At 70.8% G+C, this 57,671-nt stretch carries 52 protein-coding genes and 1 tRNA gene (2 of these 53 cut by a window edge); 36 read left to right on the top strand and 17 right to left on the bottom strand.

The window, feature by feature from the left end; genetic code table 11:
* The 7 genes from DEJ21_RS04920 to mfd form a co-directional block, all read left to right on the top strand.
* A protein-coding gene (locus DEJ21_RS04920) for a sugar phosphate isomerase/epimerase (protein ID WP_111223876.1) crosses the window boundary here: on the top strand, positions 1-378 show its final stretch. Its footprint begins 510 nt before the window's first position; the window shows 378 of its 888 coding nt (coding positions 511-888); its start codon lies beyond the left edge, outside the window; it ends in the stop codon at positions 376-378.
* A complete protein-coding gene (locus DEJ21_RS04915) occupies positions 375-1,658 on the top strand; it encodes a mannitol dehydrogenase family protein (protein ID WP_111223875.1) in 1,284 nt (427 codons plus the stop codon). The genes DEJ21_RS04920 and DEJ21_RS04915 overlap by 4 nt, the downstream gene beginning before the upstream one ends.
* On the top strand, positions 1,655-3,007 hold the full coding sequence (manD, locus tag DEJ21_RS04910) for a D-mannonate dehydratase ManD (protein ID WP_258374880.1): 1,353 nt from the start codon (positions 1,655-1,657) through the stop codon (positions 3,005-3,007). Before DEJ21_RS04915 ends, manD begins: the two co-directional genes overlap by 4 nt.
* A 31-nt stretch (positions 3,008-3,038) precedes the next feature.
* On the top strand, positions 3,039-3,965 hold the full coding sequence (locus DEJ21_RS04905) for a hypothetical protein (protein WP_111223874.1): 927 nt from the start codon (positions 3,039-3,041) through the stop codon (positions 3,963-3,965).
* A gap of 230 nt (positions 3,966-4,195) precedes the next feature.
* On the top strand, positions 4,196-4,819 hold the full coding sequence (locus DEJ21_RS04900; RefSeq protein WP_042537722.1) for a 50S ribosomal protein L25/general stress protein Ctc: 624 nt from the start codon (positions 4,196-4,198) through the stop codon (positions 4,817-4,819).
* Positions 4,820-4,848: 29 nt separating this feature from the next.
* Positions 4,849-5,433 carry an aminoacyl-tRNA hydrolase gene (pth, locus tag DEJ21_RS04895; protein ID WP_111054896.1) on the top strand — a complete coding sequence of 195 codons (585 nt, stop codon included), beginning with the start codon at positions 4,849-4,851 and terminating at the stop codon, positions 5,431-5,433.
* 82 nt (positions 5,434-5,515) lie between these two features.
* Entirely contained in the window at positions 5,516-9,124 is a 3,609-nt protein-coding gene (gene mfd, locus DEJ21_RS04890) for a transcription-repair coupling factor (RefSeq protein WP_111047454.1), read from the top strand.
* A gap of 159 nt (positions 9,125-9,283) precedes the next feature.
* On the opposite strand, the gene nhaA is transcribed toward mfd, so the two are convergent.
* Complete coding sequence (gene nhaA / locus DEJ21_RS04885) at positions 9,284-10,462, bottom strand: Na+/H+ antiporter NhaA (RefSeq protein ID WP_071406115.1); 1,179 nt, start codon at positions 10,460-10,462, stop codon at positions 9,284-9,286.
* A gap of 90 nt (positions 10,463-10,552) precedes the next feature.
* On the opposite strand from nhaA, the gene DEJ21_RS04880 reads away from it, so the two are divergent.
* From DEJ21_RS04880 to DEJ21_RS04845, 8 genes are all read left to right on the top strand, one after another.
* On the top strand, positions 10,553-11,266 hold the full coding sequence (locus tag DEJ21_RS04880; protein ID WP_111223873.1) for a MazG family protein: 714 nt from the start codon (positions 10,553-10,555) through the stop codon (positions 11,264-11,266).
* 270 nt (positions 11,267-11,536) lie between these two features.
* Positions 11,537-12,781 (top strand): histidine--tRNA ligase, encoded by a 1,245-nt coding sequence (hisS, locus tag DEJ21_RS04875; RefSeq protein WP_111223872.1) that lies wholly within the window; start codon positions 11,537-11,539, stop codon positions 12,779-12,781.
* A gap of 123 nt (positions 12,782-12,904) precedes the next feature.
* A complete protein-coding gene (eno, locus tag DEJ21_RS04870; RefSeq protein ID WP_027464494.1) occupies positions 12,905-14,188 on the top strand; it encodes a phosphopyruvate hydratase in 1,284 nt (427 codons plus the stop codon).
* 236 nt (positions 14,189-14,424) lie between these two features.
* Complete coding sequence (locus DEJ21_RS04865; protein WP_111223871.1) at positions 14,425-14,958, top strand: septum formation initiator family protein; 534 nt, start codon at positions 14,425-14,427, stop codon at positions 14,956-14,958.
* A 75-nt stretch (positions 14,959-15,033) separates the two neighbouring features.
* The gene (locus tag DEJ21_RS04860) at positions 15,034-15,582 is read left to right on the top strand and encodes a DUF501 domain-containing protein (protein WP_071406119.1); all 549 of its coding nucleotides are present in this window, start codon (positions 15,034-15,036) and stop codon (positions 15,580-15,582) included.
* A gap of 40 nt (positions 15,583-15,622) precedes the next feature.
* Positions 15,623-17,098: an NAD(P)/FAD-dependent oxidoreductase gene (locus DEJ21_RS04855; protein WP_017886746.1), complete on the top strand. Its 1,476-nt coding sequence runs from the start codon at positions 15,623-15,625 to the stop codon at positions 17,096-17,098.
* 71 nt (positions 17,099-17,169) lie between these two features.
* Positions 17,170-17,243, top strand: a tRNA-Leu gene (locus DEJ21_RS04850).
* Positions 17,244-17,527: 284 nt separating this feature from the next.
* Positions 17,528-18,868, top strand: coding sequence for a threonine/serine exporter family protein (locus DEJ21_RS04845; protein WP_027464496.1), 1,341 nt, complete (start codon positions 17,528-17,530; stop codon positions 18,866-18,868).
* Positions 18,869-18,935: 67 nt separating this feature from the next.
* Here DEJ21_RS04845 and DEJ21_RS04840 read toward each other — a convergent pair whose 3' ends face one another.
* The 3 genes from DEJ21_RS04840 to DEJ21_RS04830 all read right to left on the bottom strand — a co-directional run bounded on the left by DEJ21_RS04840 (position 18,936) and on the right by DEJ21_RS04830 (position 23,134).
* Positions 18,936-20,627, bottom strand: coding sequence for a class I adenylate-forming enzyme family protein (locus DEJ21_RS04840; RefSeq protein ID WP_111223931.1), 1,692 nt, complete (start codon positions 20,625-20,627; stop codon positions 18,936-18,938).
* Between the two features lie 240 nt (positions 20,628-20,867).
* Positions 20,868-22,754, bottom strand: a complete 1,887-nt coding sequence (locus tag DEJ21_RS04835) for an Ig-like domain-containing protein (RefSeq protein ID WP_146247697.1) — start codon at positions 22,752-22,754, stop codon at positions 20,868-20,870.
* Between the two features lie 107 nt (positions 22,755-22,861).
* Positions 22,862-23,134: a hypothetical protein gene (locus tag DEJ21_RS04830; protein WP_146247696.1), complete on the bottom strand. Its 273-nt coding sequence runs from the start codon at positions 23,132-23,134 to the stop codon at positions 22,862-22,864.
* Between the two features lie 218 nt (positions 23,135-23,352).
* On the opposite strand from DEJ21_RS04830, the gene DEJ21_RS04825 reads away from it, so the two are divergent.
* Positions 23,353-23,934, top strand: coding sequence for a LemA family protein (locus DEJ21_RS04825; RefSeq protein ID WP_027464499.1), 582 nt, complete (start codon positions 23,353-23,355; stop codon positions 23,932-23,934).
* Between the two features lie 19 nt (positions 23,935-23,953).
* Positions 23,954-24,856: a M48 family metalloprotease gene (locus DEJ21_RS04820; protein WP_111088256.1), complete on the top strand. Its 903-nt coding sequence runs from the start codon at positions 23,954-23,956 to the stop codon at positions 24,854-24,856.
* Positions 24,857-24,860: 4 nt separating this feature from the next.
* On the opposite strand, the gene DEJ21_RS04815 is transcribed toward DEJ21_RS04820, so the two are convergent.
* Positions 24,861-26,144, bottom strand: a complete 1,284-nt coding sequence (locus DEJ21_RS04815; RefSeq protein ID WP_111223868.1) for a winged helix-turn-helix domain-containing protein — start codon at positions 26,142-26,144, stop codon at positions 24,861-24,863.
* A gap of 93 nt (positions 26,145-26,237) precedes the next feature.
* Here DEJ21_RS04815 and DEJ21_RS04810 point away from each other — a divergent pair, with 93 nt between their 5' ends.
* Together DEJ21_RS04810 and ilvA are read left to right on the top strand one after the other, a co-directional pair.
* Positions 26,238-27,497: an AI-2E family transporter gene (locus DEJ21_RS04810; RefSeq protein WP_258374879.1), complete on the top strand. Its 1,260-nt coding sequence runs from the start codon at positions 26,238-26,240 to the stop codon at positions 27,495-27,497.
* Between the two features lie 48 nt (positions 27,498-27,545).
* The gene (ilvA, locus tag DEJ21_RS04805; protein ID WP_071406124.1) at positions 27,546-28,805 is read left to right on the top strand and encodes a threonine ammonia-lyase; all 1,260 of its coding nucleotides are present in this window, start codon (positions 27,546-27,548) and stop codon (positions 28,803-28,805) included.
* A gap of 131 nt (positions 28,806-28,936) precedes the next feature.
* Here the strand turns inward: ilvA and greA are convergent, their stop codons facing one another.
* Positions 28,937-29,425 carry a transcription elongation factor GreA gene (greA, locus tag DEJ21_RS04800; RefSeq protein WP_017886739.1) on the bottom strand — a complete coding sequence of 163 codons (489 nt, stop codon included), beginning with the start codon at positions 29,423-29,425 and terminating at the stop codon, positions 28,937-28,939.
* 71 nt (positions 29,426-29,496) lie between these two features.
* Positions 29,497-29,988 (bottom strand): DUF4307 domain-containing protein, encoded by a 492-nt coding sequence (locus tag DEJ21_RS04795; RefSeq protein WP_051596498.1) that lies wholly within the window; start codon positions 29,986-29,988, stop codon positions 29,497-29,499.
* Between the two features lie 19 nt (positions 29,989-30,007).
* On the opposite strand from DEJ21_RS04795, the gene mca reads away from it, so the two are divergent.
* Positions 30,008-30,898 carry a mycothiol conjugate amidase Mca gene (gene mca, locus DEJ21_RS04790; RefSeq protein WP_027464504.1) on the top strand — a complete coding sequence of 297 codons (891 nt, stop codon included), beginning with the start codon at positions 30,008-30,010 and terminating at the stop codon, positions 30,896-30,898.
* Positions 30,895-31,200 carry a hypothetical protein gene (locus DEJ21_RS04785; RefSeq protein WP_017886736.1) on the top strand — a complete coding sequence of 102 codons (306 nt, stop codon included), beginning with the start codon at positions 30,895-30,897 and terminating at the stop codon, positions 31,198-31,200. The genes mca and DEJ21_RS04785 overlap by 4 nt, the downstream gene beginning before the upstream one ends.
* A gap of 203 nt (positions 31,201-31,403) precedes the next feature.
* Here DEJ21_RS04785 and DEJ21_RS04780 read toward each other — a convergent pair whose 3' ends face one another.
* On the bottom strand, positions 31,404-32,117 hold the full coding sequence (locus DEJ21_RS04780) for a hemolysin III family protein (RefSeq protein ID WP_258374878.1): 714 nt from the start codon (positions 32,115-32,117) through the stop codon (positions 31,404-31,406).
* Positions 32,118-32,213: 96 nt separating this feature from the next.
* On the opposite strand from DEJ21_RS04780, the gene DEJ21_RS04775 reads away from it, so the two are divergent.
* From DEJ21_RS04775 to DEJ21_RS04765, 3 genes are all read left to right on the top strand, one after another.
* Positions 32,214-32,999 (top strand): isoprenyl transferase, encoded by a 786-nt coding sequence (locus tag DEJ21_RS04775; protein WP_110864496.1) that lies wholly within the window; start codon positions 32,214-32,216, stop codon positions 32,997-32,999.
* A gap of 85 nt (positions 33,000-33,084) precedes the next feature.
* A complete protein-coding gene (locus DEJ21_RS04770) occupies positions 33,085-34,194 on the top strand; it encodes an aminotransferase class V-fold PLP-dependent enzyme (RefSeq protein WP_071406125.1) in 1,110 nt (369 codons plus the stop codon).
* A gap of 524 nt (positions 34,195-34,718) precedes the next feature.
* Complete coding sequence (locus tag DEJ21_RS04765; RefSeq protein WP_181433317.1) at positions 34,719-36,080, top strand: PhoH family protein; 1,362 nt, start codon at positions 34,719-34,721, stop codon at positions 36,078-36,080.
* A 173-nt stretch (positions 36,081-36,253) separates the two neighbouring features.
* Here the strand turns inward: DEJ21_RS04765 and DEJ21_RS04760 are convergent, their stop codons facing one another.
* The 5 genes from DEJ21_RS04760 to xseA form a co-directional block, all read right to left on the bottom strand.
* Positions 36,254-37,657, bottom strand: a complete 1,404-nt coding sequence (locus DEJ21_RS04760; RefSeq protein WP_111223865.1) for an aspartate ammonia-lyase — start codon at positions 37,655-37,657, stop codon at positions 36,254-36,256.
* Between the two features lie 126 nt (positions 37,658-37,783).
* On the bottom strand, positions 37,784-38,398 hold the full coding sequence (locus DEJ21_RS04755) for a carbonic anhydrase (RefSeq protein ID WP_027464510.1): 615 nt from the start codon (positions 38,396-38,398) through the stop codon (positions 37,784-37,786).
* Between the two features lie 56 nt (positions 38,399-38,454).
* Positions 38,455-39,090, bottom strand: coding sequence for a DUF4245 domain-containing protein (locus DEJ21_RS04750; protein ID WP_071405755.1), 636 nt, complete (start codon positions 39,088-39,090; stop codon positions 38,455-38,457).
* Positions 39,087-39,332: an exodeoxyribonuclease VII small subunit gene (locus DEJ21_RS04745; protein ID WP_071405754.1), complete on the bottom strand. Its 246-nt coding sequence runs from the start codon at positions 39,330-39,332 to the stop codon at positions 39,087-39,089. Before DEJ21_RS04745 ends, DEJ21_RS04750 begins: the two co-directional genes overlap by 4 nt.
* A gap of 71 nt (positions 39,333-39,403) precedes the next feature.
* Positions 39,404-40,639, bottom strand: a complete 1,236-nt coding sequence (xseA, locus tag DEJ21_RS04740; protein WP_111029593.1) for an exodeoxyribonuclease VII large subunit — start codon at positions 40,637-40,639, stop codon at positions 39,404-39,406.
* Positions 40,640-40,765: 126 nt separating this feature from the next.
* On the opposite strand from xseA, the gene DEJ21_RS04735 reads away from it, so the two are divergent.
* Together DEJ21_RS04735 and DEJ21_RS04730 are read left to right on the top strand one after the other, a co-directional pair.
* Entirely contained in the window at positions 40,766-41,830 is a 1,065-nt protein-coding gene (locus DEJ21_RS04735; RefSeq protein ID WP_372439471.1) for a 4-hydroxy-3-methylbut-2-enyl diphosphate reductase, read from the top strand.
* On the top strand, positions 41,827-42,573 hold the full coding sequence (locus DEJ21_RS04730; protein WP_111038844.1) for a DUF6264 family protein: 747 nt from the start codon (positions 41,827-41,829) through the stop codon (positions 42,571-42,573). Before DEJ21_RS04735 ends, DEJ21_RS04730 begins: the two co-directional genes overlap by 4 nt.
* A 409-nt stretch (positions 42,574-42,982) precedes the next feature.
* Here the strand turns inward: DEJ21_RS04730 and DEJ21_RS04725 are convergent, their stop codons facing one another.
* Entirely contained in the window at positions 42,983-44,242 is a 1,260-nt protein-coding gene (locus DEJ21_RS04725; protein WP_111223864.1) for a M18 family aminopeptidase, read from the bottom strand.
* A 105-nt stretch (positions 44,243-44,347) separates the two neighbouring features.
* Positions 44,348-45,376, bottom strand: coding sequence for a class II fructose-bisphosphate aldolase (fbaA, locus tag DEJ21_RS04720; RefSeq protein WP_017886723.1), 1,029 nt, complete (start codon positions 45,374-45,376; stop codon positions 44,348-44,350).
* A gap of 159 nt (positions 45,377-45,535) precedes the next feature.
* Here fbaA and glpX point away from each other — a divergent pair, with 159 nt between their 5' ends.
* From glpX to DEJ21_RS04685, 7 genes are all read left to right on the top strand, one after another.
* Positions 45,536-46,525, top strand: coding sequence for a class II fructose-bisphosphatase (glpX, locus tag DEJ21_RS04715; protein ID WP_017886722.1), 990 nt, complete (start codon positions 45,536-45,538; stop codon positions 46,523-46,525).
* A gap of 83 nt (positions 46,526-46,608) precedes the next feature.
* Complete coding sequence (locus DEJ21_RS04710) at positions 46,609-47,505, top strand: hypothetical protein (RefSeq protein ID WP_111223863.1); 897 nt, start codon at positions 46,609-46,611, stop codon at positions 47,503-47,505.
* A gap of 67 nt (positions 47,506-47,572) precedes the next feature.
* Positions 47,573-49,132: a WXG100 family type VII secretion target gene (locus DEJ21_RS04705; RefSeq protein WP_146247695.1), complete on the top strand. Its 1,560-nt coding sequence runs from the start codon at positions 47,573-47,575 to the stop codon at positions 49,130-49,132.
* Between the two features lie 5 nt (positions 49,133-49,137).
* On the top strand, positions 49,138-49,545 hold the full coding sequence (locus DEJ21_RS04700) for an SMI1/KNR4 family protein (RefSeq protein WP_146247694.1): 408 nt from the start codon (positions 49,138-49,140) through the stop codon (positions 49,543-49,545).
* Positions 49,546-49,548: 3 nt separating this feature from the next.
* Positions 49,549-50,088 (top strand): RNA 2'-phosphotransferase, encoded by a 540-nt coding sequence (locus DEJ21_RS04695; protein ID WP_111223860.1) that lies wholly within the window; start codon positions 49,549-49,551, stop codon positions 50,086-50,088.
* Between the two features lie 221 nt (positions 50,089-50,309).
* Complete coding sequence (locus DEJ21_RS04690) at positions 50,310-51,089, top strand: ankyrin repeat domain-containing protein (RefSeq protein ID WP_258372447.1); 780 nt, start codon at positions 50,310-50,312, stop codon at positions 51,087-51,089.
* A 192-nt stretch (positions 51,090-51,281) separates the two neighbouring features.
* Entirely contained in the window at positions 51,282-51,908 is a 627-nt protein-coding gene (locus DEJ21_RS04685; RefSeq protein WP_111223859.1) for a hypothetical protein, read from the top strand.
* A gap of 141 nt (positions 51,909-52,049) precedes the next feature.
* Here DEJ21_RS04685 and DEJ21_RS04680 read toward each other — a convergent pair whose 3' ends face one another.
* Entirely contained in the window at positions 52,050-53,150 is a 1,101-nt protein-coding gene (locus tag DEJ21_RS04680; protein WP_111223858.1) for a DUF1266 domain-containing protein, read from the bottom strand.
* 23 nt (positions 53,151-53,173) lie between these two features.
* A complete protein-coding gene (locus DEJ21_RS04675; RefSeq protein WP_111223857.1) occupies positions 53,174-54,436 on the bottom strand; it encodes a DNA recombination protein RmuC in 1,263 nt (420 codons plus the stop codon).
* Between the two features lie 190 nt (positions 54,437-54,626).
* Between DEJ21_RS04675 and iolC the strand changes: the two genes are divergently transcribed.
* The 3 genes in view from iolC to DEJ21_RS04660 are tightly spaced (each overlapping or abutting the next) and all read left to right on the top strand, a layout consistent with a single transcriptional unit that may run on beyond the window.
* Positions 54,627-55,667, top strand: a complete 1,041-nt coding sequence (iolC, locus tag DEJ21_RS04670) for a 5-dehydro-2-deoxygluconokinase (protein ID WP_110864409.1) — start codon at positions 54,627-54,629, stop codon at positions 55,665-55,667.
* Positions 55,660-56,649 carry a class I fructose-bisphosphate aldolase gene (locus DEJ21_RS04665; protein WP_111223856.1) on the top strand — a complete coding sequence of 330 codons (990 nt, stop codon included), beginning with the start codon at positions 55,660-55,662 and terminating at the stop codon, positions 56,647-56,649. Before iolC ends, DEJ21_RS04665 begins: the two co-directional genes overlap by 8 nt.
* Positions 56,646-57,671, top strand: the 5' portion of a protein-coding gene (locus DEJ21_RS04660) for a CoA-acylating methylmalonate-semialdehyde dehydrogenase (protein WP_110864410.1). Its footprint extends 486 nt past the window's final position; 1,026 of the gene's 1,512 nt are visible here — the first part of the coding sequence; its start codon is at positions 56,646-56,648; its stop codon lies beyond the right edge, outside the window. The genes DEJ21_RS04665 and DEJ21_RS04660 overlap by 4 nt, the downstream gene beginning before the upstream one ends.

The raw sequence follows: 57,671 nt of genomic DNA, 5'->3' as shown, positions 1-57,671 counted from the left end.
GCACTGCGACTGATCGACGGTCTCGACCCCGCACACGTCGGCGTCATCCACGACCTCGGCAACCTCGTGATCGAGGGGTACGAGGACCACCTGGCCGCGTTCGAACTGCTCGGGCCGTACCTGGCACACGCCCACGTGAAGAACGCCCGCTGGGTCGACACCGGCGACACCCGTGCCGACGGCAGTTCGATCTGGCAGCACGAGTGGGCAACCCTGCGCACCGGCCAGGCGTCGGTGTCCGAGTACCTCGACGCGCTCCGCCAGGTCGGGTACGACGGGTGGGTCACCATCGAGGACTTCTCCACCGACCTGCCGCTCGAGGCCCGCACCGCCGACAACCTGGCGTACCTCCGCTCCCTCGTGCCGGTGACCGCATGACGGAGCGCCGTCCGGGCATCGTCCACCTGGGGGTGGGGGCCTTCGCTCGTGCCCACCTCGCCTGGTACACCGCCCACACCACGGGGGAGCCGTGGGGCATCACCGCCTTCACCGGCCGCTCGCCCGCCGCCGCGGACGCGTTGGCCGCGCAGGACTGCCGGTACACGCTCGTCACCCGAACCGCGTCCGGCGACCGATCCGAGGTGGTCGACACGATCGTGGCCGCCCACCCGGGCAGCGACGACACGGCCTGGAGGCACGTGGTCGCGTCCCCGGAGACGACCATCGTCACGCTGACGGTCACCGAGCAGGGCTACCGGCCCGGTTCCGACGTGCCGGCGCGGCTGGTCGCGGGGCTCGACGCCCGCCGTGCCGCCGGGTCCGGGCGCATCGCGCTGGTCAGTCTCGACAACCTGACGCACAACGGGGCGGTCCTGCGCGACGCCGTGCTCGACGCCGTCACCGACGACACCCTGCACGACTGGATCGAGGCGAACGTCACGTTCCCGAGCTCGATGGTCGACCGGATCACCCCGGCCACCACCGACGACGACGTCGCGCGCCTGTCGGAACTGCCGGGTGCGCTCACCGGAGACCGGGTCCCCGTCGTCACCGAGCCGTTCGCTGAGTGGGTGCTCGAGGACGCCTTCGCGGGCACCGACCGGCCCGCGTGGCAGACGGCCGGCGTCCGGATCGTCGACGACGTCACCCCGTACGAGCAGCGGAAGCTCTGGCTGCTGAACGGCTCGCACTCGCTCCTCGCCTACCTGGGGCTGCAGCTCGGCCACGACACCGTGGCCGAGGCGATGGACGACCCGGTCTGCCGCACCGCCGTCGAGCAGCTCTGGGACGAAGCCGCGCTCGAACTCCCGCTGCCCGAGGCCGAGGTCAAAGAAGCCCGCACGGCCCTGGTCGAGCGGTTCGCCAACCCGCGCATCCGGCACACCCTGCGGCAGATCGCGTCCGGCGGTTCGCAGAAGCTGCCCGTCCGCGTCGTCGACGTCGTGCGGCACCGGCTCGCCCGCGACCCCTCGGCCGGTATCGGCACCGGAGCGGCCACCGCCCTCGCCGCGTGGTGGTTGCACGTCACCGAGCAACCCGACCTGGTGGACGACCCCGGTGCCCCCGGGCCAGACTCGGACGTGCACGACGTCCTGGCCGTCGTCGCGCCCGAACTCGACACCACCCCCGTGGTCGCCGCCGTGACGGCGGCGGCCGACCGCATCCGCACCGCCGCGGCACGCGCCCGCGAACGCTCCAACGGAGGAGTCCACGCATGACCGACACGAACACCACGAACCCCGCGGCCCCGGTCCCCGGCGCCACCGACAGCGGGCCGGCCGAGACCACCGCCGGCCGTCCGGACACCTGGGCCTCGGTGGACCGCGGGCAGCTCATCGAGCGCGCCGAGGTCATCGTGACCAGCCCGAACCGGAACTTCGTGACGCTCAAGCTCACCACGGCCGACGGCGTCACCGGGCTCGGCGACGCCACCCTGAACGGCCGCGAGCTCGCGGTTTCCGCGTACCTGTCCGAGCACGTCGTCCCGCTGCTCGTCGGCCGTGACGCCAGCCGCATCGAGGACGCCTGGCAGTTCCTGTACCGGTCGTCGTACTGGCGCCGTGGTCCGGTCACGATGGCCGCGATCGCCGCCGTCGACATGGCCCTCTGGGACATCAAGGCGAAGGTCGCAGGGATGCCGCTGTACCAGCTGCTCGGCGGGGCATCGCGCACCGGGCTCATGGCGTACGGCCACGCCTCGGGCAAGGAGCTGCCCGAGCTGTTCGACTCCATCCGCGAGCACCAGGAGGAGGGCTACCGCTCCATCCGGGTGCAGACCGGGGTCCCCGGCCTCGAGTCCATCTACGGCATCGCGTCGAACACGACCACCGAGGGCAACGCCGGCGTCCGCTACGACTTCGAACCCGCCCAGCGCGGTGCGAACCCGGCGATGGAGGACTGGGACACCCGCGCCTACCTGCGCCACGTGCCCACCGTGTTCGAGGCCGTCCGCAACGAGTTCGGCCCCGAACTGCCCCTGCTGCACGACGGCCACCACCGGATGACCCCGCTGCAGGCCGCCAAGCTCGGCAAGTCGCTCGAGCCGTACGACCTGTTCTGGCTCGAGGACTGCACCCCCGCCGAGAACCAGGAGGCCCTGAAGCTCGTCCGGCAGCACACCACGACGCCGCTGGCGATCGGCGAGGTATTCAACACCATCTGGGACTTCAAGGACATCATCCGCGACCAGCTCATCGACTACGTCCGCGGTGCCGTCACGCACATGGGCGGCGTCACCCCGCTCAAGAAGACGATGGAGTACGCGGCGCTGTACCAGGTCAAGTCCGGGTTCCACGGACCGACCGACATCTCCCCGGTGGGACTCGCCGCGCAGATGCACCTCGGGCTCGCGATCCACAACTTCGGCATCCAGGAGTACATGCAGCACGGGCCGCAGACCAACCAGGTGTTCCACCAGACGTTCACGTTCACCGACGGCTACCTGCACCCGGGTGACGAGCCAGGCCTCGGGGTCAGCCTGGACGTCGACGAAGCCGGCAAGTACCCCTACGAGCAGGCGTACCTGCCGTTCAACCGCCTGGCCGACGGCACCGTCCACGACTGGTAGTCCCCGGCTCCTCAGAGAGCACAGTGGTGGCATGGAGTTCGCCGATGTCGCCAGGGAACTGCTGCTCGTCGCGCCGCAGGACTTCGTCGCCGAGCGCACCGCACGAGCGCGCGCGGTGCGGAAGGACCACCGTGCCCTCGCGACGGCGATCGGCAAGCTCCGGAAACCCGCCCCGGCCGCCTGGGTGATCGACCTGCTGGCCCACGACGGCGCGCTCGACGATGCCGTCGACCTCGGACCGGCGCTCCGCAAGGCCCAGGCCGACGCCGACCCCGACGCGATCCGGACCCTCCGTCGGCAGCGCGCCGAGGTCGTCGACGCCCTCGCGCAGGCCGGTGCGGACCTGGCGTCCGACGCCGGACATCCCGTCACCCCGGCGGTACTCGAGCTGGTCCGGTCGACGATCGAGGCGGCGATGGCGGATCCGCACGCCGGCGCGGCCGTCCGGTCGGGGCTGCTCGTGACGGCGCTCGAGAGCGTGGGGTTCGACGCGGTCGACCTCGACGGGGCGCTCGCGGATCCGGACGCGGTGCCCGATGCCTGGTCCGGCAGCGATGCCCCACCCATCCCCATCTCCCAGGCGAGGGGTGCGCGGAAGGCGAGCCGTGCCTCCAGGCCCGCGCAGCGCGACGACCCGGAGCCGGACGCCGGACCCGAACCGGAACCCGAGCCCGAGCCCGAACCGAAGCGTGACCCGGCCGCCGACCGGAAGGCCGCACGCCAGGCCGAGACCGCAGCGCGCACGGAGTCCCGCGACGCCGACGCAGCACTCGACACCGCCGAGGCCGATCTCGAACAGGCGGAGGAGCGCCGCGCCGAGCTCCAGCGTGCCCTCGAGCAGGCCGAGGCCGAGATCACCCGGCTCGAGACAGCCCGCGACGAGGCCGAGGCAGCGAGCGACCGGGCGCGGGACGTCCTCCACGCCGCGCAGGAGCTTCGTCGCAAGGTCGGCCGCTGAACCACGTCGCTGCCGCAGCGAGCAGATCGCGGAACGACACGCCCGGACGCTCCTGCTAGACTCGGTCCCTGACTTCGGCGAGGGCTGCGTACGCGCGGCCGTGATCGACGCGGTGGGATACCCGGCAAGACCCTGGGATCGTTCCTCACGCGTGCACGCGTTCGAGTTGCAACACCACAGACCCCCACGATGCCGGCACCCCGGCGTCGTCCCCGACACCAGGAGGCACCATGGCCGACTACACCAAGCTCGCAGCGGAAGTCCGCACCAAGTTCGGCAAGGGCGCTGCTCGCAAGCTCCGCGCGGCCGACAAGATCCCCGCGGTCGTCTACGGCCACGGCACCGAGCCGAAGCACATCTCGCTGCCCGGTCACGAGACCATGCTGCTCGTCCGTACCGCCAACGCGGTCGTCGACCTCGACATCGAGGGTGCTGCGCAGCTCGCCCTCGTCAAGGACGTCCAGCGTGACCCGGTGCGCCAGATCATCGAGCACATCGACCTCGTGGTCCTCCGCCGCGGCGAGAAGGTCACGGTCGACGTGCCCGTCGTCATCGAGGGCGAGTCCTTCTCCGGCACCATCCACGTGCAGGACCTCAACACGATCTCGCTGCTCGTGCTCGCCACCGACATCCCGGAGCACGTCTCCGTGAACGTCGAGGGCCTCGAGGACGGCGTGCAGATCCACGCCTCGCAGCTCGAGCTCCCCGAGGGCGCCGAGCTCGAGACCGACCCCGAGGCGCTGGTCGTCGCGATCGTCACCCCGCGTGGCACCGCTGACGACGACGCTGCCGACGAGGCCTCGGCCGAGGCCGGCGCCGAGTCGGGTGCCGAGGGCGCCGCGGACTCCGAGTAACACCCCTTCGAAGACATCTGGTCGACGCTGTGACGGATCGAATCCTCGTGGTGGTCGGGCTCGGGAACCCCGGGCCCGACTACGCCGGCAACCGCCACAACGTCGGCCAGATGGTCCTCGACGAACTCGCCTCCCGCATGGGAGCGACGTTCAAGAAGCACAAGACGCCGAACCAGGTCGCCGAGGGGCGCCTGGTGCCCGGCGGCACACGACTCGTGCTGGCGAAGCCCGGCTCGTTCATGAACACCTCGGGCGGACCGGTCTCCTCAGTGCTCGGGTTCTACAGCGCCACCCCGGCCGACCTCGTCGTCGTGCACGACGAGCTCGACCTGCCGTTCGACACCGTCCGCCTGAAGGGCAGTGGCGGGCACGGCGGGCACAACGGGCTGCGCGACATCATCAAGGCCACCGGGACGAACGAGTTCATGCGCGTCCGGGTCGGCATCGGGCGTCCCCCCGGTCGGCAGGACCCGGCCGACTACGTGCTGCGTGACTTCTCCGCAGCCGAGAAGAAGACGCTGCCGATCCTGCTGGCCGACGCCGCCGACGCGGTCGAGGCGATCGCCGAGGTCGGGCTGCTCGCCGCACAGCAACGCGTGCACGCTCCGTCCTGAGCGCTCCGTGCCGGGCGTCGGCGCTGTTCGCCCGTCGCGCACGTCGCGGCCGGTGTCGGTGGCGGCCGGTACCATCTCCTGAGTGACGATCTCGGGCATCATCCCTGCGCTCTCGCGCGCCTCCGCCTTCGATCGCGTGCTGCGCGCCGCACCGCGCGACGCCGACTTCTCCGTCGTGGACGGCCTGCGCGTGCCGCTGCTCGGCGCGCTGCTCGCCGAGCGCAACGGCCCGCAGTGCGTCCTCGTCATCACGGCGACCGGGCGTGAGGCCGAGGCGGTCCGCGAAGCGTTTGGCAGCTACGTCCCCGACGCCGACGTGCTCGAGTTCCCGGCGTGGGAGACCCTGCCGCACGAACGCCTCAGCCCGAGTGCCCAGACCGTCGGCACGCGCATCGCGACGCTCCGGAAGCTCGCGGCGTGGCAGGCGGCGGACCCGGCCGAGCGCCGCCAGACCATCGTCGTCGCGAGCGTCCGCGCCGCGCTGCAGCCGATCGCGAGCAACCTGACGTCCCTGGCGCCCGTGGTGCTGCGGACCGACTCGCGGGGCAACGACCTGGCGGCGATCGCGTCCCAGCTGGTGGACCTCGCCTACTCGCGCGTCGACCTCGTCACCCGCCGTGGTGAGTTCGCGGTGCGCGGCGGCATCCTCGACGTCTTCCCGCCGACGGCCGACCACCCGGCACGCGTCGACTTCTTCGGCGACGAGATCGAGGCGATCAAGGCGTTCTCCGTCGCCGACCAGCGCACGACCGAGGACGACCTCGGCTCGGTCGAGCTGACCGCCTCGCGCGAACTCCTGCTCAGCGACGACGTCCGGCAGCGGGCGCGCGAGATGCTGCACGAATTCCCGAACCTGTCGCAGATGCTCGCGAAGATCGCCGAGGGCATCCCGGTCGAGGGCATGGAGTCCCTCGCTCCGGCGCTCGTGCAGGACCTCGTGCCGATGACCTCCTACCTGCCGGACGACGCCACCATCGCGGTGTTCTCGCCCGAGCGGGTCAACGGCCGCGCGAACAGCCTCGCCGAGACGAACACCGAGTTCCTGCAGGCGGCCTGGAGTGCAGCGGTCGCCGGTGCCCAGGCCCCGATCGACCTCGACGCGGGCAACTTCCTGACCGTGCAGCAGCTCAAGAACACCCGCGGCCAGCGCACCTGGTGGACGGTGTCGCCGTTCGACTCCGGCCTCGACGAAGGGGACACCGAGCGCGTCCTCACCGACGCCGAGGCCGCTGCCGAGGCCGGCGAGTACATCCGCGTCCGGGCCGAGGCGGTGCCGAGCTTCGCCGGCAGCGCCGACGGGGCGATCGCGCACGTCAAGTCGCTGACCGACGACGGGTGGGCCGTGGTGGTGACCGCGCAGGGCCAGGGACTCGTCGAGCGTGCGGTGCAGGTCCTGGCCGACGCCGGGGTCGCCGCCCGTGCCGCAGCGGTCGACGCGCCGCCCGAGCCGGGGTTCGCCGTCGTGACGACCGCGACCGTCGAGCACGGCTTCGCGATCCCCGACCCCCGTATCGCGGTCCTGAGCGAGGCGGAGTTCTACGGCCGCAGCGTCCAGCAGGGTGCCCGCACCGTCAAGAAACTCGCGAGCCGCCGCAAGAACGTCGTCGACCCGCTGCAGCTCAAGCCGGGCGACGTCGTCGTGCACGCGACCCACGGCATCGGCAAGTTCGTCGAGCTCGTCAGCCGCGAGGTCTCCAGCGGTGGCCGGAACGCCGTGAAGACGCAGCGCGAGTACCTCGTGCTCGAGTACGCGCCGTCGAAGCGCAACTACCCGGGCGACAAGCTCTTCGTGCCGACCGACCAGCTCGACCAGCTGTCGCGCTACGTCGGTGGCGAGTCCCCGACCCTGTCGAAGATGGGCGGCTCGGACTGGTCCGCCGCCAAGTCGAAGGCCCGCAAGGCCGTCCGCGACATCGCCGTCGACCTGGTGAAGCTCTACTCGGCGCGCATGGCGTCGAAGGGGCACGCGTTCGGTCCGGACACCCCGTGGCAGCGCGAGCTGGAAGAGGCGTTCCCGTTCGCCGAGACCGCCGACCAGCTCACCACGATCGACGAGATCAAGCGCGACATGGAACGCCCGATCCCGATGGACCGCCTGCTGTCCGGCGATGTCGGCTACGGCAAGACCGAGGTCGCGATCCGTGCCGCGTTCAAGGCCGTGCAGGACGGCAAGCAGGTCGTCATGCTCGTCCCGACGACCCTGCTCGTCCGCCAGCACATGGAGACGTTCCAGGAGCGCTTCGCCGGGTTCCCCGTGCACCTGCGCGCCCTGAGCCGGTTCCAGACCGAGAAGGAGTCGAAGGAGACGATCGCCGGGCTCGCCGACGGCACGGTCGACATCGTCATCGCGACCCACCGGATCCTGTCGCAGGGCATCACCTTCAAGGACGTCGGGCTCGTCATCATCGACGAGGAACAGCGGTTCGGGGTCGAGCACAAGGACCAGCTCAAGAAGTTCAAGACGAACGTCGACGTCCTGGCGATGTCGGCGACCCCGATCCCGCGCTCGCTCGAGATGGCGGTCACGGGCATCCGCGAGATGTCGACCCTGGCCACCCCGCCCGAGGACCGCCACCCGATCCTGACCTTCGTCGGCCCGCAGTCCGACCTGCAGGTGGCGGCGGCGATCCGCCGCGAGCTGCTGCGCGAGGGCCAGGTGTTCTACGTGCACAACCGCGTGAAGGACATCCAGTCGGTCGCCGCGCACCTGGCCGAGATCGTGCCGGACGCGCGCATCGCCGTCGCGCACGGGCAGATGTCGGAGACCGCCCTCGAGCAGGTCATGGTCGACTTCTGGGAGCGCCGCTTCGACGTCCTCGTCTCGACGACGATCATCGAGACGGGCCTGGACATCGCCAACGCGAACACGCTCATCATCGACAAGGCGGACAAGTACGGCCTGTCGCAGCTGCACCAGCTGCGGGGACGTGTCGGCCGTGGGCGGGAGCGGGGGTACGCGTACTTCCTCTACGACTCCGAGAAGCCGTTGTCCGAGACCGCACAGGACCGCCTCGAGACGATCGCCGCGAACAACGAGCTCGGCGCGGGCATGCAGGTCGCCATGAAGGACCTCGAGATCCGCGGGGCCGGCAACCTGCTCGGCGGGGAGCAGTCCGGCCACATCGCGGGCGTCGGGTTCGACCTGTACCTGCGGATGATCGGCGAGGCGGTGTCGCAGTTCCGTGGCGACGTCGCCGAGGGGCAGACCGAGCTCCGGCTCGAGATCCCCGTCGATGCGCACATCCCCGAGGACTACGTCGAGTCCGAGCGACTCCGGCTCGAGGCGTACCAGAAGCTCTCGGCGGCCTCGGCCCCGACGGCGCAGCCGAACGCGATCGACATGGTGCTCGACGAGCTCACTGACCGCTACGGGCAGCCGCCGCAGGCCGTGCAGACGCTGGTCGAGGTCTCTCGCCTCCGTCGCATGGCGCAGCAGGTCGGCCTGTCCGACGTCGTCGTGATGGGCTCGAACCTGCGGGTCGCCGGCAAGGAGCTCGCCGACTCGTCGCAGGTGCGCCTGAAGCGCATGTTCCCGGGCGCGCGCTGGTTCCCGCAGCAGAACGCGACGAGCATCCCGATGCCGCGTCCGCACGACCAGGCGCTGCCGGACGATGCCCTCATCCAGTGGGTGGAGAGCATCCTCACCGCCGTCTACGGGGCGACGACCCCTGCAGAGGCGCCGGCCGCGTAGACGCGAGCGGAGTCGGACTGGAGGCACGGTGCGGGCCCGCACCGTGCCTCCAGGCCGTCATCGGCCACGTCCACGGCGCGCGCGCCCTTCGCGACGATCCACGCGTCGAACGACGCGTGGCCTGTCGTGGCACGGGTGTGAACCCCGGCCCGCGAGCCGCTACTCGGTGTCCTCGGCCTCGGACAGCTCGCGGCGCGCGCGGTACGCCCGCGCCCGCAGGGTGACGACGACCGCCGACGCGACGATGGCGATGCCCGAGCCGACGAGCACGGCGAGGACGCCCTCGTCGAGGATCTCCTCGTTGCGGGCGAACGCCAGCTCGTTCATGAGCAGCGACACCGTGAACCCGATGCCGCCGAGCACGCCGACGGTGATGATCGAGAAGAACGACAGCGACGAGCGGCCGGGCGAGCGGAAGATCCGCGTGGCGATCGTGCCGAACAGCGTGATGCCGATCACCTTGCCGACCGGCAGCGCGAGGACGACCGCCCAGAACGTGGGGGAGAGCTCGCTGATGCCGACCGAGGGGATGATGACGGCGGCCGACGCGAACGCGAACACCGGCAGGACGATGGCGTTCGACCACGGCTCGACGTTCTCGTGCAGGGTGTGGCCCGGGCGGCGGGGCAGCACGAGCCCGAGTGCGACGCCGGCGATGGTGGCGTGCACACCGGAGTGGTAGACGAGCCACCAGGTCAGGAGCCCGACGACGACCATCGCCACGATGATGAACGTCTGCCCGCTGCGCCCCGGACGGAGCATCCGGCCGAGCAGCCAGAACACCGCGAGGGTGACGACAGCGCCCGCGAGGGCCAGGAAGTCGGTGTCGTGGGCGAACACCACGGCGATGATGATGATCGCGATGAGGTCGTCGAGCACGGCCAGCGCGAGCAGGAACACCCGGATACCGCTCGGCAGCCCGCGACCGAACATGGCGAGCACCCCGAGCGCGAACGCGATGTCCGTCGCCGTCGGGATCGGCCAGCCGTGCGTGTACTGCGTGCCCGCGGTGACGAGCAGGAAGATGCCGGCCGGGACGAGCACGCCGCCGACCGCCGCGATGGCGGGGATGATCGCGGTCTTGGGGTTCGACAGCTCGCCGTCGACGAGTTCCTGCTTCAGCTCGATCGCGACGAGCAGGAAGAAGACCGCGAGCAGACCGTCGCTGATCCAGTGCGCGATCGACAGGTCGAGTCCCAGGGCACCGAGCGGCAGGTGCGCGTCGAGCAGCCGTTCGAGGCCGGGGCCGATCGGGGAGTTCGCCACGACCAGGCCGAGCACGGCGGCGGTGAGGAGCGCGATGGCGCTGAAGCGGGGGGAGCGGACGAGGGACGACATGGATCTCCGTCTCGAGGGGTCGGGTGAGTGTCCGTCGACCAGACTTCCCGACACACCACGACCAGTCTACGCGGGTGGCACGATGACGTGATGACCGCCGTACCGGACCTCGTGACCGTCGTCGACCGCCTGCTCGCCGAGGACGGCGGGTGCGTCTGGAACCGGGCGCAGACCCACGCCTCGCTCGCCCGCTACGCCGTCGAGGAGTCGTACGAACTCGTCGACGCCATCGACGACGGCGACCCGGACGACGTCCGCGAGGAACTCGGCGACCTGCTCTACCAGGTGGTCCTGCACGCGGGGATCGCTGCCCGCGCGGGGGACTTCACCCTCGAGGACGTCGCCGCCGGGGTCCGGGACAAGATGACCAGGCGGCACCCGCACGTGTTCGGCGACGAGACGGCGGACACCGTCGAGGACGTCGTGCGGGTCTGGCGTGCGGCCAAGGCGGCCGAGAAGGCGAGTCGGCGGAGTGCGTTCGACGGGGTGCCGCGGGCGATGCCGCCGCTGGAGCGCGCGGTGAAGCTGCTGGAACGCCTGGAGGAACGTGGGGACGCCGACGCGGTCGTCGCGTCCGTCGTCGGGGCCGGTTCCGGCGTCGGCCCGGAGGCCCGTGGTGCGTCAGCCGCGCCCGCCGCGTCGGCCGCGCCCGCTGCGGACGACGGGGTGGGCACGGTCGACGCCGAATGGGGGCGAGCGGTGCTCGGGGAGGTCGCGGCTGCGGCACGACGCGGGGTGGACCCGGTCGCGAGTCTTCGGGCCGCGGTGTCGGCGCTGGAGGAGGCCGGTCGGGCTGTGGAGTGATCCCCGGTGCGCGAGATCGCTGCGGACAGGGAGAACGGGCGCCCTCCCAACCCGAAAAAGAGAGGGCGCCCGTGAGCGGGCGTCGGCTCCACCAGGGAGAGGGGCCGACAGGGAAGCCCGCTCGAACCGCGGGACGCACTGCAGCACGTCGCCCCGCGAATCGATCCGGAGCGTGGATCAGGCACGATCCGGACCGAGGTTCTGCATGCAGTATGCCAGTGGGTCGGTGTGCGCGCAAGTCAGAGACGCCCGTCTGCCAGAATTGACCGCATGGCAACGACCGTGACGGCACCCCGTGGCATGCGTGACTTCCTCCCGGCGGACAAGGCCCGGCGCGAGCACGTGCTCGGTGTCGTGCGGGACGTCTACTCGCGGCACGGTTTCGACGAGATCGAGACCCCGGTGGTGGAGGACGCTGCGCGGCTGCACTCCGGGCTCGGCGGTGACAACGAGAAGCTGGCGTTCGCGGTGATGAAGCGTGGACTCACCACCGAGGACCTGCAGGCGGCCGAAGCACCGCTGGACCTCGCCGACCTCGGTCTCCGGTTCGACCTGACGGTCCCGCTGGCTCGCTTCTACGCCTCGCACCGTGCGGAGCTGCCGTCGGTGTTCCGATCCGTGCAGATCGCGCCGGTCTGGCGTGCCGAGCGCCCGCAGAAGGGCCGCTACCGCCAGTTCGTGCAGTGCGACATCGACATCCTGGGGGAGCCCGGGCAGCTCGCCGAGATCGAGCTCATTCGCGCGACGACCGCGGCCCTCGACGCCCTCGGGGTCCGCGGCACGACGATCCGGATCAACGACCGCCGGATCCTGCTGGCGCTCCTCGCGTCGTGGGGGATCACCGAGCCGGCCGCCGCCGACCGCGCGCTCATCACGATCGACAAGCTCGACAAGATCGGTGCGGACGGCGTCGCGGCGGAACTCCGCAGCACCGTGGGCGCCGACCTGCCCGGGCTCGAGGACACCATCCGTGCGCTCGAGGCCGCCGACTGGAAGTCGGTCGAGGGCGCGCCGTGGCTCGACGTCGAGGCCTTCGCCGACCTGCTCCGCCTGCGCGAGGCGCTCCCAGGGGTGGACCTGCGCTTCGACCCGACGCTCGTGCGCGGCATGGGCTACTACACGGGCACGATCTTCGAGGTCGCGCACCCCGACTTCGGCTACAGCCTCGGTGGCGGCGGCCGGTACGACGGGATGATCGGTCGGTTCCTCGGGCAGGACGTCCCCGCGGTCGGGTTCTCGCTCGGGTTCGAGCGGCTCGTCGACCTCGTGACCCTCCCGGAGTCCGCCGAGGCCGACGCCGTCGTGCTCGTGTACGACAAGGACGTCGATCCGGTCCGGCTCGCCGCGCTGAAGACCGAGGCGCTGGCGTCCCACCGACGCGTCCGGCTCGAGCGCCGCACGAAGAACACCAAGAACCTGCTCGCCGGCCTCGCCGCCCAGGGCTTCACGGCGTTCGCGACCGTCTCGGCGGACACCGCGTCGCTCGAGGGCGTCGAGTTCCGCCCGCTCGACTGAGCACCCAGTCCTCGTTCCAGCACGGACTCGTCCACAGCGGGGCGTCACGGCCGACGTCGTGTTCACCTCCGCTCGCTAGGATCGACACCGCAATCACCACAACCAATGTGTAGGGAGTACCCCGTGGCCCTGATCGATGCCGTAGGCGCACGCGAAGTCCTCGATTCCCGAGGCAACCCGACGGTCGAGGTCGAGGTCCTCCTCGACGACGGCGTCGTGTCCCGCGCGCTCGTCCCGTCCGGTGCATCCACCGGCGCGTTCGAGGCGTACGAGCTGCGCGACGGCGACGCCTCGCGCTACGGCGGCAAGGGCGTGCTCAAGGCCGTCGACGCCGTCCTCGACGAGATCGGCCCGGCGCTCGAGGGCTTCGACGCCACCGACCAGCGCCTCGTCGACGCCGCGCTCATCGAGCTCGACGGCACCGAGAACAAGTCCCGCCTCGGGGCGAACGCGATCCTCGGCGCCTCGCTCGCCGTGGCCCGTGCCGCAGCCGACTCGGTCGACCTGCCGCTCTTCCGCTACCTCGGTGGCCCGAACGCGCACACGCTGCCCGTCCCGCTGATGAACGTCGTCAACGGTGGTGCCCACGCGGACACCAACGTCGACATCCAGGAGTTCTTCCTGGTGCCCTACGGCGCCGAGTCCTTCTCCGAGGCACTCCGCTGGGGCGTCGAGACCTACCACGCCCTCAAGGGCGAGCTGAAGAAGCAGGGCCTGGCCACCGGCCTCGGCGACGAGGGCGGCTTCGCGCCGGAGCTCGCGTCGAACCGCGCTGCGCTCGACTTCCTGCTCACCGCGATCGAGAAGGCCGGCTACACGCCCGGCAAGGACATCGCCGTCGGCCTCGACGTCGCGTCCACCGAGTTCTTCTCGGACGGCAAGTACCAGTTCGAGGGCAAGCAGCTCTCGAGCCAGGAGTTCACCTCCTACTTCGCCGAGCTCGTCGCGAACTACCCCCTCGTCACCATCGAGGACCCGCTGGCCGAGGACGACTGGGAGGGCTGGTCGCACCTGACCGCCGAGCTCGGCGACAAGGTCCAGATCGTCGGCGACGACCTGTTCGTCACCAACCCGAAGCGTCTGCAGCGGGGCATCGACGAGAAGGCCGCGAACTCGATCCTCGTCAAGGTCAACCAGATCGGCACGCTCACCGAGACCCTCGACGCGGTCTCGCTCGCGCACCGTCACGGCCTGACCTCGATCCTGTCGCACCGCTCCGGCGAGACCGAGGACACCACGATCGCGGACATCGCGGTCGCGGTCGACGGTGGTCAGATCAAGACCGGCGCCCCGGCCCGCTCGGACCGCGTCGCGAAGTACAACCAGCTGCTCCGCATCGAGGAAGAGCTCGGCGACGCCGCGGTGTACGCCGGTCGCTCGGCCTTCCCGCGCGCCGCGTCGCTGTAACCAGCCCGGCCAGCAGTACCCGCACCACCGAGACGCCGTCCTCCTCCAGGAGGGCGGCGTCTCGTCGTGTGTGCGGTGCCGAGTGGTGTGTGGTGACCGCTCCAGGTGCGGGACCGACGGGCGGGCCGGAGCCGTGCCTCCCGGCTGCCTCACCCGGACGACGCGAGACGCTGGGAGGGCGCCGAACGGCCGCGTGCCGGGCGGGCGGACCGTCCGCTCCGGGTTATCGTCGGACCGTGCCCAGCCAGAAGCCCCGCGTCCGCCGCGTCCCCGTGGCGATGCCCGACGGCAGCACCTCCGCGCAGCCCTGGTACCGCTCGATCCACTTCTCCGGGTTCAGCCTGCTCATGCTCGCGATCATCGTGCTGTTCGTGGTGGTGCTCGCGCCGTCGCTCCGGACGCTCATCCAGCAGCAGGAGCAGATCGCCCAGCAGCAGCAGGAGGTCGCGAGCCAGAAGGCCGACGTTTCACAGAAGAAGAAGGACGTCGCACGCTGGGACGACCCGGCCTACATCGAGGCCCAGGCCCGCGACCGACTGCTCTACGTGTACCCGGGCGAGGAGAGCTACCTCGTGATGGGCGCCGAGGACGACGGCGCCGACACGACCCCCACCACCGACTCCGGCACCCCCGTGAGCGCGAAGGTGCAGACGCCCAAGGTCGACTGGGTGCAGGCGATGCTCTCGTCGGTGCTGCAGTCCGGACTGACGGACGAGCGTGCCGCCGACCTCGTCGCCCCCGACGTCTCCGGCACGGGCGACAGCAAGTAGTCCGAACCGCGGGGCGCGGAGCCGTCCGGGCCGACGGTGCGAGGGGTTCCGCTTCTCCGGTAGGCTCACGTTCCCGTGACGACCCCTCCCTTCGACCCGCCCTCCGACCGCGACGTCCAGGTCGTGTCGGCGCAGCTCGGCCGACCGGCACGTGACGTCATCGGGATCGCGGCACGCTGCGTCTGTGGCAACCCCACCGTCGTCTCCACGAAGCCCCGGCTGTCGAACGGCACCCCGTTCCCGACGTTCTACTACCTGTGCCACCCCGCGGCCACCGCTGCGGTCAGCACCCTCGAGGCCAACCAGGTGATGCCCGAGCTGGCAGCCCTGCTCGAGGACCCCGAAGTCGCCGCGCAGTACCGCGCGGCCCACGAGTCGTACCTGGCCGATCGCGAGTCGATCGAACACGTCGACGAGATCGACGGCATCAGCGCCGGGGGCATGCCCACCCGCGTGAAGTGCCTGCACGCCCTCGTCGGCCACGCCCTCGCCGCCGGACCCGGCGTCAACCCCATCGGCGACCTCGCGCTCGAGCGCGCGGACTGGTCGCCCTCCCGGTGTGAGTGCCGGGCGTATGATGACGGTGCAGACGCTGGAGTCGGGGCGGGTGGCGGCGAAGTCTGACCCGACTCCCGCACACCCCCATCCAAGGAGATCATCCCCCGTGCCCAAGATCCTCGTCGTCGGCGGCGGTTACGCCGGTTTCTACACCGCATGGAAGCTCGAGAAGCACCTTCGCCAGGGCGAAGCCGAGGTCGTCATGGTGGACCCGCTGCCGTACATGACGTACCAGCCGTTCCTGCCCGAGGTCGCCGCCGGTTCCATCGAGCCGCGTCACGCGGTCGTCGCGCACCGTCGTCACCTCAAGAAGACCCGCGTCGTCACGGCGAAGGTCACCAAGGTCGACCACGCCACCAAGACGGCGACGATCACCCCGACCGAGGGCGAGGCGTGGGAGGAGTCCTACGACCAGATCGTCATGACCGCCGGCGCGGTGTCCCGCACGTTCCCGATCCCGGGCGTCGCGGACGAGGCCATCGGCCTGAAGACCATCGAGGAAGCCGCGTCGATCCGTGACCGCATCCTCAGCAACTTCCACAAGGCGGCGAACCTGCCGGCCGGTCCCGAGCGCGACCGCCTGCTCACCGTCGTCGTCGTCGGTGGTGGCTTCGCCGGCATCGAGGTGTTCGCCGAGCTCCGCTCCTTCGTCACCGACCTGCTGAAGAGCCACCCGCAGCTGTCCTTCGACGACACGCACTTCCACCTGGTCGAGGCGATGGGCCGCATCATGCCCGAGGTCTCGCTCGAGACCTCGCACTGGGTGCTCAAGAACCTCGCCGAGCGTGGCGCGACCGTGCACCTCGAGACCCAGCTGGCCTCGGCCGTGGGTGGCGTCTGCGAGCTCAAGACGAGCGACGGCGCGATCGAGACCATCCCGTCCGACCTCATCATCTGGACCGCCGGCGTCATGGCGAACCCGATGGTCAAGGGCACCGACTTCCCGCTCGAGCAGCGTGGCCGCATCCGCGTGCAGCCCGACCTGCGCGTGGTGGACGACAACGGCGTGATCGCCGACGCATGGGCCTGCGGCGACGTCGCAGCCGTGCCGGACCTGACCGGTGGCGGTGTCGGCGGGTTCTGCGTGCCGAACGCCCAGCACGCCGTGCGCCAGGCCAAGCAGCTCGCGAAGAACGTCGTCGCGACCATCCGTGGCGAGGCGACGACCGACTACAAGCACGAGAACCTCGGCGCCGTCGCGGGTCTCGGCCTCGGCACCGGTGTGTTCCAGTCCGGCAAGTTCGCCATGAAGGGCTTCCTGGCCTGGGGTGCCCACCGCGGCTACCACGGCCTGGCCATGCCGTCGTGGGAGCGCAAGTGGCGCGTCATCGGCGACTGGGTCGGTGGCTTCTTCCTGGGCCGCGACATCGTGTCGCTCGACGACCGCGAGACCCCGCGTGCCGCGTTCGAGGCGTTCGCGTCCCGTCCGAAGCCCGCCGCCGAGGCCCCGGCCGCGCCCGCCGCAGCCCCGGCTCCGGAAGAGGGCAAGGTCGCCGGTGCCGCCGGCCCCGTCTACGGCGAGCCCGCGAAGGACGTCTCCAACGCCCCCGAGCCGGTGACGGCCCCGGCCGACGCCAAGTAGCAACGCTCGTCACGAAGGCGGTCACCTGTGAAGGGTGGCCGCCTTCGTGCATCGGTAGGCTGTTCCGGCCCGCCCCCGTGGCCCAATCGGTAGAGGCACGCGACTTAAAATCGCTGAGTTGTGGGTTCGAGTCCCACCGGGGGTACCGCCGAGGCTCTGGCGCGGCGCCCGCCGCGTGGCGCCCGCCGCGTGCCGCTGCGAAAGCGACAGAACTCTGCGAACAGTTCGCGTCGTTCTGTCGCTCCGGCCGCACAGTCCGAGCGATGGTCCTGCCATCTGTCGCTTCGACGGTGGGATCGGGGCGCCCTGGGCATCGGACTGGAGGCGCGGGACCGGCCCGCCACGTGCCTCCCGGCCCGCGGACCGTCGCCATCCCGCGAAGACGGCGCGACTGCACGACCGGCTCGCCGCCGAGTAGCATCGACGATCGTGGTCGGACTCGGAAGCGCACTCGCCAACCTGCAGAACGCCCTCCGCCGACCGGAGGCACACGTCGAGGTCGTCGACGGTGAGAGCGTCCCGGTCGGCATGCTCCTCGGCACCCTCGGAGCCCTGCTCCTGGACGCCGGCAGCTCCGTCACCGACGTCCGGTCGGCGCTCGAGAAGGCCCGGGACGCCGCCGGGGTCGGACCGACGCTCGCGATCGGCGTCCTGCCCGCCCTGGTGATGGTGAGCGAGGTCTCGACGGGCGCCGCCACCATCGTCAACGCCGAGGGCGTCGAACTGTCGTCCCGCCAGGCCGCCCGCGCCAACCGCGTCGTGCTCGGGCTCGAGAGCGGCTCCATCGCCCTCGCCGAGATCCCCGCCCGCGTCCGGGCCATCCGGGCCGGCACCGTCCCACCGCCCGCGCTGCCGTGGATCCTCGGCAACGCCCTGACCTCGGCCGGCCTGGCCGTCGTCTTCCGCTGCCCCTGGTGGGCGATCGTCCTGGCGCTCGTCGTCGGCGGCCTGGTCGGCGTGATCGGACTGGTCCTCCGGCGCTTCCGCGAGGCCGTGGCGATCATCCCGTTCCTGGCCGCGTTCGTGTCGACGGCGATCGTCGGCCTGGTCGCCGCGGGCACCGGGTTCGAGCAGGTCCCGCTCTTCGCGGTCTGCGCCCCGGTGGCGGTGTTCGTCCCGGGCGCGCTCATCACCAACGCGTTGCTCGAACTCACCGCCGCCGACATCGTCACCGGGTCGTCGCGACTGGTGCAGGGGCTCATCATGCTCGGCTTCATGGCCGCCGGCATCGCGTCCGGCAGCGCCCTGACCGGGTTGCACGTCGACCCGTCGTCGGCCGCGCTCGTCGGCGAGGTCGCGGGGGTCGGCACCGACCTGGCCGGCTGGGAGTCCGTGCCCGCGTACTGGGTGTCGTGGGTCGCCGTCGTGGTGCTCGCGGTCGGGCTCGGTCTGGTGTTCCGGTCCGGGTGGCGCCTGACGCTCGTGTCGGTGGCGGTCATGGTCACCGCCTACGCCGTGGTGAGCACGACGACGCCGCTCTGGGGCAGCGTCGTCGCGACCGGGGCCGCAGCGGCGCTGCTGTTCGTCGCGACCCGGTTGCTCGAGCGGCTCGTGCCGGCGATCCCGGCGACGGTGTCGTTCTTCCCGGCGTTCCTGCTGCTCGTGCCGGGGACGGTCGGGCTGGTGGCGGTGGCCACCTTCGATCCCGAGGCGCTCGCGACCCCGCTCGCGACCTTCGTCAGCCTGTGCATCGGGACGAAGATCGGCGGGCTGCTGCCCGGCCTCTTCGCCCGCAACGCGCCCCGGCGTGCGGTGGACGCGACCAGCTGACGGACGGGAGGCCCGTGGCGGCGCCGCCACGGGCCTCCAGGCCGTCACCGCTCGGGTACCGGGCCCGCTACGGCTCGATCAGCCGGCCGGCTGCCTGGTCCGCCGCGGCCGTGTCCTTCGCCAGGTAGTGCACCTTCTTGCCGGTGGCGTTGTAGGGGAGGTCCGTGACGAAGCGGTACCGCCGCGGGCGCTTGTACCGGGCGAGGCCCGGGTGGGACCCCGTCCAGTCCTCGAGCGCGGCGGCTGCCTCGGTGTCGTCGGCCGGCAGCCGGTCGCCGGCACGGACGACGTACGCCGTGACGACCTCGCCCCACCGCGGGTCCGGCACACCCACCACGATGGAGTCGGCGACCCCGGGGTGCTCCTGCAGCACCGCCTCGACCTGGACGGGGTGCACGTTCTCGCCGCCGGAGATGACCATGTCGTCCTTGCGGCCCACGATCGTCACCCGCTCGTGCTCGTCCCAGGTGGCGAGGTCGCCCGGGTAGAACCAGCCGTTCGCGAACTTCTCGGCCTCGAGCCCGGGGTTCCGGTACGAGTAGCCGGACTTCACGGTGCGGACGGCGAACTCCCCGATCTCGGTGCCGTCCTTCGCCACCGTGTCGGTCGGGTCGGCCAGACGGTCCTCGTGCACGCGGACGACGGCGACGTCGTCGTCGGTCGATGCGCGACCGGTGGACCCGGCGCCGTCCGGGAAGTCCTCGGGGCGCAGGAACGTGTTCCAGAAGGTCTCGGTGGTGCCGTAGCCGTTGAAGATCCGCGGCGACAGCAGCTCCTGGTACCGCAGTGCCGCGGCACGGTCGAGCGGCGCGCCCATCGTGACGATGCCGTTGAGGCTCGACAGGTCCCGCGCCCGGCGTTCCTGCGCGTCGGCGAGCTGCACCAGGTTCGGCGGGGCCCCGATCAGGAACGTCAGGCGCTCGGACTCGACCAGGTCGAGCACCCGGTCGGCGTCGAAGTGGCGCAGCGTCGTGAGTTCCGCGCCGACGTAGAACACCGGGTTCGGGCCGCCCGAGTACAGGCCGCCACGGTGGAACAGCGGCGACATGTTGAGCGTCTTGTCGAACGGACTGAGCGGGAAGTGCATGACCACGTCGTGCGCGCTGAGCACCTCGACCAGGCTCGGCAGCGGGACGGGCTTCGGACGACCGGTGGTGCCCGAGGTGTAGAGCCGGGTGGACTCGTCGTAGGTGCTGCGCGGGCCGACCGCCGCGAGTTCCTCGGGGGAGACGGGCTCGGACGCGAGCAGCTCGGCGAACCGGTCGTGGTCGCCGCGGACCGGGACGACCTGGTTCGGCCGGTGCGGCGAGGACTCGATCGCGGCGGTGATCGCACTCGTCCGCTCGGTGTCGTGCACCAGGACGGCGGGTGCGGAGTCCTCGATGATGAACGCGACCTCGTCCGGGGCGAGCCGGAAGTTCGTCGGCGAGAACACGGCGCCGATACGGTGGCAGGCCAGGTAGAGCATCGCGAACTCGGGTGAGTTGAACAGCTCGACCATCACGACGGAACCCCGTCCGCCACCGTGCCGGACGAGCCACCCGGCGATCCGGTCGACGGCGTCGCCGAGCTCGGCGTAGGTCCACGAGCGGTCCGTCTCCGGCTCGCGGAGCGCGGGTCGGCCGGCGAAGCGGTGGGTGTTGCGGGCGAAGCCGTTCGCGTAGGTGAAGCTGCCCTCGAACACCTCGCGGAAGCGTGTCGCGTCGTAGTCGGACCGGGTGTCGGCGTGGGGTTCCGGGTCGGGTCGGGTGTCGGTCATCATCGCTCCTGCCGCGGTCGTGCGGTGCACACCGTCGGTGCTGCGCGGGCACCGGTCGCGCGGCACTGCTGCACCGCTGGTCCGGTGCGGCGTCGGTCGTCCGTGCGGGACGGCGAACGTCCTCCGTGCGGTGCGACCAGCACCGTTCGTCACACTAGCCCGCTGTCCGCGAACCGGCCCGGATGTGCGTCTTCTGTCCGACCGGTGGTGCGGTGCGCCGCTCTGGAGGCCCGGCTCGGGTCAGACGCGGGCCGCGCGCCGGTCGGTGCGCAGCCAGACCAGGGCCGCGATCGCGGCCGCCACGCAGGCCGCGGCGATGCCGACGAGCAGGGCGGGTGCGGCGTGCGTGCCGGTCGTCCCCGAGTAGACCGCGGTGGTCAGCGCGACGGCGACCACCGCGAGCGCGACGTACCGGCCACGGGAGGCGGCGAGCAGTGCACTGCCGGCGGACCCCGCGACGGGCAGCAGGGTCGCGACGACGGCACCGAGGCCGCCGACGCACAGCGTGATGGCGAACTCCGACCCGAGCGACACCCAGAAGCCACCGCCCGCGAGCAGGCTGTGCAGCACCCAGCCGGCCGCGGCGAGTCCGAGCAGCGCCAACACCCGCCAGGTCGCACCCCGGGCGCTCGTGGTGATCTCGGTGCCCAGGCGGAGCGGGCCGGTCCCCAGATCGGGGCGGACGGACGGCACGAGGACGACCCCGACGATGAGTGCGGGGGACAGGTCCGCCGCGCGGGTGACGCCGCACGCCACGAGGGCTGCGAGCACGAGCCACGGCGACACCCGGAACCCGACGGTTCGATGGTCGCTGCCGGCTGCCCACCGCGTGGCGAACACGACGGCGGCGGTCAGGACCCCGGTCCCGGCGAGGACGGCGATCGCCAGACGGGCGTAGCGGGCCTCGAGCTCGACGCCCACCCCGAGCAGGGTGCACAGCGCCGTGACGGACACCGCGATGGTGATCGACGCCCAGGTCGGCAGGACGTCGTCGCCGCGTGCGCGGTCCGACCGCGAGCGGTTGCGGCCGAGCAGCCCGGCGAACGGCGAGCGGAGGCGACCCCGGGTGGCCGCGGCCACGAGGGCGAGCGGGGCGGCGATCAGCAGGAGGAACCCGGCGGCGACGGCGGTGGCGACCAGGACGGTCTTCCACGAGAACGCGGCCTGGATGGTCGGGACGGTGCGGTCGTAGGTGGTCGCCGCGGTCCAGTCGCCGGCGGGGCCGGACCAGTCGGGGTGGCCTCCGGCGCTGCCGACGCCGGCCGGGGTGCTGCCGGTGCCGTCGCTGGGGCCGTTGCCGTTGCCGGGGCCTGCTGCGCCGCCGTCGTCGTTGCCGTTGCCGTTGCCGCCGTTGCCCCCGTGACCGGCGGCGTTCGTGCCGTTGCCGTCGCCGGTTCTGCCGTGGCCGGTCGCGCCGGGGGTGCCCGTCGTCGCGCCGGACCCCGGCGTCGACGTACCCGGCGTCCCCGGGGCGTCCGTGGCGCCCGGGGTCGGTGTGGCGGTCGGGGCCGTGGTGGTGGACCACACCGTGACCCGGACGGCGGCCGACGACCGGGAGTAGTTGCCGGCGACGTCGTGCTGCGTCGCGGTGAGCTGGTGCCCGCCGGCGCGCAGCGTCGACCCCGCGGTGGAGCACGACCACGAGGCGTCCGACGCGACCACCACGCCGCACACCGGTGCACGGTCGACGTACACGGTCACGCGGGCGCCCGGCTCACCGGTCCCGGCCACCGTCGTCGAGCGGGTGCCGATCCGCTGGCCGTCGTCCGGTGAGGTGATGCGTGGGGCAGCGGGCGCCGTGCGGTCGACCGTGACCGTCACGGGAGCGGACGCGGCGCTCCGCAGGTCGGACCGGTAGCCGCGCGCCGTGCTGGCGGTCTGCGACGCGGTGACGGTGAACCGGCCGTCGGCGAGCGACCCGAGGGCGGCCACCCACCGGCCGTCCGCACCGACCCGGGCGGTCTGCTGGGCCGAGGAGCCGGACACCGACAGCAGCACCGTCGATCCGGGGTACCCCGTGCCGGAGACCGTGCCGCCGGTGGGCCCGGCGGCCGCCAGGGTCGGCGGGACGATGACGTCCGAGGCCGGTGCGCTCGCGACGGGCAGTGCGGCGACGAGGTCGCGCACCGTGAAGACCTGTTGCGGGCCGGAGTGGACGGTGCCGAGGCAGGCCCAGGAACCGTTCGGATCCACCCGGGTCGTGCACCCGGACGAACCCGTCGCGGCCGGGCCGGTCACCCGGACGGTGTGCCCGGGGGTGCCGGTGCCGTGGAAGCGCGTCGTCGCCGTCGTGACGTCACCCGGGCGGCGGGTGCTGCCGGGGCGTCCGCAGCGGCAGCGTCGACCGACGTGCCGTCCGCGGCGACCGCGATGGCCGGGGCGGCGGCGCCGAGGAGGGCGGCGACGAGGACCGTCGTCGCAGCTGCGAGCAGGGCGAAGCGGGGACGACGACGAGGGCTGTCGCCCCCGACAGCCCTCTCGTCCACGTTCTCCCCGGTCGTGTTCACCAGACCCATCCCACGGGATCGGCGGCCTCCGGTCAATACACCTCGCGGATGAGGTTCGGGATCGGGCCGCAGTCCGGGAACCCGGTGTGCGTGACTCGGGAATCGCCCGTGAACACTGCTCACGGAACGGAGCATGCTCAGTGCGTCGATAGACTTCACGATGGCCGTTCAGGCCAACGCAGCACCGCGGATCCCGACGCGCAAAGGAGTACGCCCGCATGGACACCGGACTCGTCACGACGCTCATCGTCGTCGGAGTGGTGGTGGTCGTCCTGGTGATCATCGGGATCTACCTCTGGGTGACGTACAACTCCCTCGTCACGCTCAAGGTCCGGGTCGACGAGGCCTGGAGCGACATCTCGGTGCAGCTGAAGCGCCGCGCCGACCTCATCCCCACCATCGTGGACACGGTCAAGGGGTACGCCACGCACGAGAAGGCGGTCTTCGACGACGTGACGAAGGCCCGCGCCGAGACCCTGTCCGCCGGTGACGCCGACACGGCCTCCACCGCCGAGGGGCACATGCAGAAGGCGCTCAAGAGCGTCTTCGCGGTGGCCGAGGGGTACCCGCAGCTGCAGTCGAGCCAGAACTTCCTGCAGCTGCAGTCCGAGCTCGTCGACACCGAGGACAAGATCCAGGCCGCCCGCCGCTTCTACAACGGTGGCGTGCGTGAGCTGAACACGAAGATCCGGGTGTTCCCGAACTCCACGTTCGCGAAGAACCGCGGTTTCTCCGAGGCCCCGTTCTTCGAGACGAACGAGCCGGCGGCCATCGCCGAGCCGCCGCGCGTCCAGTTCTGACCCCAGCGTCGGATCCGACGTGTACAGCGCCATCGCGCGGAACAAGCGCAACACCGTGGTCATCGTCCTGGTGTTCCTGCTGATCATCGGCGCGCTCGGGTTCCTCGGCGGGTACCTCGCCGGCAACGTCTCGATCGGCTTCATCGTGCTCGTGGTCGCGCTCGGGTACGCGGTGCTGCAGTACTTCCTGGCGGCACGGCAGGCCACCGCGATCGCCGGCGGGGTCGAGGTCGACCGCGTCTCGGAACCACGGCTGTGGCGCACCGTCGAGAACCTGGCCATCGCGACCGGCATGCCGATGCCCCGGGTGTTCGTCATCCCCGATCCCTCGCCGAACGCCTTCGCCACCGGGCGTGACCCGGAGCACGCGGTGGTGGCGGCGACGACGGGGCTGCTCGAGCTCATGGACGACCAGGAGCTGCAGGGCGTGATGGCGCACGAGCTCGGACACGTCCGGAACTACGACATCCGGGTGTCCACGATGGTCTTCGGACTCGTCGTGGCCGTCGGCCTCATCGCCGACGTCCTGCTCCGCATCTCGATCTTCAGCGGCCTGTCCGGCGGGCGGAACCGCAACTCGGACAACGGCGGCAGCGCCAATCCGGTGCTGCTCATCGCCGGGATCGTCGCCGTCATCGTGGCCCCGATCGCGGCGGCCGGCGTCCAGGCGGCGGTGTCCCGGCAGCGCGAGTACCTGGCCGACGCGACGGGTGCGATGACGACCCGGCACCCGGAGGGCCTGGCCCGGGCCCTCGAGAAGCTCGGCGCGTACGGCCGACCGATGCAGACGCAGAACTCCTCGATGGCGCACCTGTGGATCGCCGACCCGATGCGCCCCGGTGTGATGGACCGACTGTTCTCGACGCACCCGCCGCTGCCCGACCGCATCGCGCGGCTGCGAGCGAACGCCGACCGGTTCTGACGGGTCAGCCGATGCCGTCGGCGGCCGTGTCGTCGGCCGTCTCGATCGGTTCGGGGGTGTCCGCGTCGTCAGCGGACTCGTGCGGCACCAGGGGCACTCCGAGCGCCCCGGCGACTGCCGCAGCAGCGGTTCCTCGGTCGGTCACCTCGATCGCGCCGAGGCCCTGCCAGCTCGCGGTCCGTCGCAGTGTGTCGGCGAGCCGCTCGGGGTCCAGGTGCTCGCCGGGTTCCTGCCACGCGGTCCGGACGCGGAGCACACCGCGCTGCCGGTCGCTCTTCAGGTCGATCCGCCCGACGAGCCGGTCGTCCTGCAGCACCGGCAGCACGTAGTAGCCGAACACCCGCTTCGGCGCCGGCGTGTAGATCTCGATCCGGTAGTGGAAGCCGTACATGCGCTCGGCCCGCCGCCGGAACCAGACGACCGGGTCGAAGGGGCTCAGCACCGCGTCCGCCGTCAGCTGCCGGGGGACCCGGGCCCCCGCGTGCAGCCAGGCCCGCTCGCCCCAGCCCTCGACCCGCACCGGCAGGAGCTCGCCGGCGTCGGTGAGGTCGGCGATCGCCGTGGCCGTGTCGTCGGAGCGCAGCCGGTAGTAGTCCGCGATGTCCGCTCGGGTGCCGATGCCGAGCGCCCGTGTGGCCTGGCGCACGAGCTCGAGCACGGCATCGGCACGCGGCGGGGCGGTCTCGAGGAAGCCCGCGGGCAGCACCTGCTCGGGCAGGGCGTACACCCGCTCGAACCCGGTCCGTCCGGCGCTCACCGCCTCGCCCCAGCGGAACATCTGCTCGAGCCCGAGCTTCACGTCGCTCCACCCCCACCAGGGGCCGCGACGCACGTTCGATTCGTGCTCCACCGCGCTCGCCCGCATCGGCCCCTCGGCCCGGAGCAGGGCGTGCAGTTCGCGCCGGACGGCAGCGGTCCGGGTGACGCCGTCGACCCGGGTCGGGCCGGCGTCCCGCTCCCGCAGGGCGTCCATCCGCCACCGGAACAGCCGCAGGTCGTCGCGGGGGATGAACGCCGCCTCGTGCGCCCAGTACTCGGTGTAGGGACCCGACCGTCCGAGCGTCAGCCGGTCGAGCGTCGACCGGTCGTAGGCCCCGAGCCGGGCGAAGAGCGGCAGGTAGTGGCTGCGTTCGAACACGTTGACGGAGTCGATCTGCAACAGCCCGAGCCGGCCGAACGCGGTGTTCAGCGCACGGGTCGAGACCGGCTCGGCGGGTGGCCGTCCGAACCCCTGCGCGGCGAGTGCGACCCGGCGGGCCTCGGCGGCGGAGAGCGTCGACCTGGGCATGCCGCGACGCTACCGAACCCCGCCGACATGAGGGTCCACGAACGTATGCCGCATACGGCACCTGACGCGAGGCACATGGCTACACTCGGGCCCATGGCATGGGGAAGCAAGCAGACGCACCCCGACCCCGTGGTCGAGGAATCCGTCCCGGTCGGCGTGCGCATCGCCGGCGCGTGGTCGTGGCGAGCGCTCGTCGTCGTCGGCGTGATCGCCGTCTTCATCTGGCTCGTCACGGTCTTCAGCGAGATCCTCATCCCGTTCCTGGTCGGCATCGTGGTCTCGGCGCTCCTCGTGCCGGTCTCGAACTGGCTGCAGCGGCACCGCGTGCCGAAGTGGCTCGCCGTCGTGCTGAGCCTGCTCAGCGGCATCGCGGCCCTGGGTGGCCTCATCTGGCTCGTCGTCGACCAGGTCGTCGCGTCGTACCCGTCCCTGCGTGACCGGACGGTCGACCAGTACGCGAACATCAAGGACTTCGTCCTCAACTCGGGCTTCGGCATCAGTCAGTCCGACGTGAACGGCTGGCTCGACGACGGCACGAAGTGGCTGCAGGACAACTCCGCGTCGATCCTGTCCGGGGTCGCCAGCGCGGGCTCGGGTGCGACGCACGCGTTCGCGTCGCTCTTCATCATCCTGTTCACCACGATCTTCCTGCTGATCGACGGCAAGAACGTCTGGCGCTGGTCCGTCCGGCTGTTCCCGAAGAAGGCGCGCGCGGCGGTCGACGGCGCCGGTGTCGCCGGCTGGATCACCCTGACGAGCTTCATCCGGGTGCAGATCTTCGTCGCCTTCGTCGACGCCGTGGGCATCGGCCTCGGCGCCTTCATCGTCGGGCTCTTCTTCGGCGGCATGCCGCTGGTGATCCCGATCGCCGCCTTCGTGTTCCTCGGCGCCTTCATCCCGGTCGTCGGCGCCATCGTCACCGGCTTCCTGGCGGTGTTCGTCGCGCTGATCTTCAACGGTCCCCTCGCGGCGGTCCTGGTGCTCGGCGTCGTCCTGCTGGTCCAGCAGATCGAGGGCCACATCCTGCAGCCGCTCGTCATGGGCAACGCGGTCAAGGTCCACCCGCTGGCGGTCGTCCTCGGCGTCACCGCGGCCTCCGGGCTCGCCGGCATCGCCGGAGCGTTCTTCGCCGTGCCGCTGATCGCGACGCTGAACGCCATGGTCACCACCATCGCGAGCGGACGCTGGCGACGGCTCGACTCCGACCACGTGCTCGAAGCGACGCCGAAGCGGGGGCAGCACGGGCAGATCCAGTTGCTCCGACGCCGTCGGCACCAGGTCGGCGACGACGTCCCGGCGCCGGGCGTCGACGCCGGTCCCTCGGCCGAAGAAGGCACCGCCAGCACCAACTGAGCGTCACACGAGTTCGCCGCGGCGGCCCGGAGCGACGATGATGGGGGAGTGACCGACACCAGCGCCTCCCCGCACACGCTCGCCGCGATCCCGACCCTCGCGGACATCGAGGCGGCGCGCGAGACCATCAAGGGCGTCGCACGCGTCACCCCGATGGAGACGTCGCAGTTCCTCGCCGAGCTGCTCGGGTCGCCGGTGCACCTGAAGTGCGAGAACCTGCAGCGCACCGGTGCGTACAAGGTGCGCGGTGCCTACAACCGCCTCTCGACCCTGTCCGCCGAGCAGCGTGCCAAGGGCGTCGTCGCCGCGAGTGCCGGCAACCACGCGCAGGGTGTCGCCCTCGCCGCCCGCGAGCTCGGCATCCCCGCGACGATCTTCACGCCGGTCGGCGTCGCCCTGCCCAAGCTGCAGGCCACCCGCCACTACGGCGCCGATGTCGTACTGCGCGGCCACTCCGTGGAGGAGGCGTTGAGCGCCGCGAAGGACTTCGCCGCCCACACCGGCGCCGTGTTCATCCCGCCGTTCGACCACCCTGCCGTGATCGCCGGGCAGGGCACGCTCGGCCTCGAGATCATCGACCAGGTGCCGGACGTCGACACCGTCGTCGTGCCGATCGGTGGCGGCGGTGTCATCTCCGGCATCGCGCTCGCCGTGAAGGGCATGGCCGAACGGCTCGGACGGCCGATCCGGGTCATCGGCGTGCAGGCCGAGAACGCCGCGGCATACCCGTCGTCGATCACCGCCGGTGAGCCCGTCACCATCACCACGAAGCCGACCATCTCCGACGGCATCGCGGTGGCGCGCCCCGGCGACCTGAACTTCCCGATCATCCGCGACCTGGTCGACGACATCGTCACCGTCTCGGACGACGACACCGCCCGCGCCCTGCTCGTCCTGCTCGAGCGCGCCAAGCTCGTGGTCGAGGCAGCGGGGGCCGTCGGCGTCGCCGCGATCATGTCCGGCGCCGTCCGCGACACGGGTCGCACCGTGGTGCTGCTGAGCGGCGGCAACATCGACCCGCTCATGATGGAGCGCGTGATCACCCGCGGGCTCGTCGCCGCCTCGCGCTACATCGGCATCCGCATCATGCTGCCGGACCGCCCGGGTCAGCTCGCCCGCGTCGCGCAGGTCATCTCGGACGCCGGCGCGAACGTGGTCGAGGTGCTGCACACCCGCCACGGGCAGGGCCTGGTCATCAACGAGGTCGCCCTGGACCTGTCGATCGAGGCGCGCGGACCCGAGCACGCGCAGGAGGTCATCCAGCGCCTGCACGAGGTCGGCTTCCGCCCGGAGCTGCTCGAGCACTAGTCCGCGACGATCCACGAGTCGTTCGACGCGTGGACTGTCGGAATTGTGGTGCGCGCCCTGGGCGCGACCAGCGGACAGACAGGAGGCCCGTGGCGGTGTCGCCACGGGCCTCCTGTCTGCAGTGGCCGGGTCTACGGCTCGTAGCGCTCGATCTTGACGACCTCGACGGCGATCTCCTTGCCGTTCGGCGCCGTGTACGTGGCCTTGTCGCCGGCCTTGAGGCCGACGATGGCCGCGCCGACGGGGCTGACCGGGCTGTAGACCGTCAGGTCCGAGCCCTCGGCGACGATCTCGCGGCTGCCGACCAGGAAGGTGGACTCGTCGCCGGCGATGACCGCCGTGACGACGGTGCCCGGCTCGACGGTGCCGTCGAACTCGGCTTCGCTGACGGTGGCGTGCTTCAGGAGCTCGGTGAGGACGCGGATGCGGGCCTCGATCTTGCCCTGCTCGTCCTTCGCGGCGTGGTAGCCGCCGTTCTCCTTGAGGTCGCCCTCTTCGCGAGCGGCCTCGATGCGGCGCGCGATCTCGGCACGGCCCTCGCCGCTCAGCTCGTCGAGCTCCGCCTTGAGACGGTCGTGCGCCTCCTGGGTCAGCCAGGTGACCTGCGTGTCGTTGCTCATGTTCTGTCCCTTCGACCATGAAAAAACGAGACCGGCCGAGTGGTCGGTCTCGAGAGGCGAATCAGGACAGTCTAGGGAATCCAGCAGTCGTGGATCAACCCGGTCACGCCCCGCGTGGTCGTGGTGACCTGCGTGGAGATGCTCCGGCTGCGCTGTTCGGACGCCGGCACGGTGATCTCCTTCCAGCCCACGATCGAGTAGCTCTTGTCGAGGACCTGCACGGCGCACTTCGCCTCGACGCCCGGGTCGACGGACACCTGCGAGTGGACGACGGTGCTGTGCTCGGACAACACCTCGTACCCGATGACGTCCTGGTCGAGGCCGCGGTCGGACTGGTCGAGCCCGGCCCAGATCACCCACGCACCGAAGACCACGACGACCGCGATGGCCGCGACGATCGCGAAGAGGCGGCTGCGGCGCTTGCGGGCCGGGGTGCGGCCGTAGCGCTCATCGAGGGTGGCGGTCTGGGTCTGTTCGGACAGTTCGGGGCTCCCGGGGTGGATATCCTGATCCCAGGGTAGTTCACGCGATGCTGTGCGCTGCCCGCGTCCGACGCCGCTCACCCGCAGTGAGGAACCCCACGTGCCCTACCGTCTGCTGGCCGTCCACGCCCACCCCGACGACGAGTCGAGCAAGGGTGCCGCGACCGCCGCGAAGTACGTGGCCGACGGGCACCAGGTGCTCGTCGTGTCCTGCACCGGCGGCGAGGCCGGCGACATCCTGAACGACCAGCTCGGCGAGCCGGCCACGAGCCGTGCCCACCGTGACATGGCCGGGTACCGCCGCACCGAGATGGCCGCGGCGCAGCAGGCGCTCGGCATCGACCACGTGTGGCTCGGATACCACGACTCGGGGCTGCCCGACGCCGAGAAGGGCGAGACGGTCCGGCCGGGCACGTTCTCCACGGTGCCGCTCGAGTACAGCACCGAGGCCCTCGTCCGCGTGATCCGCCGGTTCCGCCCGCACGTGCTCGTCACCTACGACGAGAACGGCGGCTACCCGCACCCCGACCACATCCGCACGCACGAGGTGTCGATGGCCGCGTGGTCCGCCGCCGCCGACCCGTCGGCGTACCCGTCCGCCGGTGCCCCGTGGTCGATCGCGAAGCTCTACTACGAGCGCACGATGAACCCGCGCCGCTTCAGCACGATCTTCGAAGCCCTGCAGGAGCGCGACCCGGACAGCCCCGCCATCGAGCAGCTGCGCGAGTGGGTCGAGCGGTTCGCCGACCGGCCCGACCTCGCCACCACCCACGTCGACGTGCACGAGTACTTCGACCAGCGTGACGCCGCACTCCGCGCGCACGCCAGCCAGGTCGCACCGGACAGCGCCTTCTTCTACTGGCCGAACGACCTCCTCGCGACGGTGTGGCCGACCGAGGACTACCAGCTCGTGGAGGCACGCGTGCCGACCGAGCTCCCGGAGACCGACCTGTTCGCCGGGATCCCAGCCGACAAGGAACCGACCTCGTGAGCACCATCGCGGCGGCACTCGCCGCCACCCCCAGTCCCAGCCCCTCGGTCGTCCCCGACGTCGACGTCACCCCGGGTGTCGTCGGGTTCATCGCGATCGCACTCGTCGCGATCGTGACGATCCTGCTCGTGGTGGACATGACCCGACGCATCCGCCGGACCCGCTACCGCGCCGAGGTGCGTGAGCGGCTCGAGGCCGAGGCGAACGGCACCGCGGGCGACGGGACCGCGACGGACGAGCCGGAGCGGCGGGCGGCCGAGGACGGCCGGGCCGACGTCGGCGACGACACCGAGCGCGGCTGACGCGACTGCAGGGCAGACGGGAGGCCCGTGGCGATCCCGCCACGGGCCTCCCGTCCGCCTTGCGCGCGCGCATACCGGAACCAGGCGCGCCGACCGGAACCGGGCGTACCTGGTCGAACCGGGCGTACCTGGTCGGAACTTCCTGGTGAGTACGCCCGGAACCACCAGGCATCGCACCCGTTCTGGGAAGGAACGTGCGACGGTCAGCGCACCGGGTCCAGCGCGACGATGAGCACGCCGACCCACTGCGCACCGAACGCCACCACGGTCAGGGCGTGGAACACCTCGTGGAACCCGAACTGCGTCGGCACCGGGTTCGGCCGCTTGAAGCCGTAGACCAGCGCGCCGATGATGTACGCGACGCCGCCGGACAGGATGAGCACGGTCATCGGGACGCTCGCCGCGAAGAACTGCGGCAGCAGTCCGAGGGCAGCGCACCCGAGCACCAGGTAGATCGGGACGTACAGCCAGCGGGGCGCGTTGATCCAGAGCACCCGGAACGCGATGCCGAGCGCCGCGCCCGACCACATCACCCAGAGCACGACGACCATGAGCGTGTGCGGCAGGGCGCAGATCGCGACGGGCGTGTAGGTGCCGGCGATGAGCAGCAGGATGTTGGTGTGGTCGATGCGCTTCAGCACGGCCTTCACCTTCGGCCCCCACGGGAACCGGTGGTAGGTCGCGGAGACACCGAACATCGCGAGCGACGTCGCCATGAACACCGCGCTGCCGACCTTCGCCGCGGTGCTGTCGGCGAGGGTGATCAGGACGACCCCCATCGCGATCGCGAACGGGAACGCACCGAGGTGGATCCAGCCGCGCCAGGCCGGACGGGGTTCGGCGGCGGTCGCGGTCGCCGACGCCTCTTCCGTGAACGGGACGTGGGGGAGTGTTCCGGTCTCGTGCTCGTCCTGCATGGTCCCGACCATAGGGCCTGACCCCGAACGACAGCCACGTGTCCGCAGAGCGGGAGCCTCAGGGATCCGGCGTCGGTGGTGCACTACGCTCGGTGCGTGACCGGGACGGCGGGATGGACAGGGCGAGGGATCCTCTACCGCGCCTACCAGCGCCGGATCCGCCGCCAGCTCGAGGGTGCAGCGAAGCCCAAGCACGTTGCCATGATCGTGGACGGCAACCGCCGCTGGGCGAAGCAGCTCGGACTCGAGTCCGCCGCACACGGCCACCGCGCCGGCGCCGCGAAGATCCCGGAGTTCCTGACGTGGTGCGACGACCTCGGCATCGAGGTCGTGACGCTGTACCTGCTGTCGGCCGACAACCTGACGGGTCGCGGCGGCGAGGAGCTCGAGGAGCTCGTGGGGATCATCGCCGACCTCGCCGGGGTCCTGGCCGACAACCGCGACTGGCGCGTGCAGCACGTCGGGTCGAACGAGGGGCTGCCGGACAACCTGGTGACCGCGCTCGAACAGGCCGAGCAGCGCACCGCCGGCCGCACCGGCCTCCACGTCAACCTGGCCGTCGGGTACGGCGGCCGCCGTGAGATCGCGGACGCCATGCGCAGCATCGTGCAGGCGCACGGCGCGGGTGGCGGCACCATCGATACCCTGGCCGAGGTCCTGACGCCGGAGCTCATCGGCGACCACCTGTACACGCAGGGCCAGCCCGACCCCGACCTGGTGATCCGGACCTCGGGCGAGCAGCGGCTCTCCGACTTCATGCTGTGGCAGAGCGCGCACAGCGAGTTCTACTTCGTCGAGGCCTTCTACCCGGACCTGCGCGAGGTCGACTTCCTCCGGGCGGTCCGCGACTTCGGCCTCCGGTCGCGTCGCTTCGGCGGCTGACCAGCCACCTCCCGCACCGGGTTCGTCGGCGGAGCCGCGTCCCAGTAGGCTCTCAGGGTTCAACCCTGTGAAAGGTGCACCACCTGTGAACATCGACGAGTACGCCGCCGGCTTCTCCGAAGACCCCGGTTACCTCGACCACGCTGCGTTCGGCCCCGTGCAGACCGCCGTGCTCGAGGAGCAGCGTGTGCTCGGCACCATCCAGGCACACATGCGCTTCGGCGCGATGGAGACCCTCGACGAGCAGGACGCCCGCGTCCGCACCGTCGCCGCCCGCCTGGTCGGCCGCCGCGAGGACCAGGTCGTCTCGCAGGCCGCGACGACCCCTGGCCTGCTGCACACCGCGTTCGGTCTGACCGGGGGTGTGCTCGTGTCCGCCGACGAGTACCCGTCGCTGCCGCTCGCACTGGCCAGCGCCGCCTCGGCCACCGGTGGACGGGTACAGCCCGTCGTCATCGAGTCGGGTGCCGGCTGGGTGACCCCCGAGCTGATCCGTGAGCGCCTGTCCGACGAGGTGACCGCCGTCGCGGTGTCCCTGGTCGACTGGCGCACCGGCTACCTGACCGACCTCGCGGCCATCCGCGAGGTCATCGGTGACCGCCTGCTCATCGTCGACGCGATCCAGGGCTTCGGCGTCGTCGACGCCCCGTACGAGGTCGCCGACGTCGTCGCCACCGGCGGGCAGAAGTGGTTGCACGCCGGGTGGGGCACCGGGTTCGTGGCGTTCAGCGACCGTGCGCTGAACCGGATCCGTCCGGCGCTGTCCGGCCCGCACGGCACGTCCGGCTGGCCCACCGAGGTCCCCGCGGTGCGTCCGGGGGCCGCCGGCTTCCAGATGTCCCGCATCGACCCGGTCGCCCAGGCCCGGCTCGCGGTGTCGCTCGAGCGTCTCACCGCGGTCGGCGTCGCCGCCGTGCAGGAGCGGGTCACCGACCGCGTCGAGCGCGTGTTCGCCATCGCCGACGAGTTCGGGCTCGAGGTCGAGTCCAGCCGCGACCCGGCCGAGCGCGCCGGCATCGTGGTGCTCCGGCCGACACAGGGTCGCGTGACGGCCCTGTCCGCCGCGATGCACAACCACGGCGTCACCGCGACCACGCGGCTCGGCGTCGCGCGGGTGTCCGTGTTCCCGTCGACCACCGACGAGACCCTGGACATGTTCCGCGACGCCTGCGTCTCGTACGCCACGATGCAGTAGCAGCGGCTGGGCTGCTGCGCTTGCTGCCTCCCGTCCGCGTCCCGCGAGCGGTCACGACACCCCGCTCACGTCCGCCGAGTGGTCACCATCTGTCGGCCGGGGCCGTCGCAGCCGACAGATCGTGACCAGTCGGCGCTGCGCGCGCGACGAGTCGCGACCACCGGACGGCCTGGAGGCGCGGTGCCAGGCCGCCACGGGCCTCCCGTCCGCGTCCCGCGAGCGGTCACGGCACCCCGCTCACGTCCGCCGGGTGGTCACCACCTGTCGGCTGGCGCCGTCGCAGCCGACGGTCCGTGACCGCTCGGCGCCGCCACCGCCGCGCGCGGCGTCGCGAGCCGCGCTCGCGTTGTTCACGCGACCGTAACTCCGGAAACCGCGTGTCGCTGTCGGGGTGTCGGGGGCCGGACGTACGTTGTCCCCATCGGGCACCGCGCCCGATCGAAGCGGCCACAGTCGGTGCTTCGGGACCCGCTCCGTGGCCGCGTTCGAGGACAGGACCGGGCCCGTCGCGGCCCGGGGATGGAGTGGTCGTGACCTCTCAGAACGTCTCTCGCGGAGCACAGCAGCAGCACACCGCGGACTCGTCCACATCGGTCGCCCAGCGCACGTACGTGCTCGACACATCGGTGCTCCTCAGCGATCCGCGGGCCTTGTTCCGCTTCGCCGAGCACGCCGTGGTCCTGCCCGTGGTGGTCGTCAGCGAACTCGAGGCGAAGCGCAACGACCCGGAGATCGGGTACTTCGCCCGGCAGGCCCTCCGGCTGCTCGACGAACTGCGCATCGAGCACGAGCGGCTCGACTTCCCGATCGCGATCGGCGACGGCGGCTCGTTCCGCGTCGAACTGAACCACTCCAACCAGTCCGTCCTGCCGTCGGGCCTGCAGCTCGGCGACAACGACTCCCGCATCCTCGCCGTCGCGTCGAACCTCAAGAACGACGGACTCGACGTCGTGGTCGTGTCGAAGGACCTGCCGCTCCGGGTCAAGGCGTCGTCGATCGGCATGGCGGCGGAGGAGTACCGCGCCGAACTCGCGGTCGACTCGGGCTACACCGGCATCGCCGACCTGCAGGTGTCCGGCGAGCAGATGTCCGACCTGTACGAGAAGGAGGAGATCCGGTCCTCGAAGCTCGACGGCGTCCCGGTGAACACCGGCGTCGTCATCCACTCCGAACGCGGATCGGCCCTCGGCCGCGTGCACGTCGCCGGCGCCGTCGCCCTGGTGCGCGGCGACCGCGAGGTCTTCGGCCTCCGCGGGCGCTCGGCCGAGCAGCGGCTCGCCATCGACGCGCTGCTCGACTCCGAGATCGGCATCGTCTCGCTCGGCGGCAGCGCCGGAACGGGCAAGTCGGCGCTCGCCCTGTGCGCCGGACTCGAAGCGGTGCTCGAACGACAGCAGCACAAGAAGATCATGGTGTTCCGGCCGCTGTACGCCGTGGGCGGGCAGGACCTCGGCTTCCTGCCCGGCGACGCCGGCGAGAAGATGAACCCGTGGGCGCAGGCCGTCTACGACACCCTCGGGTCGGTGGTGTCGGACAACGTCCTCGACGAGGTGATCGAGCGCGGCCTGATCGAGGTGCTGCCCCTGACCCACATCCGCGGCCGCTCCCTGCACGACGCCTTCGTGATCGTCGACGAGGCGCAGTCGCTCGAGCGGAACGTGCTGCTCACGATGCTCTCCCGCATCGGTCAGAACTCACGGGTCGTGCTCACCCACGACGTCGCGCAGCGCGACAACCTGCGGGTCGGCCGGCACGACGGGATCGCGTCCGTCATCGAGCGGCTCAAGGGGCACCCGCTCTTCGCGCACGTCACGCTGACGCGGTCCGAGCGCTCCGCGATCGCCGCTCTGGTCACGGACCTGCTGGACTCGCCGGATCTGGTGTAGCGCGGCAGACACTGACGGGTTTTCGCGCTCACCGACAGGTCACGCACTTCCGGACGCGTGACCTGTCGCTCAGCGCGTGAGGCGGGCAGAGCCGCCATCAGACGGACGGGAGGCCCGGTGCCAGCTGGCACCGGGCCTCCCGTCCGTCCTGGGGGTGCGTCAGGAGCGTCGCGCTACTTCGGGTGGGTCATGCTCAGGACGTCGAGCGCCTCGTCGAGCTGCGCCTCGGTGACCTCGCCGCGCTCGACGTGGCCGAGGGCCACGACGGCTTCGCGCACGGTGATGCCCTCGGCGACGGCGTACTTCGCGACCTTCGCCGCTGCCTCGTAGCCGATGACCCGGTTGAGCGGGGTGACGATCGACGGCGAGGACTCCGCGAAGGCGCGGGCACGCTCGAGGTTCGCCTGCAGCCCGTCGATGGTCTTGTCCGCGAGCACCCGCGAGCTGTTCGCCAGCAGGCGGATCGACTCGAGCAGCGCCGTGCCCATCACCGGGATGGCGACGTTCAGCTCGAACGCACCCGAGGCACCGGCCCACGCGATGGTGGCGTCGTTGCCGATGACCCGGGCGCCGACCATCAGGGTGGCCTCGGGGATCACCGGGTTCACCTTGCCCGGCATGATCGAGGAGCCGGGCTGCAGGTCGGGGATGTGCAGCTCGCCCAGGCCGGTGTTCGGACCGGAGCCCATCCAGCGCAGGTCGTTGTTGATCTTCGTCAGGCTGACGGCGAGCACCTTGAGCGCACCGGAGGCCTCGACCAGGGCGTCACGCGCGCCCTGCGCCTCGAAGTGGTCGACGGCCTCGGTGATCGGCAGGTCGGTGTCGCTCGCGAGCTGGGCGATGACCCGCTGCGGGAAGCCCTTGGGGGTGTTGATGCCGGTGCCGACCGCGGTGCCGCCGAGCGGGACCTCGGCGACGCGGGGGAGCGTCGCCTGCACCCGCTCGACGCCCAGGCGGATCTGGCGTGCGTAGCCGCCGAACTCCTGCCCGAGGGTGACGGGCGTGGCGTCCATCAGGTGCGTCCGGCCGGACTTCACCGCGTCGGCCCACAGCGTGGCTTTCGCTTCGAGAGACTCGGCGAGGTGCTCGAGGGCAGGCACGAGGGTGCGGAGGAGCGCCTCGGTCACGGCGACGTGCACGGAGGTGGGGAAGACGTCGTTCGACGACTGCGAGGCGTTGACGTGGTCGTTCGGGTGCACCGCCGAGCCCGCGATGTCGGACGCCAGTGTCGCGAGCACCTCGTTCATGTTCATGTTCGACGACGTGCCGCTGCCGGTCTGGTAGACGTCGACCGGGAACTGGTCGTGGTGCTGGCCGTCGATGATCAGGTCGGCCGCGCCGGCGATGGCGTCGGCGACGGCGGGCTCGACGATGCCGAGTTCACCGTTCACGATGGCCGCCGCCCGCTTGATCCGTGCGAGCGCCACGATCTGCGCCGACTCGAGCCCGGTGCCCGAGATGGGGAAGTTCTCGACGGCGCGCTGGGTCTGGGCACGGTAGAGCGCCGACTTCGGCACCCGTACCTCGCCCATGGTGTCGTGCTCGATGCGGAACTCGGTCGGGGTGGTGTCGGTCACGTCGTCGTGGTCCTTCCTGGGGTGCTCGCCGGTCGCGGTCGCGCCGGCCCGTGCCTGCGCCCCGGGGTCGCCGGGGCGGTCGTCGTCGGGGTCGCTCTTCGTCTGGCTCGGTCGTCGTCGGGTCGGTCAGACCTGGCCGACGACGGTGTCGATGGTGACTTCTCCGGTGGCGAGGTCGTACGTCGCCCCGACGACGGCCAATCTACCCTCGGCCACGGCGTCGGAGACCGCGCCGGAGCGCTCGATCACCTGGCGGAGGGTGGCTTCGAGGTGTGCGGCGCCGACGGCTTCCTGCGGGAGCTCGGCGTCGGTGAGTCGGACCTTCTCGACGCTCGGGGCGATCGCGTCGACGAGGGCCTGCAGGTGCGGGGCGGGGACCGGCTCACCGGAGCGCGCTGCCGCGACGGCACCGCACCGGGTGTGCCGGAGCACGACGACCAGGGGCGTGCCCAGGGCGACGACCGCGAACTCGATCGAGCCGAGCACGACGTCGTCGACGATCTGGCCGGCGTTGCGGATGGCGAACAGGTCACCGATGCCCGCGTCGAAGACGTGCTCGAACGGCACCCGCGAGTCCGAGCAGCCGAGGACGGTCGCGAACGGCGACTGCGATCCTTCGAGCTCGGTGCGGCGGTCCGGGTCCACGCGGCCCATCCGGCGCTTGTCGGCGGCGAAGCGGGCGTTGCCGTCGACCAGCAGGCGCAGGGCGTCGGACGGGGTGGAGGCGGCGCGGTCGGGCATGGGGCTCCTCGGTTCGGGTGGGACGGGGTGGTGACTGGCGGGGCGGTGCCCGTCGTCTACTCGGTCAGTTCTCGGGAGACGGCGGTCGCGACGGTCCGGAACGCCTTGTCGTCGGCGGTGCCGGAGAGCACGATCGTGTTCTTGCCGAACGTCGAGACGAGCGAGTACGCGTGGTTGCCGGCATCGGTGCCCTCGGCGCGGCGGTCGTAGACGGTCCACTCCGTGTCGCCGATCGTGCGGTCACCGGTGGACGGGCGCTGGTCGAGCTGGTTCGACACCCACGAGGCGTTGGCGTCGATGCCCTGCTGCAAACCGAGGTACTGCTTGTCCGGCGTCACGAAGCCGACGGTCCAGACGTCCACGCCGTCGGTGGTCTTGCTGGCGAAGTCTGCGCGGTTGGCGCTGTAGCCGTCGGGCAGCGGCGGCGCCACCAGGGTGACGTCGTCGACGTTCGCCTTCGCCGCGATCTGCTGGTAGTCGACGGTGCGGTCCACCGTGGTGTCGGGCCGGACGACGACCGCCACCAGGAACAGCACGATGCCGAGCGAGGCGATGAGCGCGATGACCAGGTTGAACGCGGTCTGGTGCTGCCGGCGGGCGGTCCGGGCGGCGTCCTTGCGGGCCCACGTCTCCTCTGCCGTCTCGGGGCGACCGAGCTCGGCGACGATCGGGCGGCCGTTGGCGTCGGTCATCGGCCGGCGCCGTCCTGGGCGTCGCTGGCGGCACGGGCCGCGTCGAGCCGAGCGCGGGCGCCGACGAGCCACTCTTCGCACCGGGCGGCGAGGGCTTCGCCCCGCTCCCAGAGCGCCAGCGAACGCTCGAGGGTCGCGGAGCCCTGTTCGAGCTCGCTCACGACGCGCACGAGTTCGTCGCGGGCCGCTTCGTAGCTCAGCGACTGGACGTCGGTCTGCTCGGGTTCCTGCTGGGATGGCACGGGTCGATCCTACCGAGCGTCCACCGACGATCCGTCGCCCGGACCCAGGCTGTGGAGAACACCCGTGGTGGTCAGGAGCCGTCCGGGCCGGGGCCGTCCGGTTCGAGCGTGCCCGTGGCCGTGCCGGCACCGAGCGTGACGTGCACCGGCGTCGCTCCGGACAGGTCGTCGGTGCCGCGGACCACACCGCCGTCGGCACGCTGCACGATGGCGTACCCGCGGCGCAGGGTGTCGCGCGGCGAGAGTGCCCGGAGCCGGGCGGTCAGGTGCCCGACCTCGGAGTGCCCGCGCTCGAGCCGGCGGTCGAGCAGTTCGCGGGCACGGGACAGGTCGCGGGCGACCTCTTCCGCACGGGTGTCGACGAGCCACGCGGTCGACGCCAGGGCCGGGCGCGACCGCAGCGCGGCGAGCCGGTCGGCCTCGACCGACAGCGTGTGCGAGAGCCGGAGCCCGAGCCGGGCGCGGGCCGCACGGACGTTGGCGAGCTCCTCGGCGACGTCGGGCACGACCCGCTTGGCGGCGTCCGTCGGGGTCGAGGCGCGCAGGTCGGCGACCTCGTCGAGGATCGGGCGGTCGGCCTCGTGCCCGATCGCCGAGACGATCGGGGTCGACGCCGCGGCCGCCGCACGGACGAGCCCTTCGTCGCTGAAGCCGAGCAGGTTCTGGAAGTCGCCGCCGCCGCGGGCGATGATGATGACGTCGACCTCGGGGTCGGCGTCGAGCTCGAGGATCGCCGCCGTGACCTCGCCCACGGTCCGTTCGCCCTGCACGGCCGTGTGCACGGTGCGGAACTCCACCTGGGGCCACCGCAGCTGCGCGTTCCGCTTGACGTCCTTCTCGGCGTCGGAGTCCTTGCCGGTGATGAGGCCGATGCGGTGCGGCAGGAACGGCAGGCGTTGCTTGCGAGCCGGGTCGAACAGCCCTTCCTCGGCGAGGGTGCGGCGGAGGCGCTCGAGGCGTTCGAGCAGGTCACCGAGCCCGACGTGCTTCATCTCGACGACCTGCATGGTCAGCGAGCCGCCCTTGACCCAGTAGTTCGGCTTGAGGGCGGCGACGACCCGGTCGCCCTGCTTGATGTCCGCCGGCACCCGGGAGCGCACGCTGGACCAGATGGAGAACGACACGGTGGCGTCGACCTCGACGTCCTTGAGCTTGCCGTACACGTTGCCGCCGGCGACGTTCCACTGCGTGATCTCGCCCTCGACCCACGCGGTGCCGAGTCGGTCGATCCAGTCGCGGAGCTTCGCGCCGAGGAGCGCCACCGGCCACGGGTTGTCGGCCGTCGGCGGGCCCTGTTCGATCGCCATGTCGCTCCTCGTCCTGCTGGGACGTCCATCGTGCCCGAGACCGGTGACAGGCGACGGACGTCGTGTTCTCCACAGGCACTCCGCGCGCCCAGGTCGCGTGCGTGCCGCTCACCTATCATCGGGGACGTGACGATCACCAACGGCCACACGGTCCCGCTCGCCCCGCCGCGTCTGCACGCGGCGCGGGGTCGACTGCGTGACGAACCGGTCGCCGGCCCCAAGAAGGTGCTGCTCGCGGCCCCCCGTGGTTACTGCGCCGGGGTGGACCGTGCGGTCGTCGCGGTCGAGAAGGCGTTGGAGCAGTACGGCGAGCCCGTCTACGTCCGCAAGCAGATCGTCCACAACGTGCACGTGGTCTCGACGCTCGAGCAGCGCGGTGCCGTCTTCGTCGACGACGTGGCCGAGGTCCCCCGGGGTTCGCACGTCGTCTTCAGCGCGCACGGGGTGTCGCCGGCCGTCGTCGCGGGTGCCGCCGAGCGCGACCTGCACGCCATCGACGCCACCTGCCCCCTCGTCACCAAGGTCCACCGCGAGGCCACCCGGTTCGCCAAGGCCGAGCGCACCATCATCCTGATCGGCCACGCCGGCCACGAAGAGGTCGAGGGAACGATGGGGCACGCCCCGGACCGCACGATCCTGGTGAACGGCCCCGACGACGTCGCCGCGCTGTCGGTCCCCGACCCGGACAACCTCGTCTGGCTGTCGCAGACCACGCTCAGCGTCGACGAGACGATGGAGACCGTGCGGCTGCTGCGCGAGAAGTTCCCGGCCATCCAGGACCCCCCGTCGGACGACATCTGCTACGCCACCCAGAACCGCCAGGTCGCGATCAAGAAGGTCGCGCCCGGCGCCGACCTGGTGATCGTGGTCGGCTCCGCGAACTCGTCGAACAGCGTCCGCCTGGTCGAGGTCGCGCTCGAGCACGGTGCCCGCGCCGCCCACCGCGTCGACTACGCGGAGGAGATCCAGCAGGAGTGGCTCGACGGTGTCGAGACGGTCGGCGTGACCAGCGGTGCGTCCGTTCCGGAAGAACTCGTGGCCGAGGTGCTCGAACAGCTCGCCGACGCCGGCTACGCCGCCGTCGAAGAGGTCGTCACCGCACACGAGGACCTGATGTTCTCGCTCCCCAAGGAGCTCCGCACCGACGCCTCGGGCAACCCGACGCGCGCGCTCGGCGGGCGTCGGGCATGAGCGGCTCGGACGGCTGGTCCTCGGTCCCGCGTCGCGACCCGGCGAACCACGGCGACGCCGGCGCTGGTACCGGCCAGGAGGCCCGGGGTGCGTCCGCGACGTCGGCCGCCGGTCCCGCGAACGGTCGGCCCCAGGGCCGCCCCGCCCCCGGCTACGGCGAGTACGCACCAGAGGGCTGGGTGAACCCGGTCCTCGTCGAGCAGGAACGCCAGGAGCGGGAGCGCCAGGCACGGGAGCGGCAGGACCAGGCCCCCGCCACCGGCGTGCGCGACGCTGCTCCGAGCGACGGCGTCCGCGGCGAACGCGCCGGTGCGGACGCTCGCTCTGGTGCAGTCCCTGCCGGGGCGCAGCGGTCGATGGCCCGCAGCCGGTTCGGTCGCACACCGGCCGACTTCGTGCTCACCGTCGGGCTGCTCGCCTTCGGGCTGGTCTCGGTGGTGCAGTCCCTGTCCGTGGGCGAGGTCGCCTCCACCGTGCGGCGCACCCTCGAGACCCAGTACACGGCGCTGAACGACCCGAGTGCCCTGAGCACGGCGGCCGCCATCGCCGCGATCACCAACGTCGTCGTCTTCGCCCTGGTCGCCTGGTGGTCCATCCGTCGGCTCCGAGCACGGAAGCGGACGTTCTGGGTGCCGCTGGTCGGAGCCGTCGTCGCCACGGCGATCAGCACGATCGCGTTCGTCGTCGTGGTCATGCAGGACCAGGCCTTCGTCGACTTCATGCTGCGACAGTCCGGCGCCTGACCGCCTGACCGCCTGACCGCCTGACCGCCTGACCGCCGGGCTGCTCGCGGCGCCGGCATCCGCGCGCCGAGTGGTCGCAACACGCCGCGGCCCCGCCGTCGAGCGGTCACGAAGTGTCGTCTGGCACTGGCGCGAGCGACAGTTCGTGACCCCTCGGCCCTGCGCGTGCGGGGAGTCGCGACCTCTCGGCAGCCCCTCCCTCGGCCAGCAGCGGTGCCGGTGTGCCTCCGGCGAGCGTCGTCAGCCTCGCGGGCGAGCGCAGCAGCCACCGCCGAGTGGTCGCAACACGCCGCGGCCCCGCCGTCGAGCGGTCACGAAGTGTCGTCTGGCACTGGCGCGAGCGACAGTTCGTGACCCCTCGGCCCTGCGCGTGCAGGGAGTCGTGACCACCCCAGCCAGCAGCCGGAGGTCAGCCGGCCAGGAACGCCGCGACCGCTCCGTGCAGGGCAGCCAGGTCGTCGACGTGCACGAGCTCCCGGATCGAGTGCATCGACAGCAGTCCGACGCCGATGTCGATCGTCGGGATCCCGAGCCGGGTCGCCGCGATCGGGCCGATCGTCGAGCCGCCGGGGATCGTGTTCACGTTGACGAACGGCTGCCACGGCACACCGGCGGTCTCGCACGCGGCGGCCCAGACGGCCTCGCCCTTCGCCTCGGTCATGTAGCGCTGGTTCGCGCTGATCTTCAGCAGCGGTCCTGCCCCGGGGCGCGGGCGGTTCGTCGGGTCGTGCTTCTCCGGCTGATTCGGGTGCACCAGGTGCCCAGCGTCGCTCGACAGCAGCCACGACCCACGGAACGCCCGGGCGGCTTCGGAGCGGGTGGCGCCGAGGCCCTCCTGCACACGGCCGAGGACGTCCTCGAGGAACGGACCACCGGCACCGGACGGCGTCGACGACCCGATCTCCTCGTGGTCGAACGCCGCGAACACCGGGATGTGGTCACCATCGGTCGGAGCGTCGACGATGCCCCGGAGTCCGGCGTGCACGCTCGTCAGGTTGTCCATCCGGCCGGACGCCAGGAACTCCCGCTCGATGCCGATCCGGGCTGGCGCCTGGGTGTCCGCGAGGAACAGGTCCCACGACACGGCGCCCTCGCCGAGCCGGGCGAGCAGCCACTCCACGACGGAGGTCCCACCGGCGTCGCCGTCGGCCCCGACGATCGGTAGGGTGTGCCGCTGGCGGTCGATCTCCTTGCCGTCGTTCACCCCGCGGTCGAGGTGGATGGCCAGGTTGGGGATGCGGGCGACGGCGTCGGTGCTGACGAGCCGCACGCTGCCGTCGGCGTCGACGACCCGGCCGGCGATCCGCAGGTCACGGTCGAACCAGGTCGACAGGAGCGCGCCGCCGTAGACCTCGACATTGAGCTGCTCCCAGCCCCCGGTGCGCACGCCGGGGTTCGGCTTCACGCGGAAGCCGGGGGAGTCGGTGTGGGCGCCGAGGATCCGGAACGGCGTCGTCGGGACGGCACCGTCGGGCAGGCGCCACGCGATGACGGCGCCGTCGCGGACCACCACGTACGCACCGGGTTCGGTCGGCCAGGCGTCGAGCTCGGACAGCTCGGTGAACCCGGCTGCGACGAGACGGTCACGGGTCGCCGCCGCCGCGTGGAACGCGGTGGGCGACTCGGTGACGAACTGGGCGAACTCGGAGGCGATGGCGTCGACGGTCACCCGCCCATCGTGGCACGGGGTGGAGGCGACCCGACGCAGAACGGGGCGCGTCCGGCGGACGCACCCCGTTCCTCCAGGCCGGTGGACCCGGCCGGACGGACCTGCTCAGCCCTTGGCGTGACCGGCCGAGCCGAGGACCTTCGCGGCCTCGACGACGCGGGCCGCCATGGCGGTCTCGGCGACCTTGCCCCAGGCGCGGGGGTCGTACTGCTTCTTGTTGCCGACCTCGCCGTCGATCTTCAGGACACCCTCGTAGTTGCGGAACATCGAGTCCGCGATCGAGCGGGTGAACGCGTACTGCGTGTCCGTGTCGATGTTCATCTTGATGACGCCGTTGCGGACGGCCTCGTGGATCTCGTCGTCGGTCGAGCCGGAGCCGCCGTGGAAGACGAGGTCGAGGGGGTTCTCGCCGGTGCCGTGCTTCGCCGCGACGGACGCCTGGATCTCGCCGAGGAGCTCGGGGCGGAGCTTGACGTTGCCCGGCTTGTAGACGCCGTGCACGTTGCCGAAGGTGAGCGCCGCGATCCAGCGGCCCTTGTCGCCCAGGCCGAGCGCGTCGACGACCTTCTCGACGTCGTTCGGGGTCGTGTAGAGCGCGTCGTTCGTGCCCTCGTGCTGGACGCCGTCCTCTTCGCCGCCGACGACGCCGATCTCGACCTCGAGGATCGCGTTGATGTTCCGCGTCTTCTCGATCATGGTCTTCGCGATCTCGATGTTCTCGTCGAGCGGCACGGCCGAACCGTCCCACATGTGCGACTGGAAGATCGGGTTGCGACCCTGCCGGACCTCTTCCTCGCTCGCCGCGATGAGCGGCAGGACGAAGCCGTCGAGGGCGTCCTTCGGGCAGTGGTCGGTGTGCAGCGCGACCGTGATGTCGTAGTTCTTGGCGACCTCGTGAGCGAACTTCGCCATCGCGAGGGCACCAGCTGCGCGGTTCTTGATGGTGTGGCCGGCGAAGTAGTCGGCACCGCCCGTCGTGACCTGGAGGATGCCGTCGGAACCGGCTTCCTGCAGGCCCTGGAGGACCGCGTTGATGGTCTGCGAGGAGGAGACGTTGACCGCGGGGTACGCGAACTTGCCCGCCTTCGCGCGTTCGATCATCTCGGCGTACTGTTCCGGCGTTGCGATGGGCACGTGGATCTCCTTCGACTTCGGTGATGTCCCCGCCGATCGTAGTCAGAAGCTCTGGAGGCGCGGTCCGGGTTACGCGGTCGGCTCACGTCCGGCGTGCACATGCGTGCACGGGCCCGGTGTCCGGACCGTCGGTCGGCCGCCGGTCGGTAGGCTCGGGTCGTGACTCCCACGACTGAGACCGGCTCCCTGTTCCTCCAGCCCGACCGCAACCTCGCGCTCGAGCTCGTGCGTGCGACGGAGGCCGCCGCGATCCGTGCGCAGCCATGGGTCGGGCGTGGTGAGAAGAACCTCGCCGACGGCGCCGCGGTCGACGCGATGCGCAAGTTCCTCGGCACGGTAAACTTCGACGGCGTCGTCGTCATCGGCGAGGGCGAGAAGGACAACGCCCCGATGCTCTACAACGGCGAGCACGTCGGCAACGGTCACGGCCCAGCCTGCGACATCGCGGTCGACCCGATCGACGGCACCTCGCTCACCGCCGCCGGCCGCCAGAACGCCATCTCCGTCATGGCCGTCTCGGACCGCGGCTCGATGTACGACCCCTCCGCCGTCTTCTACATGGACAAGATCGCCGCCGGCCCCGAGGGTCGCGGTGTCCTGGACCTCGAGAAGCCGATCGGTGACAACATCCGCGCGCTGGCGAAGGCCAAGGGCAAGGACCTCGAGGACATGGTCGTCGCCGTGCTCGACCGTCCGCGCCACGACGAGCTGATCCGCGCCATCCGCGCGACCGGTGCCGGCACGCGACTGCTGCTCGACGGTGACGTCGCCGGTGGCATCGCCGCCGCCCTGCCCGGCTCGACCATCGACATGTGCGTCGGTGTCGGCGGCACCCCCGAGGGCATCATCACGGCGTGCGCGATCAAGGCGCTCGGCGGCGTGATCCTCGGCAAGCTCCAGCCGAAGGACGACGAGGAGCGCGAGCGCGCCATCGCCGCCGGCCACGACCTGGACAAGGTCCTCGACCAGGACGACCTGGTCACGGGTGACAACACGTTCTTCGTCGCCACCGGCGTCACCGACGGCGTCCTGGTCGACGGTGTCCGTCGTTCGCGCGGCGTCATCCACACCGACTCGCTCGTGCTCCGCTCGCGCTCGAACACGATCCGCCGCATCCAGGCGGACCACCGCGCGGAGAAGTGGTTCTAGGCCGGACGATCGTCCGCCGCTTCGGGGCGTCGCCGGTCTTCCGGCGGCGCCCCGTTGCACGAGCCCTTGCGTAGGCTCGACGCATGACTGCGACAACGGCACGGATCGTCGGACTGGACACCGCGGGCATCCGCACGCTGCACGCGGAGGCGGACGGCACGGCCGACCGGCTGCCGCACGTCGTGCCGGTGGCGCCCGACCTCGGCGTGATCCTGGCGGACGAGGACGGCGCGATCCTCACCGCGCCGGCGCTCGCCGAGATGGGCTGGGCGGACGACGACGTCCTGCGTGCAGCCGTCGCCGCCGCGCAGGAGCAGGCCGGAGGCGACGTGGCGGTGATCCAGCCCGGCACGATCGTCATCCAGGACCCCGACCTCGCCGTGGTGCTCGTGCTCGCACCGCAGGCGTTCCAGGGGATCGAGTTCCGCGGCAGCGCAGTGGTCTTCCCGGTTGCGCCGACGACGTTCATCGTCACCGGCGACCAGGACGAGGACGGGCTCCAGGTCGCGGCCGGTGTCGCCCAGCAGATCCTGGCCGACGACGAGGGCGAGGTCCTGAGTGGACCGCCCATGGTGCTGCGCGGTGACGGGTGGGTCCGGTTCGAGCACCCGTCACTCGACGGCGAGCTCCGGACGATCCGCGCGCTCTGGACGGCGACCGCCGCGAACCTGCAGCAGGACGCCCTGCAGGAGTCGTTCGACCGGCGGGGCGAGGACATCCACGTCGGTGCGGTCTCGGTCGCCCGGCTCGCCGAGGACGACCCGGCCTTCTCGTACTCGTCGTGGACCGAGGACGTCGAGACCGTCGTCGCCGCGGTCGACACGATCGTGCTCGTGACCCTCGACGGACAGACGCAGCCCGTGCCGTTCGGTCGGCTGCGTGAGCTGGCGTCCGGGTTGATCGAGGAACTCGAGGTCCGCCCGACGCGCTACCGGCTCCGCGGTTTCCCGGACCTCGAGTCGGTCCGCGCGGCCCTCTGACGGTTCGACCCCGGTCGTGGCACTCGTCCCCGTCGCTGCCCCCTGATATGGTCACACTCGCGCGCTTGTGGACAACAGCGCGACAGATCGGACCTGGGGAGGAATGATGGGGCGGCCGTCGGGGTGGGACGTTGTCGATCAGGGTGATGATCCGGTCAAGGGGGATCCGTCGACGTTGCGGATGATGGCGCGGGAGTACCAGCGCATCTCCGACGCGGCCGATGACGCCTCGACCCGGCTGAAGTCGGTGAAGGGCTCCGGGTGGCTGACCGACTGGGAGGGTGAAGCCGCGGATGTGTTCGTCGACGCGATCGAGGACACCCCGTCTGACCTGACGAAGCTCGTCGATTCGTACGAACTCGCCGCGACGGCGTTGTCGGGGTGGGCTGACACGGTCGATGACACCCAGTACCGGGCTGATGGTGCGTTGGCGGATGCGAAGGACGCCACCGGGGACCTCGCCGCGGCGCAGGACCGGTTGGCGGATGCGCAGTCGACGTTGTCGCACTACGAGTCGGCGTCGAAGGACCTGTCGAAGGTCGCGGACAAGTACCCGGCGGGTTCCGACGTGCCGGACGGGGTGGATGTTCCCTCGCCGGCGCAGTTGCGGGCAGCGTCCGACAACGCGTCCGTCGCGCAGGGGTCCGTGAGCTCGGCGCAGGGGGACATCTCGGCGGCGCAGTCGCGGATCGATGCGGCGAAGCGGCTCGTGGCGGATGCGAAGGGTGACTGGCAGGACGCGGAGCAGCGGACCGCGACGAAGATCGGTGAAGCTGCTGACGCGGGCCTCGGGAAGCAGTCCACGTGGGACAAGATCTTCGGGTCCGAGGCGTGGGAGACCATCGTGTCGGTGGCGAAGGTCGTCGTCGCGGTGGGTGGGATCATCGCGATGATCATCCCGGGGCCGTGGACGTTGGTCATCGCAGCGATCGCGCTCGTGGTGTTGGCGGACACGTTGTACAAGATGAGCAAGGGCGAAGCCGACGGGTGGGACCTCGCTTGGGCCCTCGTCGACTGCGTCCCCCTGGCGGGCGGTCTAGGGGTCACGGCTCGGGCGATGCGGATGGCGAGCAAGGGCGGACGGGCGACCTCGCTGCTACACGTCGGCAGTCGATTCGCACGTGGACGTGACGTGATCGCGAAGCAGGTCAATGCCTTCAATTCGACGTCCAAGCTGGGCAAGCTGTTCACACCCCTGCAGCGAGTCGTTCGGCCGTTCGAACCTGGTGCTGTTCGGTTCTCGCAGAAGTCCGTCTCCTTCAACAGGATCGACCGAACTACCGGCAAACCTTCCAACTACGACGACATCACCAACAGCATGCGTAACGGCGGCTGGCGCGGTGACCCTGTGGATGTCGTCGAGATGCCCGACGGAGCTGTCACGAGCATGGACAACACACGGATCATGGCGGCGCGCGAAACTGACACTCCGGTGCAGGCCCGAGCGCACGAGCACAACGAGGCGTTGACCGCTGACGAGGTCAAGCGGTTCCGCAAGAACGGCCGCGAGCCGGCCACCTGGGGCGATGCGGCGGAGGTTCGTATAGCGGGACAGGGTAAGAGCTGGTCAAGCGCCAATCCAAACGGCTCCAACGATCTGCCACGTCTCAATGGGGTCACACGGTGAGGGACTTGCGAGAGATTTCTACCGACGAACGTTTGATCGCGATTCGTCAGGTGCAACCGGATCTCTTTGTTTATCCGGAGCGGTTCTTCTTGGTGGTTGCATCCGACCAGTTACCGGATATCACGCCATGGTCGTGGCTTTGTAAGTATGAAGACGACTTGTACTTCTGGGCTGAAACTGTCGCTAATCAGTACCCGACCCGTTCCCTCGTACCCTTCGCAAAGCACCAGGACACTGACGATGTGTTCTGCTTTGACGGTGGCGACCATTCGGGCGACCCTCCCGTGCTGATAATCCATACGTTCGCTTCGCCTGGGATGGAGTACCGAGGCCAGTGGGCGTCCTTCGGCGTCTGGTGGGAGGAGATGGAGGAGCATCGAGCTGCGTGGCTCGCGGAGCAGGAAGAGGACTGAGGCATGCCTCGCAAGGACACGTCGATCAGCAAGGCGATGTCGCACGCTTTGCGGCACGAACCGGGTGCGTACGGGCTGGAACTCGGCGCTGACGGGAGCGTCCCGCTCGCAGATCTTGCCGACGCTTTGGAGCGGTCGGGCATTCAGGCATCGTTGGAAGATCTGCGCCGAGTGGTCGCCGAGTCCGACAAGCAGCGCTTCGCCGTCGAAAGCGACCGGATCCGTGCTCAGTACGGGCACTCGACGGACGAGCGCATCGTGAAGCCGGCGATCGTTCCGCAGCCGGTGCTCTGGCATGCAACTTCCCCCGCTGCGGCTGAGTCGATCCTGCGCGAAGGGCTCTTACCGATGGGGCGCCAGTACGCGCATCTGACGACCGATCGCGAGTTGGCTATGCAGGCTGGGCGGCGCAAGTCCACCGCTCCCGTCCTGTTGCGAATTGATGCAGCTCGCGCGCACCGGGAGGGCGTGGAGTTCACGGAGGGCCACGGCCGGGTGACCCTGGCCTTGCTCGTTCCCGCGCGGTACATCTCGGCGGAATGACGCGCCTGCCTCAGCCGCGCGAGTAGCGGGGCTCCTGCATTGCTTGGGCGATGCGCTCGAGACGGTCACCGGTCGAACGGATCGATTTCTCAGTCTTCCGCGAGTGCGCGGGGGCGACGGCAGCCTCATCTCATCAGACGTGAGACTGCTCGGAAGAAGCGAAGGCCCGACCAGCTGGGCTTGCAGTCGGGTGGCGTGGACGTCCTGGATAGCATCATCCGATGAGCACAGCGATGGACAGTTCTGCGTTCTGGGATGCGATCATCGCGGACGATGCGCAGGCGATCACGAGGATCGCGTCGGAAGGCTTCGAAGTGTCTTCAGCATCACGCGCCAATGCCGACGCCCTCACGCCCCTCCACTTCGCGGCTCAGACCGGTGCGGTGCATGCGATGCGAGCACTCCTGGCCCTCGGGGCGGAGGTGGACTCACCGGACCGTTGGGGGACGACGCCGCTGCAGCTCGCAGTGACGAACTCAGGCGACGGCGGACTTGATCCGGTCGCCGTCTTGCTCGACGCCGGCGCTGATCCGTGCCATGTCAACGACTTTGGTGCGACCCCACTGAGCTATGCCCGAATCTTGGGGGACGCACCAGCCGGGCTCATCGCCATGCTGCAGCAGGATCGGGTGTTCGAGCATGATGAGGCGGGCGTATCGGTCGTGTTCGAGGCCGCTACGCATGGGTCCCTCATCGACATCCAATCAGCAGTTCATGCCGATGCGGCTCTGCTCAACTCTGCCGTGGCTGGAGAGACACCGCTCCGACTGCTCGTACGACGTTCTCTCCCCGTGCGACCGAATCGATCGAACCCACATCCGGTCTCTGTGGACGACGCGGTGGCTGGCGCCAGTGCAATGCTGAGTGCCGGAGCGAAGGCCAGGTTGGTCGGTGCAGACGGCTTCACCGCTCAAGGGCTGGCACGAGCGTTCCTGGCGCCGAAGCCGTTGATCAAGGTGCTCGATCGTGCGGCTAAGCTCGAGCGGAGGCAGACAGCGTGAATGATCTAGAGGCATTCAATTGACTGAACTACGGCTTGACGAGAGCGTGGATGGCGTCGGCGCTCGATATGTGCCCAGAAACTTTCCCCCAGCGCGGGCTGACGCACATTTGCGCGGTGCTTCTTTCAATGCCGAGGGTGATTGATGTTCAGATTCGGTAGAGCCGAGAACTCGAGGACAATTGAGGAACCCGTGATCGAGCACGGATACCTCTACATGCAGAAGTGGAATCACTTCACCCGGACGCCGGATCCGAGAGGATTCCTGAGCGAGCAAGAGTGTCGCGGGCGTTGGCACCAGCATCAGGATGACCAGATGGACTGGTTCACTGCGGTCCCCGCCGAACCGAGTGTCGGCACCTTCGTGAGGCGGGACGACGGCGGCTTTGAAATCGATCCCGCATCCGCTGTACCGTCCTGGACCATGGAGGTCACGCCTCGGGGCGGAATTGCCATCGACGGGCCAGCTTTCCAAGTGTTCGTTTGGGACGCAAACAATCGCAATGTGACCCTTGCCACGTATTCGAACCGGTGGGGCGGACGGCTGTTCCTCAGCGAAGTGATCTACAAGATCTTCCCCGAACCTGATGACTTCAGACCGAAGGAACGTGCACTGGCCAACAAGCCCCTGTTCTCCAATCAATTGCACCTGTCTCCGAACGGCGAGGGGCAGCGCACGCGGATCGATCACTCCAAACATACAAAAGACCTGGAGCAGTTCCACGGAGTTGACGTCGAGCCGAACTGGGCGAACACGCCGGATTTTGGTGATTGGGAAGCGTTACCGAAGAAGGTCCTCGAGGGTAACCCCCTCATCTGATTCGTCAGCTGACCAGGCAGAATGACCGATGGCCTTCTCGTTGCGAAAGAACATGTGTGGGCCCGCAACGCCGAGGCCGTCCGCGCGCTCCCCGGGTAGTCCGACGCATGAGCCGTCGCCCCGAGGAAGGTCCGGTCGCGGTCAGGAGACCGACGCGTCGTCCTCGTCCGCCCACAGCGGGTCGCTGACGGTCCGGGGCAGCAGCGCCCCCGGCGACCCCGGCCACGGCAACCGCGTCACCGGCCAGCTCGAGGCGAAGAGCTCACGCCGCCCGGCATCGAACTCCTGCACCGTCTTGAGCTCGTCGTAGACCAGGGCGTACGCGGCCCGCAGGTTGTCGAAGTAGTCGTCCCACGAGTCGAACAGGGTGAAGGCGACATCGGAGACCAGGTCGATCGACGACCACGCGTCGTCCTCGCTCAGGAGCCCGGCGACGTACGCACCTCTGACGGCGGTGACCGCGTTCTTGACGTCCATCGACCAGAGCAGCTTCGGCGGGCGGTCCGCTCGGCGTTCGAGCAGGCTCGACCCTGCCCACGGGTCGGTGCCGAGCAGTGAGGACAGCCGGGTGAGCCGGGTCTCACCCTCGGCGGATCGGCTCAACGCGAGGAACTGCCACGACACGCTCTTCGGGCCGAGCAGGTCGACGGCGAAGGCCTGTGCGTCCCGCCCGCTGGCGATCTTGTAGGTCTCGTCGAGTTCGCGGCGCAGGAACGTCAGCGGGGGCAGGGGGATGGTCACGAAGGGCGACGGCGTGGTGTCCTGCAGGTACTCGCCGCCGAGCTCCACCCGCGAACCGTACGGGGCGAGCGACGCTGGCCACCATCCTTCGTGGAAGTCGCCGAACGAGGCGAGGGCCAGCTGCTGCAGTCGGCGGACGGGCAGCTCGCGAGCACCGGTGCGCTCCCGGTACCGCCGCTGTTCCCGCACCGGCAGCCCGATGTCACGGAGCGAGGTGATGAAGGTCAGCACGAACCACACGACGACGGCGATCAGGAAGCAGCGCCACACCGCCTGGATGCCGTACCCGAAGTGCGCCCGGACGTCGTACGGACCGGCTGTGGCGGCGACGAGGGCGACGAAGAACGCCACGATCGCGATCGCCATGGTGATCCACGCTGCGGCGCGGTCCCGTCGTCGCCCGGTCTGCTTCCGCGCCTTGGCGACCATCGCCCGGTGTCGCCAGCGTGGACGGACGGGGAACTCGCGGTCGCCGGGATGGTTCTGCAGTGCTTCCCCCATGACGATCGATCGTAGCGAGCGGCTCAGTCCTCGTCGACGGCGCCGACGAGCTCCGGCGCCGTGAGCAGCCGCGGCTCGTCCTCGATCGACGACGGGTCCGCGACGACCTTCGACTCGTCGAGCAGCGACAGCCGGCGGGCACTGGGCAGGACCTGGCGTTCGAGCGACCCGACGAAGCGGTTGTAGTCGACGACGGAGCCCCGGATCGAGCGGCCGAGCTTGTCGACGTGCCCGGCCATCGTGGACAGCCGGCCGTAGAGCTCGCGGGAGACCTTGAAGAGCTCGTGTGCCTCTTGCGAGACGACGTCCTGCTGCCACGAGAACGCCACGGTCTTGAGCACGGACCACAGGGTCACGGGTGAAGCGAGCGCGATGCGCTTGCGGAAGGCGTGGTCGAGCAGGCCGGGGTCGGCGGCGAGGGCGCTCGAGATGAGCGACTCGGACGGGATGAAGGCGACGGTGAGCTCGGGGGAGGCGTCGTAGCCGGTCCAGTACTCCCGTGCGGCAAGGGCGTCGACGTGGGCTCGGAGCGCCTTGACGTGCTGGGCGACGAGCTGGTCGCGTCGGGCTGCCTCGGCACCGGTGGCGGTCGCCGGGATCTCGGCGGCCTGCAGGTAGGCGCTGAACGGCACCTTGGCGTCGACGGCGATGGTCTTGCCGCCGGGCAGGTGCACGACCATGTCCGGGCGGGCGGAGCCGACGGCGGTGGTGACGGAGGACTGCACGTCGAAGTCGACGCGTTCGAGCAGTCCGGCGGCCTCGACCACGTTGCGCAGCTGCGTCTCGCCCCAGACGCCGCGCGTGCTGTTCGACGACAGGGCGCTGGCCAGGGTGTCGGCGGTGGCGCGCAGGCGCTCTTCCGACTCGGCGGCCGACCGGAGCTGCGCCGACAGCGCGCCGTACTGCTCGCTCCGCGACTGCTCGAGCTCGGCGATCTTCGTGCGCATCACGTCGAGCGTCTGCGCCACGGGGCTGAGCGCGGAGAGCACCTTGGACTCGTTCTGGTTCCGTGCCGCGTCGACGCCGTGCATGCGCTGCACCAGGTGCTCGAGCTCGGCGGAGCGCCGCTCGAGCGAGTCGACCTGGCGGCGGTACTGCGTGTCCTGGGCGTCGAGGCGTTCCTCGGCGTCGCGCCGCACTGCCTCGAGCTGGCCGCGGAGTGCCTCGGCCGTCGCACGGGCCGACGCGGCGTCGACGCCCGCGCGCGAGCGGGCGAGCGACCAGGCGACGACCGCACCGACGGCGATGCCGATCACGAGACCGATGACCAGGGCGAGGATCTGCATGTCGCGACCCTGGCAGAACCCACCGACACCGCGCCTCCCGGCACTCCGGCGCGCCCCGCAGAACCAGCGTGACCGGCGCCACGGGACCAACGTGACGGACCGCGGAATCCATGTCATGACATTAGGGCAAACAGGGTGTACAGTCGTGATCGTCCGCCGATGAAGCCGCACGGAAGGTCCACCGCGTCGCATGACGAACCAAGCTCCCCACGCCTACGACGTGATCACGATGGGACGCGTCAGCGTCGACATCTACCCGCAGCAGACCGGCCCGCTCGAGGACGTCTCGACCTTCTCGAAGTCCGTCGGCGGCAGCGCCACCAACGTCGCCATCGCCGCTGCTCGACACGGCGCGGACGCCGCGGTCATCACCCGGACGGGCAACGACCCCTTCGGCCGGTACATCGCCCGCACGCTGCCCGAGTACGGGGTCGCGAACGCGTTCGTCGAGACGGTGGAGGGGCTGAACACCCCCGTCGCCTTCTGCGAGATCTTCCCGCCGGACGACTTCCCGCTCTACTTCTACCGGGCCCCGAAGGCGCCGGACCTGATGATCACGGCGAAGTCCCTGCCGCTGCACGAGATCGAGCGCGCGAAGATCTTCTGGACCACGGTGACCGGCCTCAGCGAGGAGCCGAGCCGACAGGCGCACCACGTCGCGTACGAAGCCCGGTCCGCCGCGCAGAACAGCACGAAGACCCACACCGTCTTGGACCTGGACTACCGGTCGATGTTCTGGTCGAGCCCCGAGGCCGCGACGCGCGAGGTCGCGATCGCCCTCGAGCACGCCACCGTCGCCGTCGGCAACCGCGAGGAGTGCGAGGTGGCGGTCGGTGAGACCGACCCGGTCCGCGCCGCCGACGCGCTGCTCGACCGCGGTGTCGAGATCGCGATCGTCAAGCAGGGGCCGAAGGGCGTGCTGGCGAAGACCCGCGACGAGTTCGTCGAGTTCCGTCCGCACCACATCGACGTCGTGAACGGGCTCGGCTCGGGCGACGGCTTCGGCGGCGCGCTGACCCACGGGCTGCTGCAGGGCTGGAGCCTCGAGCGGATCCTGGCGTTCTGCAACGCCGCCGGCGCGATCGTCGCGACGCGGTTCGAGTGCTCGACGGCGATGCCGACGAGCGACGAGATCGAGCAGTTCCTGACCGACAACCCGGCCGAGGGCACGACGCACACGGGTGCGACGCACACGGGTGAGACGCACACCGAGGAGAAGACCCATGCCTGAGCTCAGCCCCGCTGACTTCCAGCGCCTCCGTGACATCCGTGCCGGCCAGCCGGACCTGGTGCGTGCCACGCTCGACGCCCGCCGCAAGCGCTCCCTGCTCGCCGACGACGGCAAGCTCTTCATCGTCGCCGCCGACCACCCCGCACGCGGTGCGCTGGCGGTGCGCGACGACGAGTCCGCGATGGCGGACCGCTACGACCTGCTCGAGCGGCTCGTCACGGCCCTCGGCCGGCCGGGAGTCGACGGGGTGCTCGGCACCCCAGACATCCTGGAGGACCTCGCGCTGCTCGGCGCCCTCGACGGCAAGGTCGTCGTCGGGTCGATGAACCGCGGCGGACTCCGCGGTGCCACGTTCGAGATGGACGACCGGTACACGGCGTACTCGGCGCAGGCGATCAAGGACTCCGGGCTCGACTTCGCCAAGCTGCTGGTGCGCATCGCGCTGGAGGACTCGGGCACCGCGCCGACGCTCGAGGCCACGGCCCGCGCCGTCAGCGAGGCCGCGGCGCTCCAGCTGCCGATCATGCTCGAGCCGTTCATGTCCGAGTGGCGGGACGGCCGGGTCGTCAACGACCTGTCGGCCGACGCCGTGATCACCTCGATGGCCATCGCTGCCGGCCTCGGCGAGTCCAGCGCCTACAGCTGGCTCAAGATCCCCGTCGTCGACGACATGGAGCGCGTGATGGCCGCGACGACGCTCCCGACGCTGCTGCTCGGCGGTGACCCGGCTTCGCGCCCGCTGGAGACGTACGCCAAGTGGGCTGACGCCCTGGCCCTGCCCGGCGTCCGCGGCCTGGTCGTCGGACGCACCCTGCTCTACCCCTCGGACGGCGACGTCGCCGCCGCCGTGGACGTTGCCGCCGGTCTCGTCCACAGCCAGGAGGCCCGGGGCGGGTTCTCCACAGAAGCCCACGACCCAGCCGCTCGGCTCGCGGGCGCCACCACCATGGACTCGTCCATCTCGGAAGGAAGCAACGCATGACGCTCACCGACACGACCACCACCACCGTCGGGCACTGGATCGACGGCAAGCGCGTCGAATCCGCGTCGGGCAACACCGCCCCCGTGTACGACCCGGCGCTCGGCGTCGCGACCAAGCAGGTCGCGCTGGCCGACGAGTCCGAGATCCAGGCGGCCATCGGCAGCGCCAAGGCGGCGTTCCCCGGCTGGAGCAACCTGTCGCTGGCCAAGCGCCAGGCGATCCTGTTCTCGTTCCGCGAGATCCTGAACCGCGACAAGGCCGAGCTGGCCGAGATCATCACGAGCGAGCACGGCAAGGTCATCGACGACGCCATGGGCGAGATCGCCCGTGGGCAAGAGGTCGTGGAACTCGCCACCAACATCCCGAGCCTGATGAAGGGCGAGTTCTCCGACCAGGTCTCGACCGGCATCGACGTCTACTCGATCCGCCAGCCGCTCGGCGTCGTGGGCATCATCAGCCCCTTCAACTTCCCGGCGATGGTGCCGCTCTGGTTCCTGCCGATCGCGATCGCCGCGGGCAACACCGTCGTGCTGAAGCCGAGCGAGAAGGACCCGTCGGCCGCCATCTGGCTCGCCGAGAAGTTCAAGGAGGCCGGGCTGCCCGACGGCGTCTTCAACGTCCTCAACGGCGACAAGCTGTCCGTCGACGGCCTGCTCACCAGCGACGACGTCGAGTCGATCTCGTTCGTCGGCTCCACGCCCATCGCGCAGTACGTCTACGAGACCGGTACCAAGCACGGCAAGCGCGTGCAGGCCCTCGGTGGCGCGAAGAACCACATGCTCGTCCTGCCGGACGCCGACCTCGACCTGGTCGCCGACAACGCGATCAACGCCGGCTTCGGTTCGGCGGGTGAACGCTGCATGGCGATCTCGGTCGTCGTCGCCGTCGAGCCGGTGGCCGACGAGCTCATCCAGAAGATCAAGGACCGCGCGGCGACCCTGCGCATCGGCGACGGTCGTCGCGGGTGCGACATGGGCCCGCTCGTCACGAAGCAGCACCGTGACAAGGTCGCCTCGTACATC

Origin of the sequence: Curtobacterium sp. MCSS17_006 (genome assembly GCF_003234215.1) — a bacterium.
Lineage (GTDB): Bacteria > Actinomycetota > Actinomycetes > Actinomycetales > Microbacteriaceae > Curtobacterium > Curtobacterium flaccumfaciens.
The sequence above is the reverse complement of the archived record's forward strand: the minus strand, read 5'-3'. Positions and strand labels throughout refer to the sequence as shown.

Excerpts from the sequence above, each read along its gene's own strand:
- DEJ21_RS04915 (WP_111223875.1), top strand. The coding sequence starts at position 375 with ATGACGGAGCGCCGTCCGGGCATCGTCCACCTGGGGGTGGGGGCCTTC.
- manD (WP_258374880.1), top strand. The coding sequence starts at position 1,655 with ATGACCGACACGAACACCACGAACCCCGCGGCCCCGGTCCCCGGCGCC.
- DEJ21_RS04905 (WP_111223874.1), top strand. The coding sequence starts at position 3,039 with ATGGAGTTCGCCGATGTCGCCAGGGAACTGCTGCTCGTCGCGCCGCAG.
- DEJ21_RS04900 (WP_042537722.1), top strand. The coding sequence starts at position 4,196 with ATGGCCGACTACACCAAGCTCGCAGCGGAAGTCCGCACCAAGTTCGGC.
- nhaA (WP_071406115.1), bottom strand. The coding sequence starts at position 10,462 with ATGTCGTCCCTCGTCCGCTCCCCCCGCTTCAGCGCCATCGCGCTCCTC.
- DEJ21_RS04880 (WP_111223873.1), top strand. The coding sequence starts at position 10,553 with ATGACCGCCGTACCGGACCTCGTGACCGTCGTCGACCGCCTGCTCGCC.
- hisS (WP_111223872.1), top strand. The coding sequence starts at position 11,537 with ATGGCAACGACCGTGACGGCACCCCGTGGCATGCGTGACTTCCTCCCG.
- DEJ21_RS04840 (WP_111223931.1), bottom strand. The coding sequence starts at position 20,627 with ATGACCGACACCCGACCCGACCCGGAACCCCACGCCGACACCCGGTCC.
- DEJ21_RS04825 (WP_027464499.1), top strand. The coding sequence starts at position 23,353 with ATGGACACCGGACTCGTCACGACGCTCATCGTCGTCGGAGTGGTGGTG.
- DEJ21_RS04815 (WP_111223868.1), bottom strand. The coding sequence starts at position 26,144 with ATGCCCAGGTCGACGCTCTCCGCCGCCGAGGCCCGCCGGGTCGCACTC.
- DEJ21_RS04810 (WP_258374879.1), top strand. The coding sequence starts at position 26,238 with ATGGCATGGGGAAGCAAGCAGACGCACCCCGACCCCGTGGTCGAGGAA.
- greA (WP_017886739.1), bottom strand. The coding sequence starts at position 29,425 with ATGAGCAACGACACGCAGGTCACCTGGCTGACCCAGGAGGCGCACGAC.
- DEJ21_RS04780 (WP_258374878.1), bottom strand. The coding sequence starts at position 32,117 with ATGCAGGACGAGCACGAGACCGGAACACTCCCCCACGTCCCGTTCACG.
- DEJ21_RS04755 (WP_027464510.1), bottom strand. The coding sequence starts at position 38,398 with ATGCCCGACCGCGCCGCCTCCACCCCGTCCGACGCCCTGCGCCTGCTG.
- DEJ21_RS04750 (WP_071405755.1), bottom strand. The coding sequence starts at position 39,090 with ATGACCGACGCCAACGGCCGCCCGATCGTCGCCGAGCTCGGTCGCCCC.
- xseA (WP_111029593.1), bottom strand. The coding sequence starts at position 40,639 with ATGGCGATCGAACAGGGCCCGCCGACGGCCGACAACCCGTGGCCGGTG.
- DEJ21_RS04730 (WP_111038844.1), top strand. The coding sequence starts at position 41,827 with ATGAGCGGCTCGGACGGCTGGTCCTCGGTCCCGCGTCGCGACCCGGCG.
- DEJ21_RS04710 (WP_111223863.1), top strand. The coding sequence starts at position 46,609 with ATGACTGCGACAACGGCACGGATCGTCGGACTGGACACCGCGGGCATC.
- DEJ21_RS04695 (WP_111223860.1), top strand. The coding sequence starts at position 49,549 with ATGCCTCGCAAGGACACGTCGATCAGCAAGGCGATGTCGCACGCTTTG.
- DEJ21_RS04690 (WP_258372447.1), top strand. The coding sequence starts at position 50,310 with ATGAGCACAGCGATGGACAGTTCTGCGTTCTGGGATGCGATCATCGCG.
- DEJ21_RS04680 (WP_111223858.1), bottom strand. The coding sequence starts at position 53,150 with ATGGGGGAAGCACTGCAGAACCATCCCGGCGACCGCGAGTTCCCCGTC.
- DEJ21_RS04675 (WP_111223857.1), bottom strand. The coding sequence starts at position 54,436 with ATGCAGATCCTCGCCCTGGTCATCGGTCTCGTGATCGGCATCGCCGTC.
- iolC (WP_110864409.1), top strand. The coding sequence starts at position 54,627 with ATGACGAACCAAGCTCCCCACGCCTACGACGTGATCACGATGGGACGC.
- DEJ21_RS04665 (WP_111223856.1), top strand. The coding sequence starts at position 55,660 with ATGCCTGAGCTCAGCCCCGCTGACTTCCAGCGCCTCCGTGACATCCGT.